The sequence below is a fragment of the Streptomyces sp. NPDC029138 genome (genome assembly GCF_055564375.1).
The window spans coordinates 1-57,671 of the sequence record NZ_JBVHWM010000067.1 but is presented as its reverse complement, the minus strand read 5'-3'; the positions used below and the strand labels follow the sequence as shown (position 1 = coordinate 57,671).

Here is a 57,671-nt window from a genome sequence, read left to right as displayed (position 1 = left end):
TCGCAGATCCAGTCCTGTGGAGTGTCACTCCCCTCCTGTCCGGCGTTCTGCGGACCGGAGTCGTCCCGGCCGTCGAGGCGGTCGGCGAACCGGCCCGCCATCAGATCGGCGGCGAGCTGACCTCGCTGGATCTTGCCGCTCCCGGTCTTCGGGAACTCCTCCCGTTTCACGGGCACCACGACATCGGGGACCAGCCCCATGTCCCGGGCCAGCAGAGAACGGATCTCCGTGCCGGTGCGCTGGACGGCCACCACGTCCCAACTGGTGGGGACGTAGAACAGGGCCAGCCGGTCGGAGCCCTCGTCAGGGGCGCGGAAAGCGGCCGCGGCCACGAACGTGACCTCTACGCCCTCGACCCGCTCGACCGCCGCTTCGATCTCGTGGGCGACGGTGTTCACCCCACGCACGATGATCTGATCCTTCTTGCGCCCGGTCACCACCATCGAGCCGGCGTGCACGAAGGCCAGGTCTCCGGTGCGGAACCAGCCGTCCGGCGTGTAGGAGGTGCGGTTGGCCTCGGCGTTGGCGTGGTACGAGCGCATCATCACCTCACCCGTGACCTCCAGCTCGCCCACGTGGTCCTCGGGCAGGACCTGGCCGTCCCCGCCCGTGACACGCATCGAGAAGCCCGGTACGGGCGGGCCCGCTTCCGTGAAGGTCACCGCGCCGGGCCCGCCCGGCGCCACGTGGCGCACCGCGCCGCCCAGAGAACTCTGGTCGACCGTCACCGTACCGACGCGGGGTGCGTCGCGGTCGGTGCGGGCGTACGTCACCACGGAACACGTCTCCGACATGCCCCAGCCCGGCCACACGGCGTCCGGGGCCAGCCCGTGGGGGGCGAGGAGGTCGAGGAACCGGCGGGTGGTGGCGGCCACCACCGGCTCGGCCGCGTTGGTGATCGCGCGCAGGCAGCTCAGGTCCCAGTGTGCCCGGACGATGTCCTCGGCACGCTCGTTGACCATGGCGAAGGCGAAGTTGGGGGCCCAGGTGTTCGTCGCGCGGTGCCGGTCCATCCAGTTGAGCCAGGCCAAGGGGTCGGCCAGGAACTGGGCCGTGGTCGCGTTGACGTGTCCGCATTGCAGGAACACGTCGCGCACGTTGTACATCACGATGGCCACGTGGTCGAGCGGCATCCAGTTCATGGTCACGTCGTCCGGCCCGTACCCCCTGGCCTGGGCCACGGCGTAGGTGCGGGCCGCCACACTGGCGTTCGTATGCCGGACGCACTTGGGCACCCCGGTGCTGCCGGACGTGAGCAGGTGTAGCACCGGGGAGTCCGGTCCCCCGTCGTGGACCCGTACGTCCGGGGTGGATCGCGCCAGTTCCTCGGCTTCCAGGATGCGTACTCCCGGCTCGTCCCACAGACCGCGTACCCGGGACAACTCCGGGGCCTGACTCCGGTCGGTGAGCAGATGGGGCCGGCCGAGGAGTTCCCAGGCGTTGCGCAGCCGCCGGGTCGTGGCGTTCTCCTCGGCGTACGTCGGCGCCACGGCCACCGGGGTGGGAATGAAGCCACCCAGTGCACAGGCCCAGAAGGCGGTGAGGTAGTTGCGGTTGTCGGCGAACTGGAACAGCGCGGCGTCACCCGGCCGCAGCCCCGCCGCGCGCAGCCCGGAGAGGGTGCGCCGGGCCTGGTCGAGCAACTGCGGGTAGCTCTGGAAGACCTCGTACTCCTCGCCATGATCGTCCCGGATGAAGACGGTGCCCTTGTCGGCCGCCTCTCGGGCGGCGGCGTGCAGTGCTTCGGGCAGGGTCGTGGGCGCGCCGGGCGGCAGTCGCAGAGCGGGCCCGTGGGTCTCCGAGGACCGGAGCCCCTGGGACGCCCGGTCACCGTGCCGCGTGGGGGCGGAGAGGTTCGGAGGGCTCACTGCGGGCCCCGTCGCGGGTTGCTGCGCCGGCCGGGCCGGCGATGGACCGGCCGCCCCCGCGCCGGTGGTGCGGCGGACCATGGCGTACGCCTCGGTCACCCCCGGCAGGTCGGCGACCGCCGCGGCGATCCCGTCGAGTACCTCCTGTCCCACGGCCGGCCTCGTGGCACGTCCGTCCGGGCGACCCGTCATCGTGACACCTCCGAGATCAGATCACCGAGCAGGGAGTCCGTGATCACGCTGACAAGCTCACGCGCGCTGTCCTGGAGGTAGAAATGGCCCCCGTCGAAGAGCCGTTGACGGAACGAGGCCGTGGTGTGGTCGCGCCACGCCTCCAGGGTATCGGCGGGCGTGCGCGGATCGTTCCGCCCGGCCAGCACGACCATCGGCACGTTCACGGGGGGTCCGGGCTGGGGCCGGTGCTCCTCCCACAGGCGGAAGTCGGCGCGCAGCACCGGCAGCAGCGTTCGCATGAGCTCCCCCTCGGCGACGGCGGCTTCGGTGCCGCCGAGCCGCACCAGTTCGGCGACGAACTCGGCGTCCGGCAGTCCGTGCAGGTCGGGGGCGACCGCAGGCTGGCCGGGGGCGCGCTGCCCGGACAGCAGCAGCCGTGAGGGGCCGGGCACGCCGGCCTTGTGCAGGGCCTGGGTCAGCTCGTAGGCCAGCACCGCTCCACCGCAGTGCCCGAAGAACGCGGTCCGCCCGGCCAGGTAGGGACGCAGTGCGTGCACGAGGGTGCGAACCAGCGGTTCGACCTCGGTGAAGGGCTTCTCGGCGATGCGGTTCTGGCGTCCCGGCAACTGTACGGCCAGCAACTCGATCTCAGGAGGCAGCAGCGCGGCCCACTCCGCGAAGAAGGACGCACCGGCTCCCGCGTGCGGGAAGCAGAACAAGCGCCAGCGAGGGGCGGTCCGGCGCGCACGCCATACGTACGGGGTCTCCACCAGCAGGTCGTCCGTTCCGCCCCGACCGGAAGCCGGGGCGGGGATGCGGCTCGTGGTGTTCTCCATGGTGCGGCTCACCTCGTTGGGTTGGGCGAATGACTGGCCTCGGGACCACTGGCACCGCGGGCGCCGGGCGCCGACGCGACGGCCGCGGCCAGGTGCGCCGCGAGGTCGGTGACCGTGGGGTGGCTGTAGAGATACGTGGGCGGCAGGTCGACCCCCAGCGAGTCGTGCAGTCGCTCGCGCAGCCGCAGGCTCATGAGCGAGTCCAGACCCATGTCGGCGAGACCCCGATCGTCCTCGATCTCCTCTTCGGGTGTGCCCGTGACCCGGCCCACTTCGGCGCGCAGGCGCTCGGTCAGTTCGGCCGGCGAGAGCGGGGCGGCGGCCTTCTCCGATCCGGCCCGTCGCACGGGACGCCCGTTGTCGGTGCCGCCGCGTTCCGCGGGGGGCGACGCGTCCGCCCGCCAGAGCCAGTCGGTCCACGCGGCGAGCCCGGAGTCCCGCGGTGGCGGGGAGAGGGCCGGGCCCGCGTCCGCGCAGGCCAGCACGCAGAGGTCGGCCGGGCTCTCGGCCACCGCGACGGCCAGAGCACGCAGGGCGTCCCGCGGTTCCATCGCGGACAGCCGGCCGAAGTGGGTGTCGCGGGTCCGCCCGCGGGTGGTGGTGTACATCCCGCCGCCTGCCCAGGGGCCCCAGTGGACAGCGGTGCCCGGCAGCCCCCGTGCGCGTCGCTGCCGCATCACCTCGGCCATCGCCGCGTTCGCGGCGCTGTAGGCGCTCTGGCCGGGCGCTCCGAACACCGCGGCGATCGAGGAGAAGCAGATGAAGAAGTCCAGCTCCTGGCCCTCGGTGTACTTGTCCAGCAGCCAGGCGCCGGTGGCCTTGGGAGCGATGACCTCGGCCAGCGCCGCGTCGTCGACCCCGGCCAGCGTGGCGTCCCGCAGTACCCCGGCAGCGTGTATGACGCCGCGCAGTGGCGGACGGCCACGTTCGAGATGCATCAGCAGGGCCCGCACCTGTTGCGGGTCGGTGATGTCTGCCCGGGCGGTCAGCAGGTCGGCCCCGGCGGTGCGCACGGCCGCGGCGGCTTCGTCGGACACTCCCCTCGCGGACCTGCCGAGGGCGACGATGTGCCGGGCCCCTGCCTCGGCGAGCCAGGTGACCACGTGGGAACCGAGGGCTCCGCCGGCGCCGGTCACCAGATAGGTGCCGTCCGGCCGCACTCGCCGGTGCCCGCCTCGGGGGCCTTCGGCGTGCTCCCGGACGCGCGGGACATGGCGGCCTCCGCGTGCGTACGAAATCTCACGGGGTCCCCGGCCGGCTGCCAAGTCGTCGAACACCTCGTCGACGTCGAACCCCGCGTCGACGCGGCCCGCGTGCAGGCCGGGCACCTCGATGCAAAGGTGTCGCAGTCTCGGGTGCTCGGCACTCACGGCCCGGACGAACCCCTTGATCGCCGAGTGTTCCGCCGGCATCGCGGCGGTCGCCGGAAGGATCAGACCGAGGCAGCCCTCCGCGGCCCCCGAAGCCACGGCGAGGCGCTGGAAGAGCGATCGTGTGTCGCGCAGGGCGTTCCACCGGGCCGGGGCGCGGGTCGGTGGCGGACTGTCGGTCCCGTCCCCGATGATCTGGACGATCCGCCAGGGGCCGCGCGTCCGGTCCAGGAAGCCCTCGACGGCGGGCCACAGGCCGTCGCTCTCCCTGTGAACGTCCTCGGGCGCCCCGGACGGCGTCGTGGTGAGGATCAGCAGGTCCTCCCCGCGCTCGCGCACTCGCCCGGCGAGCGCGGCGCGCAACTCGGAGTCCGCGCCGATCAGCAGCCAGGAGAGAGCTTCCCCGGACGGTTCGGGGCGCGGAGCGTCGTCCGGTGTCCACACCACGTCGTGCAGGAGGGGCCTGGACGCCTCCCCGGGGGCGGGACGGGACGGTCCTGCCCAGTAGGTCCGGCGGGGCCGAGCCGACGGCGGAAGCAGGACCCGCCGCCGGGCCGGGGCGGCTCCGGGGGCCGGCACCCGGTCGATCAGCCCCGCGGTGAACAACTCCGCCTGTGCGCGGCGCACCTGGCTGACAAACCCGGGGGGACGCGTCGAGGGGACGAACAGGTGCTCCTTCTCCCCGGTGATGGTGCGCCCGATGCCGCTCAGCACGGACGACGGGCCGATCTCCAGAAAGGCGCGCGACCCGGAATCTGCCTGGCGGCGCAGCGCGTCCGCGAACCACACCGGTTCCCGCACCTGCCGGACCCAGTACTCCGGGCTGTCGAGGGCGGGGACCCGGGCGGCACCGCCCATCGCGGGGGCCATCGGCAGGGCGGCCGGGCGGAGCTCGGCCCGCGACACGACCTGTGCGAAGGGAGCCAGCATCGCCTCAACGGCAGCGCAGTGGAAGGGATGTGTGGTCTCCAGGGCGACCGCGGTGCTGTCCGGACCCAGGGCGGCGACCGTGGCCGCGACGTCTTCCTCAGGCCCGGCCACCACCAGGCTGGAGGGGCCGTTGACCACCGCGATCTCGGCGCCGCCGACCAGGACGCGGGACACCCTCTCCGGAGGGGCCGACACCGCCCACATCGACCCGCGTGCGGCGTACTTGTCCATCAACCGGCCTCGGGCGGCGACCAGTTCGAGGGCGGTGGCCTGGTCGAAGATCCCCGCGGCGCATGCCGCCGCGTACTCTCCGAGACTGTGCCCGAGCACCGCTCCGGGGGTGACGCCCCAGGATTCCCACAATCGGGTGAGGGCGTACTGGAAGGTGAAGAGAAGCGGTTGCGCCCACCGCGCCTCGGTGCGCAGTCGCTGGGCGTCCGCCAGTACCAGCTCGTACAACGAGCCGTCGAGATGGCGGGACAGCAGCGCGTCGCAGCCGCGCACCGCTTCGAGGAACTCCGGTTCTGCCTGGGCCAGTTCGGCCGTGGCCCGAGCGACTCGGCTGCCCTGACCGCTGTAGAGGAAGACCGGTGCCTGCGGGTCGGAGGGGGCGACGCCGGTGAACGAACCGGGGACACGGTGCGGGCCGGCCGCGTCGGCGGAGTCCTCCGTCGGCGACGCGATGGCAGCCAGGCGCTTCGTCCACGTCGCGGTGTCGCTGCCGAGGACGGCCACGCGATGCCGCCAGACCGGGCGCCCCTCGCGGACCGTGGTGCCGACCTCGCCTGGCGTGAGTTCCGGGTGGTCGCGCAAGTGGCGGCGGTAGTCGTCGGCCAGGGCGCGCAGCGAGGCCGCGTCCGGCGCGGACAGCGCCAGCAGATGGACTTCGTCCCTGGCGTCGCCGGCGTGCGCCGCGGGCGGGAGGGCGGGCGCCTGCTCGACGATCATGTGCGCGTTGGTGCCGCCCGCCCCGAAGGAACTCACTCCGGCCAGGCGTGGCTCGCCCTCCTGGGTCCTCCATGGCGTCGCCTCGGTGGGGATGTGGAACGGAGAGGCCGCCAGATCGATCTCCGGGTGCGGAGTGCGGTGATTGAGGGTCGGCGGGATCATGCCGTGCTGCACGGTGAGCACCGTCTTGATCAGTCCGGCCATTCCCGCGGCCGAGTCGAGGTGCCCGACGGACGGCTTGACGGTGCCCAGCGCGCACCGCCCCCGCCCAGCCCCGTCCAGGCTGAACGCCCGGGTGAGAGCGCTGAACTCGATCGGATCGCCCACGGTGGTCCCGGTGCCGTGCGCCTCGACGTAACCGATCCGGTCCGCGGTCACGTCCGCCGCCGTCAGGGCGGCACGGACGACCTCCACCTGGCCCTCGACGCTCGGGGCGGAGTAAGCCATGCGCCGCGCCCCGTCGTTGTTCACAGCGCTGCCCCTGATGACCGCGCAGATCGGATCGCCTTCGGCGAGAGCGTCGGCCAGCCGCCGCAGGACGACCACCCCGGCGCCGCTGCCTCCGACGGTGCCGCGGGAAGACGCGTCGAAGACCCGGCACACGCCGTCGGGCGAAAGGATGCCGCCGTCGCGGAAGACGTAACCGGAGGCCGGCGGGGTCTGCACGGCGGCCGCTCCGGCCACGGCTATGTCGCAGTCACCCGCGGCCAGCGCCCGTGCCGCCAGATGGACGGCCACAAGCCCTGTCGAGCAGGCGGTCTGCACGGTGAGGCTCGGTCCGCGCAGCCCGAGTCTGTACGACACACGTGTGCACAGGTGGTCGTTGTCGTTGCCGAAGGAGATCTGAAGCGGTGCCAGTTCGTCCAGGAGCTCGGGATCACGGGCGAGCACGCTGTGGAAGTAGCCGGCACGCTCGGTCCCCGCGTACAGGGCCATGCCCACTCCGCCGAAGCAGCCGACCCGGCGGTCGGCCAGGCGCCTCGGGTGGTGGCCTGCGCGCTCCAGTGCCTCCCACACACACTCGAGGAACAGCCGCTGCTGGGGGTCGGTGATCCGCGCCTCCATGGCGGACATGCCGAAGGTCTCCGCGTCGAACTCGGCGGCTCCCTGGAGATGTCCGGCCACGGGAACGTAGCGAGGGTCCTCGATCAGCCGGTCGGGGACCCCCGCCGCGCGCAGTTCCTCAGGGGTGAACCGGCGGATCGCGCTGCGGCCGGAGACCAGGTTGGCCCAGTACGCCTCCGGGGACGCCGCCCCCGGGAAACGGCAGGCCATGCCGATGACCGCGATCCGGTCGTCGCCCGGCCCGGACGGTGCGGGCCGCCGGGGCGCCGCGAGGGCGGCAGCGCCGCCGGCTGCCCCGGTCGGCGCGGCCCGCCCCGACAGCAGGTGGGCCGCCAGCGCCTCCACGGTTCCATGGCTCATCAGTTCCGTCAGGGAGACATCCACACCGAAGCGGTCCCGCAGCCTGCTCTGCAGCACGGGAAGCTGCACGGAGCGCCCCCCGTTCTCGAAGAACGTCCGATCGTGCGCGACCGGCCTGCCGAGCACCTCCTGCCACGCCTGACCCACCAACCGCCGCATCCCCTCCGGCGACCGGGGCACGCCCCCTTCCGCCGGGTTCTCCGAGGCCGCGGCCATCACGTCCGGGCTTCCCTCGTCGGCACGGCCGTGACCGCGGCCGCGATGTCTTCGGCGGTGTCCGGTGGCGGCCCTCCGGCCTCCTGCACGGTCAGCAGCGCCGCCAGCGCCCCGACGAGACCGGCCTGTGCCGACGCGACCCCCGGCGCTCCGTCCGCCCGTCGCGGCTCGCGGATCAGCCCGGCGAGAGCGGCATGGGTGAGATGACCCCCCGTGCCCCCGAGCGCGAGGTCCCCAGGACGGATCGGCGCGGCCTCGGTGCGCGGTTCCACGCCGAACTCCCAGTGGCTGACGAGGACGACGCGTTCGTCGCCCGTGGCCTCGGGCCGGTCGGTCACGAGGAGGTCCCCGGCGGGTCCGGCACCGCCGTCGGCCTGCCCGCCGGTTCCGGGCAGGGCGACCGTGGCGCCCAGCAGCAGTACGGCGCAGGCGGCGACCAGCAGGTGACGGGGCTCGCGCACCCGTACCTCGGCGACCGAGCCCGGCTCCAGGCCGCGTTGCGCCAGGACCCCGGCGAGGTAACCGATCCGCTCGGCGAGCATCGCGCGTGAGACAGCGGCCTCGCCGTCGGCCGCCTCCGCATGGCCGGACGACGGATCACGCAGGAATTCCTCGATCAGCCGCGGCACCCACGGCCCCTCCTCGCCGGCCGCGTCCCGCGCCCCGGCGGTCGCGGACGATGGCGGCAGGGCGGGGACGATGGCGTCGAGCAGCAGGGTGTACCCCTCCGCGAACTCGCGTACGACGGCCTCGTCCAGGACCTCAGGGTGGTGGACCCAGTCGAGGGTGTAGGTGTCGCCGCGTTCCACGACGTGCAGTTCGAGGGCGTCATGGACGGACGGGGACGCCTGGTCGAGGAGTTGGGCGCGCAGGCCCGGGAACGAAGGAGGGTCCTGGTGGTGCCAGTGGAACGAGGCCGCCGGCGCGGTGCCGGCAAGCGGGACCACCGCATCCGACCCCGCGTGCCGGGTCGCCTCCGCGACGGACTCGTGCAGGGCCCGCAGGTGTGTCCGGGGAGTGTCGTCCGGCCGCAGCGCCGAGCGGACGGGCAGGCCGCAGTCCCGGGGGAACACCAGGGAGTCCAGTCCGTCCCCGGCCACGCGGCGCGCCGCGCGCACGCCCACCACCAGTTCCTCATGCCCGCTGATCCGGTGCAGCAACTGGGCGTAGACACTCATCAGCACCAGGTACGGGGTCGTGTGGCACTCGGAGGCGATGCGGCGGACGCGGCGGCGCAGCGTTCCCGGGAGCGGCACGCTCACCCGCCTGCCGTCGGCCGTCGGGCAGCTCGGAGGGGTGAGTGCCGCAGGTACGGCGTCCGCCCCGTCCGGCAGGCGCTCCCGCCAGTAGGCGCGGTCCGCCGCCTCTGCCGACGGGTCCGTCAGCCGCTCCAGTACCGTCCGCAGGGGTGCGTCGCGCGGGGTACTTGCCGGCTTCCCCGTCCTGCGCGCTCCGTACGCCTGGCCCCATGCGTCCAGGAGGAGATCCACCGCCGCACTGTCGGCTACGAGGTGGTGCACCGTCAGGGCCAGGGTGTGCTCCCCCTCGGTCTCCCGCAGCAGCCGCGCCCGCAGGAGCGGACCGCGCTCCGGGGCGAGGGGTTCCCGTGCCGCCTCGGCGGCCCAGGCCTCGACGGCCGTGCGAAGCTCCGCGCCGTCGAGATGCGAGAGGTCGGTCAGCGGGATGGCGACAGGGATCGCGTCAAGCACGCGCTGCTCGTTACCGTCCGCGCCGAAGACCAGACGCAGCGCCTCGTGCCGCTCCGTCAGATCGCGGAGGGCGCGCTCCAAGGCGGTGCGGTCCAGCTCCCCGGTCAGGCGCACGAGCCGGACGTGCTGGTGAGCGGCTTCGGTGCCGGTGGCGGCGCGGCGCGACCAGATGAGACGCTGGACCTCGGTCAGCGGCAGCCCTCCCTCGTCGGGGGTCTTCGCCGGGACAAAGGGAGCGATCGTGACCGCCGGGCGGTCCGCCTCCGTGCCGGCGGCGCCCTCCCGTGCGCTCTGCGTCTCTTTCCGAAGCTGGTCGAGTGCCCCGAATCCGGCGCGTACGACGTCGGGCGTGGCGCCGAAGTCGACGAAGCAGGCGATCTCGTCGACCCCCGCCTCGGCCAGGGCCTCGGCCACCGGGCGGCAGCTCTCCGGCGTGCCGACGAGCGAGCGGCCCCGCACGTACCGGTTGAACGCCTGGTCGATCAGGAACTCCTGGTCGTCCTCGGAGAGAGAGTGCAGGTCCACGCGGCGGGTGGGATCCGCCTGGTACGACTGGAGGTCGGCGGCCGACCGCAGATAGGACCGCAGTGGCTCGCGGGCCGCCGCGAGAACCGTGTCGTGGTCGTCACCCACCATGGTGTGCAGCAGTACCGCCACATGACCGGTCCGTGGGTCGTGTCCCGCATCCGCCAGTGCCTGGCGGTACAGGGTGACCTTGGCGCGCAGCGTCTCGATGTCCTGGGAGAGCAGGTTGGTCAGGATGCCCACACCGTGCCGGCCCGCCGCCTTGAACGTCTCCTCACTGCCCAGGGCGGTGAGCCACACCGGCAGTTCGGGTTGCACGGGCCGGGGGAACACCTGGACCGGGACCTCCGTGCCGTCGGGCTTCGAGAAGCGCACGCTCTCCCCGCGCCACAGGGCGCGCACCTGCGTCATCGCGCTCAGCGTGCGTGCCTTCCGTTCGCCGAACGCCTCCGGGGCCAGCACGAAGTCCTGGTCGTTCCAGCCGGACGCGAACGCGATCCCCGCGCGCCCGCCCGACAGGCTGTCCACCACCGCCCACTCCTCGGCGACCCGCAAGGGGTGGTGCAGAGGGAGTACCACGCTCCCGGCGCGGATGTGCAGCCGTTCGGTCTCCTGGGCGAGCGCTGCGGCCAGCACCGCCGGGTTCGGCGAGAATCCCCCGAGCTGGTGGAAGTGCCGCTCAGGCAGCCAGACGGCCTGGAAGCCGCTGCGGTCGGCGAACCGCGCCCCGTCAATGACCAGTTCATGGTGCTCGGCGGAGCTCACCCCCGGAGGTGAGCCGAAGAACGAGAGACTGAAACCCAGCGGGCGAAGTTCACCGCGGTCGGCCACGACCTGTCTTCCGGACGGCTCCCCACCCGGTACCGAGGCTCCGTGGGCCGGGACGGACTCGCTGCGGGGGCGAGGCTCGCTGCGGGGCAGGGGCTCACTGTGGGGGCGGCTCTCGGCCCGTGCCACGGGGTTGACGACCACGGCACCGGCGGAACGGGCGGGAGCGACGCCCGACCGGGTCTCCCACACCCCGGCATCGCGCATCTCGGTCACCGCGTCGGTCACCGCCGCGCGCACCTGGGCGATGTCCTTGTCCGTGTGTGCCGTCGACAGGAAGCAGGAACCGGTCTCCACCAGGAAGACCCCACGCCGTGCCAGGTTGAGCCGCAGCAGGTCCAACTGCATCGGCTGGTAGACGAAGCTGTAGTTGCCCGAGTGCACGAACCGGAAGAACGAGCCGAAGCGCCGGGCACTCAGCGGGACGCCGAGTCCCGTGAAGCAGTCGTTGAGATCGTCGATCAGTTCAGCGGCGCGCTCGTTGAGCCGCTCCTGGAGCCTGGGCCCCTGCTCCACGAGGTGTCCCAGCACAGCGTTGGCCGCGGCGAGGGCCAGCGGATGCTTGACGTAGGTGCCCGCCGTGTACGTGATGGGGGCGTCGTCGGCCATCGCGGATGGTCCCACCCAGGATCCGCCGTCCACGAGTCCCAGAATCTCGGCTCGTCCTCCCACCGCGGCCATCGGCAGCCCCGCCGCGAGCGTCTTGCCGTAGGTGACCAGGTCGGCCGGTACCTGGAACCACGCCTGGCCTCCGCCCGGCGCGATCCGGAACCCGGTCAGCACCTCGTCGAGGACGAGCAGCGCCCCGTGGTCGCGCGTGATGCGTCGCAGCTCGCGCAGGAACGGGCCGGCGTGCTCGCCCGGGTCGCGGTTCTGCACCGGCTCCGTGACCACGGCGGCCAGCTCATGGCCGTGCTCGGTGAGCCAGCGCAGCGACTCGGGCCGGTTGAAGGGGAGCACGACCATGTCGTCGACCAGGTTCTGCGTGACGCCCGGAACCTGCGGCGCGGCGGTGTACGCGGTACCGGCCGGGTCGCGGGTGACGAGCGTCCCGTCGAAATGCCCGTGGTAGGCGTTGGCGAACACCACGATCCTGGACCGTCCGGTCGCCGCCCTGGCCAGGCGCATGGCTGTCATGACGGCCTCGGTGCCCGACACACAGAAGTTCACCCGCTCGACCCCGGTCAGCAGGCGGACCTTCTCGGCCACCTCCCCGGACAGTTCGCCTTCCGGTCCCAGGTGGATCCCGGCATCGAGCTGCGCGCGCAGGGCTTCCTGGACCACGTCCGGGCTGTGTCCGAGCAGGTGGGACCCGAAGCCCATGGCCAGGTCCACGTACTCGTTGCCGTCCACGTCCCACAGCCGACCGGCCCGGCTGGCCCGTCCCCAGATCGGGTAGCGTGCCGCCGCCATCTCCGGGAGGCGACCGAAGGCGTTGCGCCGGTTGCTGGTCAGGCCGCCCTGGTGACGCTCGGAACGTTCCAGCGAGCCATGTGTGTTGCGCAGATGCTGATCGATGACGTCGTGAATGTAGCGCTGTGCACCGGAGCCGTGGCCGGTCCTCGCCGGCGCGGCCGCAGGCCCGGGTCCGGCAGCTCCCCCGGATCCGGGCGTCGCCTCCGGCTCGGACGCCACCTCCGTGTCAGGTGTCTGGCGCTCCAGCAGGGCGCGCAACTGCTCGACCTCACGTTGCAGGCGGCTCAGTTCGTCAGCGTGCGCGGGGTCCGCGACGCGGTCGGTCGCCAGGTCGCGGCCCTGCCCCGGTTCGTCCGCGGGTACCGCGTTGGGCTGGGCAGGACTTCCGAGGACGGGCTGGGCAGGATTCTTGGGGCCGGGCTGGAACAGGCTTTCAGGCACGGCCCGGGGACTTTCGGGCACGGCCCGGGGAATTTCGGCGATGGGGCCCGCCATGAAAGGTGACCCGGACTCGGCCCTCGCGCCCCCACCGGTCCCCTGCGCCGCCGCCGTCGGCTTCCCGGCAGCCGCCGCACGCACCACGTGTTCGGCGATGGCTGACACGGTGGAGAGTTCCTCGAAGAACTGCCGTACCGACAACTGGATCCCGTACCGGCGCTCGATCCGTCCCACCAGGCCCACGAAGCTCGGGGAGTCGGCACCGAGGTCGAGCAGGGGAACATCCTCATCGACCTCGTCCGGATCGAGACCGATCAACTCGGCGACGGAGGCACGGAGGTAGGCCACGGTCTCGCGCATGAGGACACCTGTTTCTTCGGCCTGTCGGGGGCGGGTGGACTCGGGCTCACCGGTCGTGTCCGGCCGCGGGACGCCCGCCAGCCATAGCGGACGTCGCTGAAAGGGATAGGTGGGGAGGCGGACGGTGCGGCTGCCGCGCTGCACGGCCGACCACTCCACGGGCAGTCCCAGCGTGTACAGGGCGGTCACCACCGCGAGCGCGTCCCGGCGGGCGGTCTCGCCGTCGGTGCAGCGGATCGTGTGCAGGGTACGAGGCGTCTCATCCCCCTTGGCGGGCGTGCCGGGCGAAGAAGCGGTCGTGACAGGGAGGTCCGCGCCGATCAGCACGACATGCCGGACGTCCTCCGGCAGACCTGCCCAGGGATCCGACGGGCGGCTGTCCTCTCGTGGCGTCCGCCCCGTCAGCACGGCTGCCACGGCCTCGTCCAGGGATGCCTCGCCGAACCAGCAGGCCGCAGCGGCTCCCCCCGCCCGGGCGGACAGGACGAAGGGGCGCAGACCCCAGGAACCGAGCAGCGCGCACAGGGCGTAGTGCCAGGCGAACTCCGTGAGCGCCTCAAGCCGTTCGCCGTCCGCGGGGACGGCTGTCATGGCCGTCTGAACAGCCTGCCACGCCGATGCGAACGCAGGCCAGACGGCAGCGATTTCAGAGGGCGGCGTGGGTTCCCGTGCGATGTCGGAGCCAGAGCCGGAACCTGCGACGACTACGGCAGCACGTGGGCGAACGCCCGGTCGTACGTCGCCGACGTACGGTCCGCCGATACCTTCCTCCGCCGGGTCGTCGAAGGCCAGGAGCCGGGAGCGAAGATCTTCGGTGCTGTCGGCGACACATCCCCACCGGTACCGGAAGGCGTGACGTCCCAGTGTCGCCCCGGCGCAGATGTCCGCGAGCGGGGCCGCTGCGCCGGAGGACGACGCGGTCAGGTGAGCGGCGTGACGTGCGGCGAGCTCGCTCAACGCTCGGGGGGACTTCGCGGACAGGGTGAAGGGCCAGGGCCCGGGCGCGGGAGACGTGACGACGGGCGGTGCGGCCTCCGCCACCACCACGTGGCAGTTGGTGCCGCTCATGCCGAACGCGGAGACCCCTGCCATCCGCTCCCGGGCCCCGCGGGGCCAGTCCCGCAGCTCGGTGTTCACCACCACGGGTGGGTCGTTCCAGCGGATGTGTGGATTGAGCCGGCGCACGTGCAGGGTCGGCGGCACCTGCTCGTGCACGAGGGACAGCACCACTTTCATCAACGACAGCACACCGGCCGCGGCTTCCAGGTGACCGAAGTTGGTCTTCACCGAGCCGATGCGCAGGGGACTGTCCCGCTCGCCTCCGAAGACGGCCTGGAGGGCGCCGACTTCGATCGGGTCGCCTAGCTCCGTGCCCGTGCCGTGTGCCTCCACGTAGTCGATGTCGCCGGGGCGCAGGTCGGCGTCACGCAGCGCTCCGGCGATCACTGCTTCCTGGGCCGACGGGTTGGGGGTGGTCAGACCGGCGCTCGTCCCATCGTGGTTGATGGCGGACCCCCGCAGCACGGCGAGGACGGGATCCCCGTCGCGCAGGGCGTCCTCCAGTCGTTTCAACACGACCATGCCGACCCCCTCTCCCAGTCCGAAGCCCTCGGCCTCCGCGTCGAAGGCGCGGCAGCGAGCCCGGGCAGCGAGTGAGTTCATCCTGCGTCGGCTCGCCACGCTCCAGGCGCTCAGGAGGAGTTGGGAACCGCCGGCGAGGGCGAGGTCGCACTCCTCCTGCCGCAGGCTCCGCAGCGCGAGATGGGTGGCGACCAGGCTGGAGGAACAGGTCGTGTCCAGTTGGAGGACGGGCCCGTGCAATCCGAGCAGATGCGCGATCCGGCCGGCCGCCATCCCCCGGTTGACGCCGAGAAGCGTGTACGGGTCCATGAGTTGGCCCCGGCGCGGGTCCGCGGCGAGTAGGGAGTAGTCGTCCGTGCCCATGCCGAGGAAGACGCCGGTCGGGCTGCGCCGCAGCGTGTCCGCTGCGGTGTTGGCATGCTCCAGGGCCTCCCAGGCGACCTCCAGCAGCAGCCGGTGCTGGGGGTCTACGGCGGCTGCCTCTTTGGGGGAGATCCGGAAGAAAGTAGGGTCGAACCCGCTCACCTCTCGTAGGAAGGCACCCTCCACCGCACGGGCGTGGTCGTCCGCGTCCCCTTCCGCTCCGTACGGGGACCGGGCGTCCCACCGTCCCGCCGGTACCGGTCCGACGGCGTCGAAGCCGTCGCGCAGCGCCGTCCAGAGGGCGTCGGGTGATGTGATGTCCGGGGGGAGGCGACAGCCCATGCCGATGACCGCGACCGGGGCGGGGCGGGCGGGAACGGTGTCGTCGCAAGCATCTACGCTCGGGGGCATGTGGGGGTGGTCGCCTCACCTTCGCCGCTCATGCACCACGCCGTGGCTCTTCGTGTCCGGGACCTGGTCGGCCGCCCTTGAGTCTGCCGAGAAGCCCGGGAGCGGTCACGAGCGTTGAGCGCACAGTTCCTTACAATCAGCGCACTCGGCCGAACCCGTCGACACCGGGCCATTTGTCCAGGTCCGAGCGTTCCTGTACTGATCCTTCCCGCCCCTTGCCCGCATAGGCGGCCACTGACCCGGGGTAACTCCCTTGGGGAGCATCGGCCCGGACGGTACCGAAGAGTGATCGCTCCGTCCGCGCGGGCCGCAGGCCGTTGTCCGCACGAAAGGAATCAGGAAGCACAGTGGAAAGCGCCGCGCCTGAATGGACTCGGACGGAACTGGATTCCGCCGGCCACCACAGCACACCCCGGTGGGAAGACGAGGCGATCAGTTGGTCGCCTTCCGGTCCGGATTCCAGGTGGTCCTCACAACACCACAGCGCCACGTCAACGGATGCCGAGGACGTCCACGTCTCGGTCGTGGACCTGTCCGCCTTACCACCTGATCCGCCCGGCCATGAGGAGAGCACACCGCACAGGAAGGAATGGCAGGTCATTCTGGTGTCCGACGGGCACGTCTCGCTGTGCCGCAAGCGCGCCTCCCTGCGCCTCGGCCCCGGCGACCTGACGCTCTGGTGGGGGGCCGAGCCACTGGAGGCCGTCGCGGTGGCACGCGAGGGAACCCCGAGGGCGACGGTGCTTCACCTGCCCCCGAGCCTGCTGCCCCTCCACCGCAGCCGGCTGCGGGAGCTGATGGCCCGACCGCTGTCCTCCACCAGCGGGGTGGCCGCCCTTCTCGCCTGCCACATGCGGGACCTGGTCGCGCATTCGGCCACTGTGCGGCTGGCGCAGTCGGCCTGGCTGAAGCAGGCAGCGGTCAGCCTGGTGGCGGCACTCCTGACCGGCGCGCCCGAGGAGCTCCGCAAGGAGAGCAGCCTGCGGCGAGACACGCTTCTGCGCATGGGCAAGACACACATTGAGCTCCACCTGGACGACCCGTCCCTCTCCCCGACCACGATCGCGGCGGCACTGCACATCTCGGTGCGCTACCTGCACTGCGTGTTCCAGCAGGACCCGATGACGGTCAACCGGTTCGTGCAGACCCGGCGCCTCGAGCGGTGTCGACGTGATCTGGCCGATCCCGCGAAGGAAGGGCTGAGCGTGGACGTCATCCGGACGCGCTGGGGCTTCCAGGACGCGACGGTGTTCAGCCGGGCGTTCAAGAAGGCATACGGCACCACTCCGGGCGAGTATCGCAGGCGGCTCCGCCGGAGGGGATGGTCTCCGAATCCGGCCCGGCCAAGCCTGCGCTGAGGGGCCGAGTCTGCGCGACCGGTACGCAGGAGCTCTCCCGACGAACTGCGGGACCCCGCCCGCAACGGGCCGTGGGGCCGGGTTCATGACCTGTTCCGCCGCTGGCAGCGGGATGACACCGGGGGTGTGGATCGTCACCCGACTCCAAGCCGAGGCGGGCGCGAAGGGCCTGATCACCCGGGACGTGAACGTCGACTCCACCGTCTGCCGCGCCCACCAGCATGCCGCCAGGGCGGCGAAAAAGGTGATCTGTAAAGGGAGCCGCCCGGCGGCACTGCCGTCGAGTCGGCCGATCACGGCCTCGGACGCTCCCGAGACGGGCTGTCGACCAAGAATCCACCTTGCCGTCGAGCAGGTGCGGAAGCCTCTGTCGGTGCTGATCACGGCTGGGCAGCGAGGCGATTCCCCGCAGTTCGAACCGGTCCTGGAGGCGATCCGGGTGCCCTGCCTCGGCCCTGGGCAGCCCCGCAGCCGGCCCGACCAGGTGCGGGCCGACAAGGCGTACGACTCCCGCCGCGACGGGCTTACCTGCCTAGACGCGGGATCAACGGCATGCCGTCGAGTGCGGGATCAATCACCTCAAGCGGCAACGGGCCTTCCCAAGCAGCCGCTAACGCGGAGAGAGGAAACGCTTGAGCAGTTCTTGTGCCATGACATGACCGTGGTCTTCGGCGACCTGTAAATCACCCGGTGCGCTGGAGACGGGCTACCACTGGCAGTGAACGTGGGTGCTGTGGCCCTTGTCGCCGGGGCCGAGGACCAGTGTGGCGCCGAGCTTGCGGCAGGCGGTCATGAGCCCGCGGTGATCGGCCCTCTTGCCCACGTGACGGCCGTTGATCCAGGTCACGTCGACGGCGCGGCCCGCGTAGTGCTTGGAGGTACGGCTGTGCTCTCCGCCGACGAGTTCGGAGATCTGGAACTTGTAGTGGTGCTGGGTGTTGAGCTTCAGGACACCGTTGAGCATCCGCGTGTCGAGCGCGACCCGTGCACCCTTCTTGTGGCCCCACGGGCTGGTCCTGGCCAGGCCCCCGTTGGAGACATCGACCAGATTCTGCCGCGGGAGGGACGCCTTGTCGGTACCGCCCACGTGCGCCTTGGCGTAGGTGATTCCCTTCGTGTTCAGGATGGAACGGGCCAGCCGAGCCGACTCGCTCGCCGGCTTCGCGGGGGTGTGGTGCCGGGCTGCTTTTCCCTGCTTCCCCGGGGAAGGCTCCACTGTGGCGGCCGGCCCGGCAGCAAGAGCGATGGCCGAGACCGTCACAGCGACGCAGACGGCGAGACGCTTCATCGGTGGGTCCTCATTCCTCTGTGGACGGCAGAACTGATCAAGAGGAAAGCAGGTGACCGGGCGATGTCCGGCAATCCAGCAGGATTCCCACCTGATCGAGGTACCTCCGCGTCAACACCGCGTCGCGCACAAGAGACCGCCACGAGTGAGCTGGGTCGCTCTTCAACGAGAAGGGCACGCAGGGCGGGGCGACTGCCACCGAATGCGTCTCTGCGTAGCTGGCCGGATATCACCCTGCGCTACATGAGCTTCCGCTGGAGGTTGCGCCGTGCAGACCCTCGCCGCATGAACTTCACGGTGGACAGCAACTCGCCGATGCGCGGGTGGGTAGGGAGGCACGTCACGCCGCAGTTCGGACCGGGGCCATCTGGATCCCGGTGTCTTGGCTGGCCAGAGGCGTGCAGCGGGTACCGGCAAGCGTCGTGGCACTCGCCGGCGTCATGTACGTCCTGCGGACCGGTGTCGCCTGGCTCGATGTCCCCGCGGAGGCCCTGGGCTGCTCCGGAGCGACGGCCTGGCGCCGGCTGCGGGACTGGACCGAGTCCGGAGTCTGGCCCCGCCTGCACGCCGTCCTGCTGGACGAGTTGGGCCGAGCCGGCCTGCGCGACCTCGACGACTGCGCCGTGGACGGCTCGCACATTCGGGCGCTCAAAGGGGAGACCATGTCGGCCCCTCGCCCCTCGACCGGGCACGTCCGGCTCCAAGCACCACCTGATCGTCGACCGCCACGGGACCCCACTCGCCGTGACGCTCACCAGCGGCAACCCGCACGATGTCACCCAGCTCATGCCCGCGCTGGACGCGGTCCCGCCGATCCGGGGTCTGCGCGGACGACCTCGCCGCAAGCCCCGCCGGGTGTATGCCGGCCGCGGATACGACTTCGGCAAGTACCGCCGCCTGCTAGGGAAGCTGGCATCAAGCCCATGATCGCCCGACGCCGCGTCGCCCACGGCTCCGGACTGGGCAAGGTCCGCTGGGTGGTCGAGCGCGCTTTCGCCTGGCTGCACCAGTTCAAGCGGCTCCGCATCCGCTACGAGCGACGCGCGGGTCTCCATCAGGGCCTGCTCGAACGGCCTGCGGCCTCACATGCCTCCGCCGCCCGCGGACTTCATCCGAAGCGATCAGTTAGATCCCTTGAACGCGGCGGTGGTGCAGCGTCGTGTGACCATGCGGGTATGACACCTGGTCGGATCATCTTCCTCAACGGCACGTCCAGCTCAGGGAAGTCGAGCGTCGCGCGGGAGCTTCTGGACATCCTGGACGACGGCGTCTTCTTCCACTTGGCAGTCGATGCCTTCAACGCGATGCGCAGCAAGCGGGAGCTCGACGCGGAGGAGCTCGACGCCGCGCTGAAGCGAACCCGGATGGGCTTCCACCGATCGATCGCAGCCATGGCCGAGGCTGGCAACGACATCGTGGTCGACCATGTGCTGAGCGAGTCGTGGCGGCTGCTTGACTGCCTGACGGTGCTGCAACCTGAGGACGTCCTTTTCGTCGGCGTTCACTGCCCGCTGGGTGAACTGGCACGTCGTGAGCAGGCCCGGGGCGACCGTCCCTCGGGCCTCGCGGCGCACCAATACGACCTGGTTCACCGTCACGGCGACTACGACCTGGAGTGCGACACCAGCAGGGTTAGCCCACGGGAATGCGCCCAGCAGATCAAGGAGTTCCTCCCGCACCGTCCCAGCCCCACCGCTTTCACCCGCCTGCGAAGGCGCTATCTGGCCGACGGCAAGCAGCCCTCGACGGCGCCCCGACTGCATCGATGAGCGAAGAGGGCCGCCGTCCCGGCTGTGCGTAGGCCTTGAGCCCCTCGAAGATCGCCTGCCCGTAATGCAGTGTCATATTGGCCGGGTCCATGGCGAAGGCCGCGTAGGGCACAATGCGCGCACTGTGCCAATCCCGGTCGGTGCTCCAGTCGATCGTCACCATGTGGTCGGTGAAGTGTCGGCCGAAGCCAGGGTCGTCCAGCATCGCGTCGCGCTCGGCGGGGGCCGCGGTGAGGGATGCGGATGGTGATCCAAGTGGACGCGGGTAGTCACAAGGCTGTCCTGGTGGTCGCACGGCTTGCTGATGCCGTTGTCGGAATGGGTCCTGCCGGCGTGGGTGTTTTCCGCACACCCAGGCGCGCAGAGATTGGCGCTGGGCCCGGAGCCAGCGCGGAGCCATACGTATCATCGCCCCGTTCCGGCGGGACGGTGAACCGGCGACGGTGTGACCGGCGTGCCGCCGCCGGACTCTCTGCCGGAGGGGAACCCGGCGGCACCGGGTCGCCGCCCTGAGGGAACAGCGCGCGAAGCGGAAACCGGGGTCGCCCACGTCGATCCTGCCGTACCAGCCACGGACCGAGTAGTAGCCAGTGCAGTGCGGGCTGCACGGCTCTTCGTGGTGACCCAGGAAGTTCCCGCCGTAGGCCCAGGATTCGGACCACTCGTTGACGTCGAACTGGCCCGGGCGGGGACGCTCCGCGGCGGTCAGTCTGCGCAGAATCCTGCCGACGGGCCGTATGCGCGTAGAGCGGGTACGTATGGATGAGGCGAGCGCGGTGCTAACACGGCAAGGCCCAGCCGCCGCAGCGGCTTGACAACGGCATTGGGAAGTTTCCGAACCGGCATGCCGACGCGACTGCATCTGGCAAGATCAGCTTGTGGCTCAACATGCGGTTGCCTTGTGCAAAATCGAGCTCGGAGACTGGCGCGCTGTCCACTCCTGGGCTTCCCTTGCTCAGGTCTGCCGTTTCCAAGCCTGGGGACCGAACACCGAAGAGGAGACCCGCGCGTTCCTGGCGACTGCGGTCGAGGCCTGGGCGCACTCACCTCAGCAGCGGTTCGCTTATGCAGCGCGCGTGGAGGGCTACGTAGTGGGCATGGGCGAGCTGCACGTTCGGAACCGAAGGCAACGGCAAGGCGAGATCACCTATGTCGTGCATCCTCGGGTCTGGGGACAGGGCGTCGGAACGGCGATAGGCGAGGAACTGCTTGCGCGAGGGTTCGATGATCTCCAGCTGCACCGTATCTATGCGACCTGTGACCCGCGGAATATCGGGTCGGCACGGGTTCTCGGCAAGCTTGGCCTGACGTGGGAGGGACGTCATCGTCACACCGCGCTGGTCCGGGACGGTTGGCGAGACTCCGAAATGTTCAGCATCCTCGAAGATGAGTGGCGCGAGAGGACGCTTCGGGTTGCCGACGAGTAGCTAAGGGTTGCCCCCTAAACGATCTTCGAGCCGATGTGGGCCGCTGGTTGCCCCAGTCGTGCTGGCCTCGAACTGCTCGGAGGAACTGGAGGTTTGGCACTCGCTCGCTGCGTAGGCTCGTTGAGAGGGGCTTCGGTCAGGGGCTGTGGTCTCACCCTGGTACCGCAGTTCCTGAACTCCAGCCGCCCCATTGCACCGCAGATCGTCGCGCTTGCGGTCGCGCACGTAGCAGTCGTGCTGGTGTGGCTGCTGATCTGGACTTCCGTGGTCGCCGTGGCGCGCACGGCAATCGAAAAACCTCGCTTTCGGCGTGGGATGAGTCGTCTGGCCGGAGCCGTGCTGGTCGCCTTTGGGGTTCAAACGGTAACGGCAAGCTGAGCCAACCGGAGATGCCGTGGACACTTGTCGCGGTTACATCGACACGACGCCATCAGCGTTCGACGAACTGCGGGATGTCCTGAATCTCCAAGCACTCCTGCTCAACGATCTCGGACGCCCCACCGAAGCCGAACCGGATCCGTGACTGGCTGAGCCACTGCCCCGACACTCACCGGCTCTGAACGGCCAGAAATTCGGAGGTTGTTGTGGAATGCCACGCATACCCCGCCCGCTCTACCGAGTACGGTTCCGCGAACAGCGTCTTGAGGTTGTTGGGTGGTACCTGATCCAGTTCCTGCTCAGCTCCGGGCAGTTCGTCAGGAAGTCATACTTCACGGCCCGACATTACTGAGGTTTTCAGCGTGGGGTCGGTGGGTTGATAGTCAGGCCGGTGGCGGTGAGGCAGCCGTCGATCAGGCGGGGCCGGAGTTGGATTCTGCGTAACTCGCGGCGGAGTTTGCAGTCGAGGTCGTCGGGTGTGTCGAAGGCGGTATCGGCCATCGTTCTGCGCACGAGTGACCAGACGGCCTCGACGGGATTCAAGTCGGGCGCATACGACGGAAGCCGGACGGTGGTGAGCCAGTCGTGCTCGGCCTCGTACCGTTTCAGCCCGGCGGCCAGGTGGGTGTTGAGATTGTCCCAGACCACCACGATCGGGCCGCCGAGCTGGATGTGTGCCCGCACCAGCAGATCCCGGTAGTCCTTCCAGGAGAAGCTCTTGCGTGCGCCCTTGAGCAGGAGATGGGTGCGGGGACGGTGGATGAGACGGCTCTTCTCGCCGGGTTTGTAGCAGCACAGTGCGGCGACCGAGGTCCGGCGGCGGGAGCGGCCGCGCACGCGGACGACGGGAGTGTGTCCGCGCCGGCCCCAGGTGCGGCCACGGGGCGGCGTCATCGAGAAGCCGGCTTCGTCCTCGAAGACAATCCATGCCTCGCAGGCCGCCGCGAGCCTTTTACCTGCGGCCACACCTCCTTCTTCCACAGCTCCACGGCATGCTCGTCACGCTCGAGTGCTCTGCGGGCAGGGGCCTGCCAGGACCAGCCGTGCCGTTTCAGCAGCCGCCACACCGTCGCCACCGACAGACTCACCCGCAGCCGCCTGCGGATCACCGTCTGAACCCGGACCAAGGTCCACCGGTGGTCATCGAAACCGTGAGCTGCCGGTCCCTTGCCGAGTTCCGCTTCCAACACGGCGAACTGGGCGTCGGTGACGGTCGGGGCGATCGCCGGACCCGCCGAGCGCAGGGCCTCCATGCCGCCCTCGCGCCAGGCACGGCGCCAGCGTTCCACCGACCGCACGCTCACCCGCAGGTCCTTCGCGATCACAGCAGTCTTCTCACCAGCCGCGAACCGCTGCCCGGCCTGAAGCCGGATCCCCTCACGAAACGCCCGCCGCTCAGCGGTCAGGCCCCCACCCTCCGGATACCTCACCCCACCGGCATACCGCAGGGATCATGAACCGTCACCACCCGACGACAACCCGAAAACCTCAGTAGTTGAGTCACCGGCATTGGGGCTGGGTCTCGTCACATTCCAGTCGTCCGCCCGAAGGTCGGGCCCTGCGGCGTCTGTCGCGTGCGATCGCATGGGGCCGGAGCACCCTCGACCGCTGGGGGGGGAGGCGATCGGTCATGCCGTTCTCTTCTCTCAAATGCGGTGGAGCTACGCGTGCATGGCGCGTCGTGCCGTCCAGCCCATCCCTCGGACGACCAGGCGTCGCGGCAGGAACCTCCCGGCGAGGGCGAGGTGGCGGCCGTTGGTGATGACCGATGGCGGTGCGGAACGCCGGTCGAGGGTGTCGAGGGCCGTCCGTACGACGTGGTCGACGGTGGCCCGTTTCGATCCGTAGTCGGCCGACTGGCTGCCGGCGGCGTCGTAGAACTCGGTCTGAACCGCACCGGGGCACACGGCCAGGACGCGCAGACGCGTGCCGCGGGTCTCCTCCCACAGCGATTCTGTGAAGCTGAGCACGAATGCCTTGCTGGCGCCGTAGACGCTCAGGTACGGGGTCGGCTGGAAGCCCAGGAGGCTCGCGACGTTGATCAGGATGCCGTTGTCGGCGGAGGTCAGTGGGTCGATGTAGGCGCGGCTGAGGTCGACGAGAGCGGCGACGTTCAGCGAGATCATGCTTTGCAGGCGCTCGGGGTCCTCGTTGCGGAAGGCGTCGTGGGTGCCGAAGCCCGCATTGTTGACCAGTCCGGTGGCGTGGATACCGCGGGATTCCAGCTCGGCGCGCAGGGTGCGGCCGGCGTCGGGCAGGCCGAGGTCGCGGGCGATGACGGTCACCGTGACGCCGTGAGTGCGGGTGAGTTCGTCGGCCAGGCTCTGCAGTCGGTCCGCCCGGCGGGCGACGAGCACGAGGTTGGCGCCGCGGCGGGCCATCTGCTGCGCGAACTCCGCCCCGAGGCCGGAGCTGGCGCCGGTGACGATGACGGTGTGCTTGCTGTAGTCGATCCTTCTCATGGCATACACCTTAGGCACAGTTTTGCACTCAGTGCAAAGGATGGCATCGAGTGAATGCTTGTACCATCGATGCATGGCTCAGAAACAGACGTCCATCCGTGAGCAGACCCGCTCCGTGGTCCGCTCACTGCTCGCCCGGACCGCGATCGAGCTGTTCGCCACCCACGGGTACGACAACACGACGCTGGACGAGGTCGCCGCCGCGGCAGGGGTCTCCCGGCGGACCCTGTTCAACTACTTCTCCAGCAAGGAAGACCTCGCGCTCGGCGGCCTGTCCGAACAGGGCGAGCTGATCGCCGAGCGGTTCGCGCAGCGCCCGGCCGACGAGGACTGCTGGGCCTCGCTGCGCGCGGCGTTCCAAGCGATCGAGGAGATCGAGACCACCCCCGAGCACCGGCTCGAGATAGTCACCCTGCTGTTCGGCAACGAGTCGCTGCGCGCCGGCCACGCCGAGAAGCAGGCTCGCTGGCAAGACCTGCTCGCACCACTGATCGAGCCGCGCTTGCCCGACTCCGACCATCGCCCGCTACAGGCGCGTGCGATCGCGGCCGCGGCGATCACCTGCCTGCAAGCAGCGAACGAGGAGTGGGCGCGCCTCGGCGGGCGGGCCGACCTGTTCGACCTCTACGACACGGCCGTGCAGGCCATCCGCCGGCCCGCCTGACGAATCTCGCGTCGGCGGGCCCTGGCCATCAGGGCAGGTCCCTGTCGCCGGTGGGTTCTGCTTCCCGGAGTCGGGTCGCTGCCCAGCTGGCGAGGAGCTTGAGCCGGTCCTCGGCGGGGGTGCCCGGCTCGGCCGTGTAGATGGTCAGGGAACGCACCCGCCGAAGCGAGATGGCAGGTCCAACGGCTGGTAGGCGAGTTCGAGAGGCCCGGCGTCAGGGTGCTGGAACTGTCTGACCCCACCGTGGTGGATGCGCACGTCGTGGGAGGCCGACGGGTGCGGAACTCGGCGCTCACCGTGGACAGCTCACCGACCAGTTCACGCAGCGCCTTGTCCTGCGGGTAGCGCCCAGCCTCGGCGCGCAGCAGAGCGACGATGGCGCCGAGGGCGCCGTCCCAGTCGGCGACGAGCCCGGTCAGCAGGCGACGTGCAGGCGGGGCCACACGCCGGCCTCTGTATCAGCGCGCACCCGCACAGCCTGCCTTGGGTGTCACGCCTTCTGCCAGATGGCTAGAAGAGGCGGGCGCGCATGTGCTGCGTGAGGTTCTCGAGGATCTCGCGCAGCCACCGGCTGCGGACGGCTGGTAGCCGGACCAGGGCGTGCTGGAACACTCCCGGGTCGGCCCGGAACAGGTGAGGGGGCGCGGCGCGGGCGGGTCGTCGCGGAGGACGCCGTCGGGCATGCCGCCCGCCGCGGGGACGGGCAGGTACGGCTCGGGGATGGCCAGCCACAGCCACACCCCGAACGGCAGCGGCACCAAGTAGGCCGAGGCGGCCGGGCCGGCCGGGGTCCAGACCTCCCCAGTCTGCGGATGGGCCGGCACGAGGAGGATGTCGGCGTCCGCGTCGGGGGTGCGCCGTCCCGGCCCCAAACGCCGACAGCAATAGCCGCCGCCCTTCTCCGAGTTCAGCACGGTGCCGCGGCTATCTCCCGGTGCGATGGCGATCGCGCCGGGTGCGCCTTCTGACAGGGCATAGACCGACGCATAAATGCCTCGATCCGCCGCTGCATCCGCATCGATCTCCTCCCACGTTCGCCACGGAGGCCCCAGGGCTCCGGCGTGAACCGGCAGGGCGACCTACGCCAGCGGGGTGGTCAGCCTGGCGCCGCACCTCGCACACACGAAAACGAACAAATGCCCTCCGCTGGGGAACACGGGCATCGTCGCAGCTGGGCCGCGGCCAGCCAACGGGTCTTTCGTCCGCTCAGGGCCGAATGTCGGCGTACATGTGAAAGTGCACAGTCGGGTACACCGCTGCGTGCCCGGCGGCGGGGAGCTCTCATGAGCGGAGCCGTCCCCGGCTGGGGAGCCGTCACCCGTCGAAGTGCCGCCAGGGGATGCCGAGCCGGTGAGCGGCTGCAGTGCGCTGCGGTGTTGGGCGCCGATCCAGACGTCGGCCTTTCCCTCGTCCCAGCTGGGTCCGACGCCGGCGATGAGGCCGAGGGCGACGAGAAAGTCCGTTGGCCCGTCGGCGGGCGACAGGAAGGGTCGAAGAGGCATGCGCTGTAGGCAGCTCTCGAGCGCCGGAAGGAGGTGCCTGGGAAGGCCGTCGCAACTGGCCTGATAGACGGCGGCGAGCGTGGCTTCCCACAAGGAGAACTTTAGGAGGAAGCGGCTCAGCGGTTCCTGCTCGGGCAGGGGGTGGCTCTCCTCGATCTATACGGTGCGGTCGGTGTCGGTGCGGCCCAGCTCCCAGGGGATCGACCAGGCCGAGCAGACCTGGCGCTCGACGCCGAAGACCAGGCGCTCCGCGCTGTTGTCCGGGCGTATCTCGTTGATCGGCTCGATGCGGTTGTGGCTGCCGAGGATGGCCGGACGCCGCGCTGCCAGGCGGTAGAAGTCGGCCAGTGCCCACGGGATGGTTTCATCATGGACCGGGCATGGCGGGAGACGTGGATCGTCCTCGCCGTCTTGGTCGCCGCTGAACCTGGCCGCGCCCGACCCACGACACGAGAGGACACCCGTACATGACCCCGGAGCAGTGGGAGACCATCGGCCGCCTGGTCGACTGGCTCGACAGGGAGAACGGCCGCGACGAGCACGAGCGGGCGCTGCGTCTGATCAAGCTCACGGAGGAGGTGGGCGAGGCCGGGCAGGCGTACGTCGGTCTGACCGGACAGAACCCCCGCAAGGGCGTAACCCACACGTCGGCCGATGTCGCAGACGAACTGTGCGACGTGATCGTCACCGCGGCCGTGGCGCTGCACAGCTTCAGCCCCGACCCTGCCGCCACGTTCGCCGCGAAGCTGGATGCGATCGCCGCCGGCACCTTCGGCCCCCCGTCCGCCACGCAGTGATCCCTTCGACGAGACCCCCGGCCGCCTGCTGCGACGAGGGGCGCGGCCGGGGACCCTTCTGCCTTTCGGGGCCGTCCACCTGATGCGCCACACCGCATCTGGCCTCACGCGCTACAGCGCACGTGAACAAGAAGAAACCAACACTGCCCCACTGCTCACGGCTGTCCCCGTATGGGACCGCATGGAGCTGCGCGTCCACCGCTCCGAGCCGGAGCGCCGACGCTCCGCAACGTCTCCGATCGGGGGCATTCCGGCGACGGCCTGCGCCCCGTCGGCACGCCCGTATGGTTACGCGCCGCAGCACCACCCCAGCTTGGCCATGCCTGGTTCAGGGTGGGAGGCCACCGTGCCGCCCGTACTCATCCGCTCCCGGTGTGTGGCTGCGGCGGCTTCTACGGGCTGAGTACTTGCCCTTCATCTCCCGGTGATGACTCGCGCAGTGCGTGGACTTGCGCCGCCCTGCCGCCCTACCGCCAATACATGCCGGCCGTCCACATCCATAGGCACAGCCACAGCAACAGCCACACCCACACCCACACCCACACCCACGACGGGTACGTCCCCCCTACGAGATCACGCGCTGGTGCATGGAGCAGGTAGCCGAGCATGTTGAGCCTTCCTTCTGGTAGACCGTCTGGCGTGGGCAGTACCTGCGCTCAACACCGGCCGGAATACGCACTGGCGGTCGCCGGTTGCCGCGGAACATGCACCATTCTCAGGAGCCGCCCAGCGGCATACACCCACTGCTTGCCGGGCGCTTCAGCCCCTACCGGTTCGATCCGTCGGCGGTTGTCGACGACCACGCCCTCGGGCTGCTGCTGGAAGCCGCGCGGTGGGCACCGTCGGCGGGGAACTCCCAGCCGTGGGGCTTCTTCATCGGCAGGCCGGGTGAGCCGGAGCACGACCGGGTGCTCCCCCATCTTGCGCCGAGCTCGGCCCGCTGGGCGACGGATGCGGGCCTGCTCGTCGTCACGCTGACGCGCCGACACGTCGATGACACGCAGTTGCTCTACTCCGAGTTCGCGGACCACGACCTCGGCCAGGCCGTCGCCCACATGACTTTTCAGGCCCAGGCCATGGGACTGGCCGCGCACCAGTTCCGGGCCTTCGACCTGGAAGGGCTCACCAAGGAGCTGGGCCCGAACCCGGGCTGGGTGATCGTCTCCATGGTCGCGGTGGGCAAGGCGGCCGGCGGACCTCCGGAGGGCCGAGAGCGGCGCAGCGTCGCGGACTTGTGCTCCGCTCCCTGGTCACCGGCGGAGTAACAGCCGAGGCGTGATCATTCCAGCGGGTGGCGATCCCGCGCCAGGCCTTGAGCTTGTTGATCAGAAGATCCTTCTTCTTCCGACGGCCGACCGGACCGCGGAGCCGCACCTTGGCCAGGACGGGGATGAACTGCGGACTGTCGGCGGCCTGGCCCGCGGTCAGGACGAACGCCGGCGACCGGCATCTGCGCTCGGCGGCCAGGTGGACCTTGCTGGTCTCCAACGACCGCACCGGGGGCCATCGCGGAGGACGTGGCCGTTTCTGGCGGACACTGCACGCACGTGCCTGACGGTGGAACGCGACCGTGGTCCCACCCGCACGGGAGAGCGCAGACGCAATCCGCAAGCGTCCCGATTCACTCGCGGATGGTCGTCGCCGCGTCGAGGCGCCCGCCCTCAAGCCGATCCTGATCAGCCGAACAGCTGGGAACCGAGCGGGCGTTGCCGGTCGAAGCCGGGAAGGATCAGGAATGTCGCGCTGGCGGTTGTGGTGGTGAAGGGCAGCAGTGCGTCGGAGGTGTCCATGTGCGTGAGGGTGGCGGTGAAGGTCCGCAGGTCGTTCTGGAAGCTGATGAAGAGCAGGCCGGGGGCGGGCTGGTCGGTGCTGTAGGAGCGGCGGAGCATGAGGCCGACCCCGACCACGGTGGCGTGCGCTCTGCGCACGTGGGCGTCCGCGGGGACGAGATAGCGTCCGTCTGGTGTCTTGGCTCCGAGTTGTGGGCCCGAGGCGGCCGTGCCGCCGGAGAGGGGGACGCCGCTGGCTCGGCGCCGCCCGAAGACCGCTTCCTGTTCGGCTACGGACAGGGCGGCGAACCGCGGCAGGTCGAGTTCCATACGCCGCAGTACGGCAAGGGTGCCGCCGGCGACCGCAGGGGGCCCCGCCAGCCACAGGTCGCGTTGTTGTTCGGCGGTCGTGTGCGGGCCCACGATGCCATCGATGAAACCGAGCGGGTTGCGTGGCGCGGTAAGGCCGTTGCCGACGGACACGTTCGTACCGCGGCGTCCGGCCTGCCGCCAGCGTTCGTGGATGCGGTCACCGGCGTGGTCCAGGAGCGCGGCGGCGACGACCGGCAGGAGCAGCGCGTCGCTGGCGCAGATCTGTATCAGCAGGTCACCGCCGCGTGCTTGCGGGGCGATCCGCTCGCGGGAGAATCGCGGGAGGTCGGCCGCGCCGGGCAGCGAGGCACCGGCCGTGCGCACCAGCCGGGGGCCCACGCCGACGGTCACGGTGAGGTCGCCCGGCGGCAGGCCCAGCAGCCGCGTGTCGGTCCCCGCTGTGAGCGCGCGGATGGCCTGGCCGAGTTCGGCCAGCAACGGGCCGGGAGCCGCGGTGGCGTCGAGGTCGGCCACCACGGCGAGCAGGTTGGGCTGGGCCGGCTGGGGAAGTGTGATGCCTGCCTGATGGCGGCCCGTCGCCGGAACCGGCTTTGGCGTGGGCCCTGGAGTAGGGGCGTGCCGGCCTGGCTGGACGGAGTCCGATGTACATCCGGCGGTCAGACCGCCGGCCATCATGGCGCCGGTGACATCGAGGAACGTGCGGCGTGACGGGTGGTGATCGGCTCGGCGCATGGGGTGCAGAGTGCCACACCCGAATGGTGCGTGCCGGTCAACCTCGCGATTCTGGCGTGGAATTGGGCGTCATGCCAGACTGGGATCATGCCTCGATTAGCTCTTCGCGTGTTGGCGGCGGTAGTGGGCACGCTGACACTGGTGGCAGGCTGCGGCGGCGATGGCGGATCAAGCAAGGGCCGGCGTCCGGCCGGCGCGCATGTGACGATCCGAGTACCTGCCGATGCCCCGACGATCTCGGATGCGGTGTCCTTGGCCAGGCCCGGTGACCTGGTGCTGGTCGCGCCGGGCGTGTACCACGAGTCGGTGAAGATCGACACGGAGCGCATCACCCTTCGCGGTCTGTCCCGGGACAAGGTCGTCATCGACGGGCGGTTGCAGCAGCCGAACGGCGTCGTCGTCTCGGCGCCCGGGGTGGCCGTGGAGAACCTGACCGTAAGGAACAACACGCAGAACGGGGTCCTGGTCACCGGTTCGGCGAAGGCGGCCGCCGGCCTGCCGGGGGGAAGCGGCGGCTACGACACCGGCGACGAGCCCGTCACCTTCCTGAAGTCGTTCCTGGTCTCCCACGTGACCGCGACCCGCAACGGCCTGTACGGCATCTACGCCTTCTCCGCCCAGAACGGTGTCATCGAGCACTCGTACGCGTCGGGCGGCGCCGACTCGGGGATCTATGTCGGCCAGTGCAAGCCCTGCAACATCGTGGTGCGGGACAACGTCGCCGAACTCAACGCGGTCGGTTACGAAGGCACCAACGCCAGCGAGGACATGTACGTGGTCGGCAACCGCCTGGTCGGCAACCGCGTCGGACTCACCACCAACTCCGACCACCAGGAGAAACTGCTCCCGCAGAAGGGCTCCGTCATCGCGGGCAATCTGATCGCCGCCAACCAGCAGACGGCCACCCCGGAGCAGGCCGACGGCGGGTGGGGCACCGGCGTCGGCATCGACGGCGGCAGCGACAACCGGTTCGTCCGCAACCGCATCGCCGACAACAGCAACGCCGGGCTGGTGATCACCGCGACCGCCGACATATCTCCGGTCGGCAACCAGATCGTGGACAACACGTTCACCGGCAACGGCGTCGACGTCGGCTGGACGTTCCCCACCGCCACGCGGGGACGGGGCAACTGCCTGCGGGGCAACGAACTGCGCACCACCGTGCCCACCCGGCTCGCGACGACTGCGGCCTGTCCGCTTCCGGCCCGGTCGTCCTCGCCGGCCGGCACGTGGGCGGCGCCGACGGCACCCGGTGGCATCCCGTTCACCGAGGTCGCGGCGCCTGCTCCGCAGCCGCAGTTCCCCGACGCCGCCACCGCGGGCGCCACCGCTGTTCCGCCCGTCCCGGCCCTGCCGAAGACGGAGGACGTCCGGCTGCCGTCGGCGTCCCTGCTCGCCGCGAACGCGCGGGTGCAGACATCCTGAACAGCGGTTACCGGGTCGGGATGGTTCCGGGTACCGGCTTGACCGGAACGTACTTGTGGGTGTCGAAATCGATGACCACCGGCTCCGGCTGCGAACCCACGCTGACGCGGACCCGGTACATGGTGCCGTCGGAGCCGATCCAGTAGCGCACGTTGCCCGCCGTACCGGAGCGGTCAGGGGAGGACGGCCCGGTCATGACGTCCACCCAGCGCCCGTCCACCTGCTCCCGCCCCCACCAGGCGGCGCCGTTCTGCGGCAGCAGTTCGGCGTTGTCCGGCCGGTCGCCGCCGAGACCGAGCGCGATGGACAGGGAGGTGTCCAGCGCGCTGCCGGACGACAGCAGCGGACGGTCGTACCATCCCGAACGGGGCGGCGACGCGGGTGCGTGCGCCGGGGCGTCCGTCATCGGGCGGACGTGCACCGAGGTGGGCGTCCACTGGATCAGCCCGTCGCTGGACTTGTCGCGCATGGTGCCGTGCACCACGCCGTAACCCACCTTGCGCCGATAGTCGACGGACCCGGTGACGGTCAGCCCGCCGGCAGTGCCCGGCACGGTGATCGTCACCGCGCGGCCCTGCGCCTGGTAGTTACGGAATCGCGTGATCGCGAGCCGGCTCGCCTCATCCGTCGTCAGCGAGCGCGGACCGCCGGCGCCGGAGCCGCCGGCGCCGAGCAGGAACGCTGCCACCGCGGCCACAGCGACGGCCGCGATGCCGATGACGGCCGCGTCCCGGCGCGACCGCGGCCATCGGCGCCGGCCAGCCGGACGACCCGGTGGGGCTTGCCGGATCCTCACGCTGCGCACGCGGTTCGACGCTGACACTCTCCGACTCATCCTTTCGATCACCAACCGTCCGGCCGCCGCGGGCTCGCGCCGGCACTCGGCAGTCCGGTGGCAGACCACGCCAAGGCCGGCCCTCGTGGACCGGCCGAGACGTGATCTGCCCGTCCGCGCCGTCCGGATCGCGGACGGGCGGATCACCGTTGTGCGGTTCGTTCAGTGTTGCCGGGCGCGACGATTCCGGGTCACGAACGCGATGACCAGACCCGCACCCACCAGCAGACCGACGATGCCGATCATCTCCGCCAGCCCGGGCGTACCGGTGCTCGCGAGGGAACCCCCGCCTCCACCGGCCGGGGCCGGGTGGTTCGCAGGCGGCGCGGGCGACGGTGGCGTGGAGGCCGCGGGCGGCGTCGGAGTCGGCGTCGGTGTGGGAGTCGGCGTCGGGGTCGGCGTTTCCTTCGGGATGTACACCCCGGCGTCGATCGTGTGATCGACCCCGCCCGGCTTGTCCGGCGCCGTGACAGGCGCGTAGCCGTTGCACAAGGGTCCGGTGGTCGGCGGGGTCACATTGGAGTCGTGCGCACGGTTGGCACCGGCCCGCGGGAGCGTGAACCTCAGCTCGCTCGCCGGGGGCTGCTCGGGCACCTGGCTGGTGTCCGCTGTGCACACGTCGAACTGCACCGTGTACTTCGCGCCCGGCGTGAGCTCGTAGGCGGCGCCGACACCACCGAAATAGTACTCACCGGCGGCATTGGTCCTGGTCGTGGCGACCTGTTTGCCGTCCGCGTCCAGCAGGTTGATCGTCGCCCCCGGCAGCAGCACGTGCCCCGGGTCCTGGATCCCGTTGTGGTCGCCGTCGAACCACACGACGTTGCCGATCTGGATCGGCGCGTTCGCCGCCGCGTACGCGATGTCACCGAGGCCGCCGGCCTTGCCGAACCCGCCTTGTTCCCGGCTGACGAACTGGAACCCGTTGGCGGTCGGGTTGTTGCCCGGGCCCTGACCGGTCGTGATGTTGTGGTACCCGGTGCCTGAGGTCGCGACGTTGACGACCGGGTCGAACTCCGTGCTGACGACCCACTGCTGCTGCGGGATATAGGCCACCGACCCCAGCGCGGTCTCCTGGTGTGCGTTGGCATAAGAGTCGCCGGGGAAGTATTCGACGACATCGGCGGCCTGGCCGCCATTGTTGGCGGGGGTGGCGTGGTTGGGGCAGCTCCCGGTGCCTTCCCACTGGTATTCACCGGTGGGAGTGGCGCAGACCATGGTGATGTCACCACCGGACATGCCGTTTTCCGCCGTGTCGTTCCCCGGGCGGGGGTCCAGCCCTCCCCAACTGAGCACGTCCATGAACCGGTCGCGGAAACCCAGGATCATCGAGCCGTCGCGACCGAAGGCGAGGGAGGACAGCTCCGGCTGCGGATCGATGAAGACGTTGCCCGCCTTCCGGTCGTCCCAGGTGTCCAGGCTTGTGTTCCACGGGTTCCAGTGGGTGGCCTTGTCGCCGGAACCGAAGACGCTGCCGCGTTCGTACGTGAGCGGGTGGCTCAGCACCGTGGTGAACCGCTTGCCGTCATAGGTGGAGACGATGGCTTTCAGGTCCGCGCGCTGCTGCGTGCTCTCCGCGCTGCACACGCCGCCGACGTACAGCGTGTTGTCGTGGACCTGGAGACCGAACGGCCGCCAGTCGTCGGGGCTCGCGCACCCCGGATCCGGGATCGGAACCGTCGACTTGGGCGCCGCGGCGGTGGCCCCTGTCGCGTCGAAGCTCACCAGGCTGCGGGTCCGCAGGTTCACCGCGTACAGCGTGGATCCGTCCTCCGACAGGGCCAGGCCACCGATGCTCTCCTTGCCCGGCACGTCGGTGAACCCGGGATCCTTGATCATGTTGGCGGTGTCGTGCCGCGTCACCGCGGCGTCCGGCACCCGGGCGAACAGCTCGGGCGCACCCGAGCCGTTGACCGGCACCGTGTAGATGGCGCCCCCGCCCTGCGGCCCGTACGGGGCGTACCGGCGGGCGAACGCGCTCTGGAACAGCCGGGTTCGGTACGTGTCGTACGCCAACCCGAACGTCGTGCCCACCTGGTCCTGCGTGGCCAGCGTGGTCGGGCACGCCACATCGGTGGGACACGTGCCCCTGGTCTTCGTACCGAACGCCACCAACGCCCGGTTGTCGGTCCCGTTGGCGCCGTTGTGGACCGGCACGAAGTACCGCGAGTCCGGCAGCGCGTAGTCGGCCGGATCCCACACCCCCGTCACGACCGAGGCGTTCTTTCCGCCCGACACGTCGACGAACGACGTGAAGCTGTCGAAGTGGTTCTCCGCCGTCGACGCAGGCGCCGCCCGCAGATAGCCGCTGTACGGCGCCGGGACGCTGACGTCGACGCGGTACCGGCCGCCGCTCAGCGCGGTCGACGGTGACACCACGACCTTTCCGGTGGCATCCGTGACGCCGCTGACAACGTGCCCAGCGGGGTCGGAGATCTCCACCTTCATGCCCCGTTGCGGCACGTCCATCGTCGTGTTGATCACGCCGGTGCCGAAGAAGTCGCGCAGCACCTCAACCGTCAGCGTGCCGTCGTCGGTCGAAGCGGCGGCCGGTCCAGCCGTCGCTCCCACGGCGCCGCCTGCCAGCAAAAGAACAGATAACGCTATGCGCGCCGGCGGCTCCACAAGCCTCCAGGGTAACCGGCGCGTGTCTCTGCCGAGTCGGTTCACGGCATCACACTCCACACTTCTCTTGTCGTGAAAACGAAGCGAACGGCACGGAAGAAAAAGGGCCCACCGCTGTTGCGTGGACCGCTTTGCGGTGATCGTGCGAGGGCATTGTGGGTGAGTTGTGAGCGCCGCAGACCAGGACGATCAAACGCGCGTTCACAACCTCGGGCAGGACCGCCCTGGGTTGCGTGTTTTTGCAGATCAATCACGGTGCCTTCGCCCCCACCCCCGACCTCGCCGACCGCCACCGCAAGCAGCGCGCGATATCTTATCCCTGGAATCTCGCCGCCACCAGCAGAACCCCAGAACCCCTGGCATCCATCGGGACCGGCGATTTTCTCCGAGCGCTCAGAGAATGGCGACCGGAAGAATGTGCGAAGCAAAGTGATGGCCGAATCTCGCCCCTTCGGTACGTGCCGCCCGGATGACGTGTCTGGGACGTGCCCGTCACACAGGGACGTTGCGGCGGGAGATTGGCGAGTTTCTGCGCCGACGGCGGAATCCGCACACCGCCCCAGACCGGTGCATGAGCGTTCTGTTGAAACAGGCCAGAAAACGTCGCCACCCGGTACGACAAGCTCGTTGTCCGCTAGGAGGCCACCGTCCAACTCACCTTGATACGGCAGGCAGTGTGACCGCACCGTGACCACACCTTGAACACGCCCCAAGGGCTGTCCCGTAAAGATCGTCGGAGGTCGGGCATGCGCTCCCCCATGACCGCACGAGCCGCGTCGAGAAAGGCCAGTCGGTTGTCCTCCAGGTAGTCCCGTACGCTCTCGCCGTCGGGCAGGCCTTCCCACACGGTCAACCAGTGCTCTGCGGCAGTCGGGAAACTCCATGAGTACAAGCAGGTCGGGCCAGGCACCCTCGACCACGGTGGCCTCGACCTGCTCGAGGTACTCCAGACCCGCCACGTTCGGGATGCCGCCAGGGATGCGCAGGCGGTTGATCAAGTAGTACTCATGTCGAAATCCTCACCGTCAAGTGGCTGGATCGGTCTGATGACGAGTTCGGTGATGCCCGCGTCGTCGAGCGTGAAGGCGTAGTCGAGGTCGGCGACACCGCCGGGGAAATCTCCCTCCAGGCGCTGTGTCACGTTCCAGTGGGTGCTGTCATGCCGGACGGTGGTCGTGGGGGTGGTCGTGTAGGTGTACTCAGTCGCCGAACGGCCGAGCCAGCGGGAGATCGCCTCGCGGCCACGGTAGGTGGTGCCGTCGTCGACGACGACTGCGGACGCGGTGAAGCACTCGACTGCCGCGGGCCTGTCGTTTCCGGCGTGCGCGTCGAGGTATGCCCGGACGACGCCCGGCAGGTGGTCAAGGTCGGTCAGGGACATGGTCGTGGTTCTCCAAGAAGTGGGGGCTTCGTCCGGGTCGGCGCGCCTAGAGGGTGGGAACAGTGCCGCCGTCGATCGTGTGTTCGGCGCCGACGATGGCACTGGCCCGGTCGGAGACGAGGAAGGCGACAAGTTCGGCAACCTCTTCGGGGCGTGCGGGGCGGCCCAGGGGGATCCCCCCGAGAGACGCCAGGATCTGCTCCCAGGCCGCGGCGTGGTCGATGCCGTGCGACCGGGCGATGCGGGCGGCGAGGGCCTTGGCCGCCTCCGTCTCGATCGCTCCCGGGGAGACCACATTGACGCGCACTCCGTATGGGGCCAGCTCACGGGAGAGGCCCTTGCTGTAAGCGGTCAATGCGGCCTTGGCGGCGGCGTAGCCGAGCGTGGCGTCGAACAGTGGCAGCCGGCGCTGGATGGACGACACGTGCACGACGGCGCCTCGGCCCGCCTTCCGCATCGCCGGCAGCAGCGCGCGGTCCAGCCTGACCGCGGCCAGCAGGTTCAGGGCGATCTCGTCGTGCCAGTGCTCTTCGGTGAGGGCGGCGAACCCGCCAGGGGGCGAGTGAGACCCACCCAGGGTATGTACGAGGACGTCGAGGGTGCCGAGCCGCTCCGGCACAGCCGAGACGACAGTGTCGATGCCCTCGGGCGACGTGAGGTCGGCGGTGACGAAGAAGCGCTCGTCGGCGGTCGGGGGCGCTGTACGCGCCGTGGCGAGCACAGTAGCGCCCGCCGCCCGAAGGCGTGCCGCGATCGCGGCACCGGTGCCTCTGCCGGCGCCGGTCACCAGGGCGGTGCGCCCCTGAAGATCAAAGGAAGGGTGTGTCGTGCTGGTCATGCACGTGACGCTGCCGCCTCCCCCGATGACAGGGTCAAGCCCTGGACCCTCTCCCGGGGGGAGCGTGCACAGTAGGAGGCGTGCTGACCATCGGCGAGTTCTCCCAGATGACCCACTTGACCATCCGGACGCTGCGTCGCTACCACGAATCGGGGCTGCTGGAGCCCGCCCACGTGGACCCGTCGAGCGGCTACCGGTACTACGACGCCGGCCAGATCCCCACCGCTCAGGTGATCGCCAGGCTGCGGGAACTCGAAGTGCCGCTCGCGGACGTCCGGCGGATGCTGCTGACACAGGACCCGGCCGCGCGTGCGGCACTCGTGACCGAACACCTGCAACGGCTGGAGGACCAGTTGTCGCGCACCCAGGCGGCCGTCGCGTCTCTGCAGCGCCTGCTGCACCCCGAACCGGCCGCCATCGATGTCGAGCTGCGCCAGGTGCCCGCACAGCTCGTGGCCGCGGTAGAAGCCACCGTCGCGCACGCCGACGTCCTCGACTGGTACGCGGGCGCGATGGCCGAACTCGAAGCGGTCGTCCGCCGGCCGTCGGGCCCCCCGGGCGGGCTCTACAACAACGCACTGTTCAGCGAAGGGCGAGGACACGTCCTCGTTCACGTGCCGGTCGACGCGCGCGTACCAGCCGTAGGACGGGTCCGAACCGTGGAACTGCCGGGCGCGGAACTCGCCGTTGCCGTGCATTCAGGCGCCCACGACACGATCGACGTGACCTACGGTGAGCTCGGCAGGTGGGTGGCGGAGCATTCCCTCGCCGTAGCCGGACCCGTGCGCGAAACCTACCTCACCGGCCCGCGCGACACCCCTGCTGCCGCCCAGTGGCGCACGGAAATCGGCTGGCCGGTGTTCCGTGTCGCCAGCACGGTCTGATCAGTGCCGGCAGCAGCAGCGTCGGGCATGACCTTCATAACGCCGGGCCTTGCCGCTGCCGGCATCAAGGCCACGAGCATCCTGGCAGCGCTCTGATCGGACGGTACCGGCCCACGGACGTGCCCGGCTGGGCAGAGCCCGCACCCGGCCCCGGCGCCGCCCTTCCCCGTGGAGCGCCGCCGGGGCCGACGACCGCGGCCGGGGGGACCCGCAGGGGTAGGACCAGGTGAAAGAGCCGGAGCAGCCGCCGGCCTCCCAGGTGGAGGAGGCGGAACGGGGCGTTGCCTCGTAGCTGCCGGTCCCGGACGTCGTACCCGCCGCCAGAGCCAGACAGCCAGTGCTCCAACCGGCACAAGTCCGACCAGGACGTGGCCACCTGGATCGTGCCGAGCAACCCCTCCCCCGGGGCTCATCGACCGCTGGTTCGCCGAGGAGGAGCGGCGGGAGGCGGAGCGGCGCCAGGGTGAGCAGATGCGGCCGTCGCCGCCGGAGTGGCTGATCCAGTACGACCTCAACCAGGTCAACGTCGACGCGGTCCACGTGGGCGGCTGCTGGGCCGCGAAGAAGAGCGGCAGATGCCGGCCGGCCACGCGCCAGCAGGCTATCGACGCGCTCCGAAGCCAGGTGCCGCCGTGTGTGCACTGCCGGCCGGACACGGCCCTCGGCATCGGGGACTGAAGCACAGAGCCCCGGCCAGCGTGCCGGTCGGGGCTGAACCCGCAAAGGGGTGTGATCGTGAAGGGCGGTCGCCTACGCGGCGAAAGGCTGTGCGAGGCTTCGGCCGAACGATCGTCCTCGCATGCGATAGATGAGGCCCGGGGACACAGTTCCCTTCACCATCACGCCCTGTTCAACCACACCCGCCGGGCGAACATTCCCGGTGCGACAGGAGGTTTCCCGTGCGGTCCGGCACGGTGGTGGGAGGGCGGCACTGGGATCGGTGTTCCGGACTCCGCCCCCTTGTCGATCTCGCGGGTCAGCCTTCGGAGGGACGTGGAGCGCGCAGGTGCGCCCGTTCCTTCAGCTCCTCCTCGTCGACCAACGTGAGCATCGGCTGACCCGGCGCGCACACCATGGTCACCACGAACTTGGTCGGTGCGTCCGACAGAGCGTTGCCGTCCTGGTAGTGGATCACGTCACCGCCTGGCTCCCAGAACGTCCCACCGGCCTCGACCACACGCTCCGGCTCACCCTCGAGCTCGAACCGGAGCGCGCCCTCCATCACGTAGCCGAACGACGGGCCCGAGTGGCGATGCGGAGGGAGCCCGGGGTGACCGGGAGGCCACTCGACGAGGATGGTCATTCCCGAACCACCTTCGGGAAAGAAGGGCGGAGTGACTTCCTGCAGCAACTTCACTTCGGGCGGCAAGGAGACCTCGTGGGCGCTCCCGTGCTCTGGGTTCTTCGCTGACATGTATCGCACCTCCGTAAGCCTGCCTGGAATGGACGATCTGCGTCGGCCACCGCATTCCGGACCGGTGTACCGACCCACTCGTTCGGCGGTGACCCAGTTCGCCGGTTCCCGGCTCACACAACTGGCTTCGCGATGAGGGCAAGCCACAGCCCGCATCCGTGACAGGCCGTGTGCCTTTCGCCTCGCCCGAACGGTCTCGACACCACCCTGCCTCCCGTCGGCGGCCGCCACAATCCGGGAGCCAGCGGCGTCGAGACCGCATCGCACCATGTCATTGGCAGGCATCTATAGGGCCCGTGTCCGAAGTGCTCCAGGTCGGCTCGCATGAGCGTGCGGGGGCGGAGTTACCGATACGTCGGACCGGTCGGGCTCGAGGCTGCGGTCCAAGAGCACGTTGCTTGCGCCGGCGGAGCAATGGCTCTGAGCGCTGGCGAAACCGCTTCACCCGTGAAGCAGGCAATGGGCGCGGGTGCCGGCCACCGCCCCCGACGACCTTGCCACGGTGCTCGACCAGCGGTTCCTGCACACCGGGGGCACGGGAGCAGGGGTTCTGGCCGCCTATGCCGGCTACCACGGCGGCCCCTGAGGACCTCAGGTCCAGACTGCCTGGGCCATTCGGAGGCGTTGTGGTGGCGCCTACCGCGGTCGGCTCGCACGCTGGATCCGGATGCGGACATGCCGTCGCACCGTCCGGCGGCAGGCTCTAGGAGGACCGTGTGACCGCTTCGTGGCCCGGGGCCGACGCACCGTCGGCTCGCTACGACGACTTGCGCGCCCTGGTGATCAACTGCACCCTCAAGCGCTCGCCAGAGACGAGCAACACCCAGGGGCTGATCGACCGCAGCACCGCGATCATGGACGCGCAGGGTGTGCACGTAGACGTGGTACGCGCGATCGACCACGACATCGCCACCGGTGTGTGGCCCGACATGCGGGAGCACGGCTGGGAGACTGACGCGTGGCCGGAGTTGTACCAGAAGGTCATGGCGGCAGACATCCTCGTGCTGGCCGGCCCCATCTGGCTGGGCGACAACAGCTCGGTGACGAAGCAGGTGATCGAGCGCCTCTACGCCTGTTCCAGCCTGCTGAATGAAGCTGGCCAGTACGCCTATTACGGCCGCGTCGGCGGCTGCCTGATCACCGGCAACGAGGACGGCGTAAAGCACTGCGCCATGAACGTCCTCTACAGCCTGCAACACCTGGGATACACGATCCCTCCCCAGGCGGATGCCGGATGGATCGGCGAGGCCGGCCCCGGCCCCTCCTACCTCGATCCCGGGTCAGGCGGTCCGGAGAACGACTTCACCAACCGCAACACCACCTTCATGACCTGGAACCTCCTGCATCTGGCCCGTATGTTGAAAGACTTCGGCGGCATCCCCGCCTACGGCAACCAGCGCACCGCCTGGGACGCCGGCTGCCGCCGCGACTACGAGAACCCCGAGCACCGGTAGGGAAACCAGCGGAAGGGGCGGCTAAGCAGGTCAGGGCGCTGAACGCCTTCAATCAAAGTCGCCCTGCGTGCGCGTCATCCTGGTCGAACGAGCGGAAGTCGTGGGCCCGGAGTTCGGGCACGGACCGCGTCCTCACGTCGAGAGCGCGCTGGAGTCCCTCGCGGTCGAGCAGCGACTGGGCCGCACTCAGGAGTCACTCACCGATCACCCAAGTCCGTATCTCGGATGGCGAGGTCGTTCCCGCAGCGACCGTGGTGTGGACGGCCGGCATGGCAGCCAGTCCGCTCACCGCGTTCATCCCCGGCGAACGCGACCGCATGGGCCGCCTGCACGTCGACGAGTTCCTGCGCGTCATAGGCACCCGGGACGTCTACGCGGCCGGCGACACGGCAGCTGCGATCGGGGAGGAAGGGCACACCGTGACGCAGAGCCGCCAGCACGCCCAGCCACGGAACCATATGTCACCTGCCTGGACCGGAATCGGCCGGAGCCATAGCCACCCACGGATGGGACCGTGAGGTGGAGACGACCGGCCAGGCCGCAAGGAGACGAAGATCGCGATCAACACCCAGCTCCTCTATACGCCGCTCGACGACGCCGACGCACTTCTGGCGCAGGTTGACTACCGACTCGCACCGAACGGCGAGATCGTCCAGCAGGGCGGGGCCAGGTCGGCCGAATGGGAGCCCTGACGCCGTTCCCGAGCAGGAGACGAGGAAGGTGTCGACGGCGGAAATGACGGCCGTCCTCCAACGTAGCGCAGCGGCCGTCGTGACCGGCCAGCTGGACGCTCCCAAGCCCGGCCGAGACTCTGCCCGCTCGCTCACCGTTGCTGCGCGAGCCACTCGTCGAAAGTGGTCGGCGCGATGCGGGCGCCCTCACCGGGCAGCAGGACGTCACCGGCCATGTCCGCGCCGAGCACCGACGACCACGTCGGTACGAGTTTCACTGCGTGGCCGCGTGCGTCGTTGGTTCGTCGGGCCATGTCCACCAGATCCTGCGGCTCGGGGCCTGCGACATCCCGGTAACGCCCCTGCGGCGCGCCTGTCGCGATCTCGGCGAGGACATCGGCCACGTCCGCGGGCGCGATCGGCTGCACGAGCAACGGAGGGATGGTGGCGACGCCGTCCCGCTCGGTCCAGTTCGTCAGCGTCACGGCAAAGTCGTGGAACTGAGTAGCCGCAACGATCGTCCACGGCACCCGCCCCGCAGCCACGAGGCGTTCCTGCTCCCGCTTGCCGACCATGTGCGCGTTGCCTTCCACTCGATCCAGCCCGACGATCGAGAGCAACACATGGTGACGGACCCCGGCCCGCTCCTCGGCGGCCAGCAGATTACGCGTGGTGGCGCCGAAGAACGCCACCGCCTCGTCACGGTCGGCGGTCTCGTTGCTCGTGGCGTCAATGACGGCCTCCACGCCGGTCAGAGCCGCGTCCAGTCCCTCACCGGTGACCAGATCCACGCCCAGTGAGCGGCTGATGCGCACGACATCGTGGCCGTTGCGCTCCAGGGCAGCCACGGTAAGGGCCCCGATGTTTCCCGTCGCACCGGCAACGGCAATACGCATGGCAACCTCCCCTACTCTCCCGGGCCACCCTTCCCGCGGAAGACCCGTGAACGGCTGAACCCAGACGATGGTGATGCCACTGCCACCGTGACCGATCCGAGGGCCCTCGGCACCTACAAGGCTTCGCCGCGGGCACTGCTGACGCCGACTCGGTCCACGTCGCAACCCCGGTGCTCCGACAGACCACAAGGGTCCAGTGCGACGAGATACCGCTCGGCGTTCAGAGCAGCCGCGCGGCCGGTCCCGGCCGCAGTGATGGCCTGTCTGTACTCATGGTCAACAACATCATCGAGGCGAAAACGTTCAGGTTGCTCGGGTTGACCGACCTTCGCCCGCTATGTGACCGGCGTGGTTCGAGAGCGACCTGGCTCTGACGAGATCGATCTGCGGATCCTGCCCGATGGCGACGAAGACGCTGGCCACCTCCAGGACAGCTTCCTTCCCACTGTTCACGTCCCGTATGAGAACACCGGCGCCCTGTCCTCCCCGAGGATGTCTTCCCCGAGTAGGTCGACCGCTTCGTGTGCGGGATCTCCTGGTCAGGGGCGCACGCCAAGCTAACGCCCAGCCGCTCCCGGGCCCGTGCGATAGGCCGAGGCCTCGGGCCCCGTCCACATGGGATGCGCGCGGGATTTCGAGAGCGCATAGTGGAGTCGTCAGTTGCTTGACGCCTCCGCCGCACCGCCGGACCGCCTCTTCGCCTCCGATTCGAATGTATCGCGGAACTCTTCCGCGCTCCTGTTTGCCAGTGATGAGGCGGCGATCAATGTGAACGACAATATCCGCGACCTGATCATCATCGGTTCCGGCCCGGCCGGTTACACCGCTGCAATCTACGCAGCCCGCGCCAACCTGATGCCACTGGTGTTCGAGGGGGATGTCTCCGCCGGGGGCGCGCTGATGAACACAACCGACGTCGAGAACTACCCGGGCTTCCCCGACGGCGTGCTGGGGCCGGAGCTGATGGAGAAGATGAGGGCCCAAGCGGAGCGCTTCGGTGCCGAGTTGATCACGGCCGACATCGTCGAAGCCCGTCTCGATCAGGAGGCCAAGGTAGTGGTCGACAGCTCCGGCAAGTCGTACCGGGCCAGGGCTGTCATCCTGGCCATGGGCTCACGGTACCGCGAACTGGGCCTGGACAACGAGAAGCGACTGTCCGGGCGCGGAGTGAGCTGGTGCGCCACGTGCGACGGGTTCTTCTTCCGCGAGCAGGACATCGTGGTGGTGGGCGGCGGCGACTCGGCGCTGGAGGAGGCCACCTTCCTCAGCAGGTTCGCCCGTACCGTCACCGTCGTCCACAGACGCGACAGCCTCCGCGCCTCGAAGATCATGCAGGAGCGGGCCCGTCGGAATGAAAAGGTGCGCTTCCTGTGGAACCGCGAGGTGTTGGACATCCTCGGAGACGACAGAGTCAGCGGTGTGCGCCTGCGCGACATCGTCACGGGCGACGAACACGAACTGCCCGTAACCGGCGTCTTCGTTGCCATCGGACATGACCCGCAAGTTGATTTGGTCAGGAACCGGATCTCACTCGATCACGCAGGATACATCGCAGTCGAGGGCCGTTCGACGCTGACGAATTTGGACGGTGTGTTCGCGTGCGGCGATGTCGTCGACCACGAGTACCGGCAGGCGATCACCGCTGCCGGGTCCGGTTGTGCGGCCGCTTTGGACGCTGAGCGGTACCTTGCGGCCATGGACGACTGCACCAGTCCGGAGGAGGCCCGCTTCGAGGCGACGTCCGTCGCCGAACTCGTGCACTGAGCTGCTCTCCGGGCGGCTCGCCAACGCAGGCCGGAGGCGGCTTGGCGCTTGGCTACCGCGGAGGACGCCATGCTCTTGGGGCCGCTGTGCAGCTGATGTCGGCGCGCGCCGGTCTGGCGTGGGCTCCCCGTCCCGCCCGTCCCGTGGCACGTCCGTGCTGCGTTCGCTCGCGCACGGTCGATCGGTGCGCTGGCGGGCACGGTTACCGCCACGCTGTCGACCTCCGCGCCTATAGGGAGGCATGGCCCGGGCGGTGCAAGGCGGCGATGAAGCGACAGCCAGCCGGACTCGGTGACGATCGTCGATGACGGACACGAACCCACCTGCCGACGCAGGACTTGTGTCAGCTCAGCTCCGAAGAGGTCGCCGTGGCAACCTCCAGTTTGGTCGGGGGAAGTGGCACGTGTAGCCGTTCGGATAGCGCTCCAGGTAGTCCTGGTGCTCCGGCTCGGCCTCCCAGAAGTCACCCACCGGTTCGACCTCCGTCACGACCTTCCCCGGCCACAGTCCGCTCACGTCGACGTCCGTGATCGTGTCCACGGCGACGCGGTGCTGATCCTCATCGGTGTAGTAGATGGCGGACCGGTAGCTACGGCCGATGTCATTACCCTGGCGGTCCTTCGTGGTGGGATCGTGGATCTGGAAGAAGAGTTCCAGGATGTCTCGGTAGCTTGTGGCCACGGGATCGAAGAGGATCTCGATGGCCTCGGCGTGGTCGCCGTGGTTTCGGTACGTGGCGTTCGGCGTGTCACCGCCGCTGTACCCGACGCGCGTGGACACCACGCCCGGCTGCTTGCGGATGAGGTCCTGCATGCCCCAGAAACAACCGCCCGCCAGTACGGCTCGTTCTGTTCCCACTGTCATCGGTTGCTCCCTCATGTTCGAGCTCGCCCGGCGCATCGAGGACGTGCCGGCTGTTGCCTGGCCAGTGGGGTCAGGAGAAATATGCGATGATGACAGGCTATCGGGCTGGACGGTCTCCTGCCGCATGTCGGCGCGCGAGGTGAGCTTCCGGCGCCGGCATGCGGGCGAGTTGCAGCGGGTATCGCAATGACTTGAGTTGTCGGTGCGTGGTCAGGCAGCAGGTGAGTGTTTGCGGAACGCTTCGTGGATGTCTGCTCGTCGTTCCCAGCGCACGCGCAGTCGGCGGAAGCCGTGCAGCCAGGCAAAGGTCCGCTCGACCACCCACCGTGGTCGTAGCCGCGATCCGCGTAGAGCGTGACCGCTCTGCGGCGCGGCCGGCCGACCCGGTCACGCCCGTCAGGGCCAGGAGCTGGGTGTCGTTGCGGTTGCCGCCGGTGAGGATGACGCGAGCGGGGTGCCGTGTCCGTCGGTGATCAGGTGGTGTGCGGAGCCGACCCGGCCCCGATCGACCGGTGACGGGCCCCGTGAGGCTCCCCCTTTTAGCGCTATGACGTGCGAGGAGTCGACCACGCATCCGGACCAGTCGAGATTCCTGCTCGCGTTCAGCTCGGCGAGCAGGACCTCGTACAACTGCTGCCAGACGTCGGCCTCGTTCCAGTCCCGCAGCCGGCGCCCAGCACGTCACGCCCGAACCGAACCCCAGCTCTTTGGGCCCACTGGATGTCCGTGTGCAGCACATACAAGATTCCGCACAACACCTGCCGGCCGGCAATGGCTTCCGGCCCGGATACCCGAGCGTGAATGATCGGAGCGTTGCCGGCATTTCAGAGGATCGCTGGGCGGCGAAGATGCCGTCTCATCTACCGATTCAAGGGGCGTACCCGATCACCAACCGCGGTGGTCAGTGACAGTTCCACCTGAGCCGGTTACCACGACCTGCTCGTTGGTGCCCATGAGCATCTCGGCGCCCCGATCACGGTCGCCTCAGGCAATGAGCCCGCCCATGGGCGCCCGGCTGAGAGCCGTCGTCCATTCGCTCCACCATTGGATCGCCGCTACTTCCTGCCAGCTAACGAGCCCGATCTCACTTTATCGAGGGCATCCGGTCACTGCTGCGTCATCCGCTGCCAGGTCGGCTCGGATAGCGTACGCACACCTCCTTCGACCATCCGCGCGATCGCCCTTGGCCGAAGTGGTCAATTCGCCGCCCTAGTTCGACACTGGAGGGTGTGACCGCTGATGCCGCTATCGCTCAGGAGACGACGGTGACTTCCTTCTCGCCTGCCCTTCCGCGGGCGACCCCACTTGTTGGCGGAGCGGCTCCCGACCGGCCTTCCCCGGGCGAGCGTGTTGCCTGCCGAGCAAACCTGCTCACGACGCCACGCTCTGGGTGACGCACTCCCGACCACAGGCATCGGCGAGCACCGCATGTTCTGGGCACCATGGCCGGCGTGCAGGGCATCCCTGGCACCAGCGGGCGGGCCCGGTACCGCTCGGTGGCCGCGGGGCGTCGGTGACGAGGGCGGCACGCACGTCGCCTGCTATCGCCCAGGCGGCCAGGCAACCGCAGGCCAGGCACCCCGGATGACATGGACTGATGCACGGGAATCCCCCACCGGCGAGCGGGGCATGCTCCCGACGCGCCTCATGTCGGCTGCTATGGCGACTGCCATCGCGCCAGGAGTGGCGCACGCCGGCACTGGGCTGAGCCTGCCCGCAGTCCGCCTCGAGTGTGGCATGGCGGCAGGCACCATCTCAGGTGAGCCCGAAGGAGAAACATGACCAGCCATGACGGCACGGATTTTGCGGCCGAGGCCGCACGGCTCGGATGCGCGAACCTGGTGGATGCGATGGGTCGCGTCCACAGTCACCGTGCGCACATCTTCCCTCTGTCCAGTCCCGACCCCACCAGATCGCTGTTCGGCCCAGCTGCCACTATGGCTTTCCTCCCCTACCGGGACGATCTGCCACAGGCCGAGATCGGCTTCGGTGAGCTGTTCGACCAAGCGGTTGGTGACGACCCGGCCGGGCGGGTCCTGGTGCTCTCCAGCGGGGGTTACCGGAACGCCTCGCACGGTGGCGGCGCGAAACTCACCCGGGTCGCTCATCACGGGCTGGCTGGTGTGTTGGCGGACGGCAGACTGCGGGACTTCGCCCAACTACGCGACCACGGATTCGCCACGTGGTGCCGCGGCGAGGCTACGCGCTGGGGCGGCGACACAGTCATGCCATACGCGGCCGACATCGCCATCGAAGTCGCCGGTGTGTGCGTCACTCCCGGTGATTACGTCTTTGCCGACACGGCGGGAGCCGTGGTCATTCCGGAGGCCAGTATCGAGCGGGTCTTCCAGGAGGCGACCGAGATCGAGGCAGAAGAAGCCGAGTTCGCGGCCGGGGTCCGCGGTGAACGCCCGCCCAGGTGACGGCGCGACTGTTTCCCGGCGGTCGAACGGAGCGCCGGGACGGGACGGCGACCTACGGAAGGAAGCCGCGTGGGAGGCGCCTCGACCTGCGCATGGCTTTCCCCGAAGACCCATACCTGGCACGCCGCCGGGAGTACCCCCAGCACGAGGTCGATCTGCTCTTTGGTTTGGGGGTAGATCGTGTCCACACTTCCTTCGGGGATGCAGCGGCGGGCAAAGGCGATCCACTCGTCGTGCATCTCGACAAGCACGGCGGTGGTGAGGCGCTCGATGGCGTCGGGGGTAGGGGAAGGTCTGAAAGACGTCGGTCCGGCGTTTGATCTCCCGGTTGATCCGCTCCAGCGGGTTGGTTGACTGGATCTTCTTCCAGTACCGATCGGGGAAGTCGCGACAGCGGTCAGATCCTCCTTCACCTCAAGGAGCATGACCCTGACCTTGAGGAACTGGCGGCCGAGCACGTCGGCGACGGTGTCGAGCTGGGCCCGGACGGCTGCGGCGTGGGGCTGGGCGAAGATCGTGCGGAGGATCGCTGCGGCCATCTCTGCGGAGTCCTTCGGGATCAACGAAGACGTTCCGCAGGAAGTGAACGCGACACCTTTGGTAGCCGGCGCCGAGCACGGCCTTGCGCACGGCCTTGACCAGGCGGCTTTGGTGGTCGGCGATGACCAGGCGGACCCCGGACAGTCCCCTCTCACGCAGCGAGCGCAGGAGATCCGTCCAGAACGCCTCGGTCTCGCTGTCGCCGACCACCAGCCCCAGCACTTCGCGTTCGCCGTACTCGGTGATGCCAGTGGCGATGACCATGGCCTGGGACACGATCTGTTGGTTCACGCGGGCCTTGCAGTAGGTCGCGTCGCGTCCAGTTAGATGCAGGGGGAACGGGTATGGTCCAGCGGCCGGGTGCGGAAGGTGGTGAGTTCGGCGTACATGTCAGCGCAGAGCCGGGAAACCACGCTCTTGGAGATCCGCTATCCGCGCCCAGGGCCCTGACCAAGTCGTCCACGCTGCGGGTGGAGACCCCGTGAACGTATGCCTCGACGACGGCATACAAGGGCCCGGTCGATCCGGCGGCGGCGTTCGAGCAGGCTGGGGAAGAAGCCGCCGGTCCGGACCTCGGGGATCGCCAGGTCGAGATCACCAGCCTGCGTTGTCAGCGTCTTCCCGCGGTGGCCGTTGCGCAGGTTGGTGCGCGTCTCGATGTGCTCGCCGGGTTCCGCTCCGATGAACGAGGTGCCCTCGGCCTCGCAGGATTGGAGCGAGGATCGACCGCATTCACAACACGGATTGGGTCGGCTGACGTGGCACGGAGCAACCCCTCGCCCCAGGGCGGGTCTGAGTTCCTCCGCGGACGAACCGGAATGCTCCGGTCGAATAGGCATGAGAAGCCATGGGAGGAAAGGGCGAGGAAGAGGGCGGCGCCGGAGACGATGGTGGCCTTGCTCCAGGGGCGACCGGGACGGGAGGCCGCGCTCTGGGATGTGATCACGATGGACAACCACCGCAACGGTGCCCCCGTATGGACCGAAGCGCACGCGGTCCCGGCACGGGAAACGCCCTTGAAAAAGATCAGCGAGTTGCGGACGGAAGTGGGTCAGCTACAGGAGGCCGTCCTCTCCCCCACGCCGTGGTCGAGCAGGCGATCGGTGTGGTCATCTCCCTCGGGGCCTGCGCCCCGACCCGGGCTTCCAAGTGCTCCGATAGGTCTCATAGCACACCAACATCAAACTGCGGCAGGTCTCCGAACAGATAGTGGACTGGGTCCACAGCGAACGGCTGTCCGATGAGATCCGCGCTGCTCTGGACAAGGCGCTGGCTACCGCACGGTCCCATCTGCGCACGGCACAGCTCTGCCGCCCGCGATCGCAGCCGGACGGCAGAGTTGGGCGGACGAATTGCGTGCCAGCTCACTGCCGAACCTGCACGCGACACGACGGACCGGCACTGGCACAAGAACCTGCGTCCGCGGCTGCACGGTCTTGCCGATGAGGAGTACTTCTGGGAGCCGGTGCGTGGCTGCTGGAGCATCCGCCCACGTGGCACGTCGGCTGCACCGACGTCGGCAGGTTCGGGGGAATGGACGATGGACTCCGCGTCCCCTGACCCGGTGCCGGCGCCGGTGACCACGATTGCCTGGCGGCTGGCGCACATCGTCGTCTCCTGCCTGGGCTATCGGGTCGGATGGCACTTCGGCGGCCAGGACGTCGACTCCCAGACATTCGCCTACGCGGGGACCGCTGACGAGGCGCTGAAACAGCTCGATGAGATGTATGGGAGATGGAACGCGGGGGTCCGCGAGCTGTCGGACGCTGACCTGGAGAATCCGCCCACAGTGGGTCCCGAGCGGTTTCCCATGGAGGGCATCGTCCTGCACGTCAACAGGGAGCTGATCCATCACGGTGCCGAGATCTCCCTGCTGCGCGACCTCTACCGCTGGCAGGACGGAGCCGTACCGCGCAGAGTATGACTTTCCGGTAACCGGCGATCGAGCTTCGGAAACCTACGTGGACTCCGTGACCTCCGTGGCTGCGAGCTTCAGTGAAGCTGCGCCCTCTTGAAGTAGCTGGTCGGGGTGGTGGCGTGAGGGTCGTTCGGGGTGGTCATGCTGGTGTTGGGCGGATGTCTCGGGTGTAGATCATTTGTTAGCGGGCTCCTTCGAGGTACGTCAGGACGAACAGGGCGCGCAGCAGGCCGGTCGCGCGGGCGGGATCCGTGCGGAGCTTGGTGAGGATCCGCCAGTTCTTGAGATGGGCGAAGCCGAGATCGGCCAGGGCGCCGAGGCCGGCGGCGCGTAGGTGGGACAGGATGCGGTCACGGCGGGCGGCGGTGATGTCGTGAGTGCGGCCGGGCCGAGCCGCGGAGATCCAGATCATCCGGCCCCGTTCGTCGGTCAGGGCGAGGACGTGCAGGCCGTGGCGGTGGTGTTTGCCGGAGTAGTTCGGCCGGTTCGCCGTCCCGGTGCGGCGCTGCGTGGGGATCAGGGTGCCGTCGATCAGCACGACCTCCCCTACGGCACTACCTCCACGACCCCGTGGTCCCCGCCGGGCGATCTTCTTCGGGGCGCGGACCAGCCGTGGGGCCTTGGTGGCCAGCAAGGTGATCAGCGCGTCGCGCCGGCGCCGGATGGTGATGGCGGAGACGTCGTTGCCGCCAGCCATGTCGGCCAGGCGCTGATCGTGCCGCAGCACGGCCAGCACGATGGTCGCGATCCTCCCGGCCGACAGTGCCCGCCATCTGGACCGCATTGACTTCAGGTGGCCGCGCAGCAGATCGGCGAGGTAGTTCACGGTGCGCGTGGACAGCGGCAGGCGGCACTGGTAGATCAGGGACACGTTGTCCCCGGCATGCTTATTGGTTTTCGCCACACAATTCCAACAGCCGCCGGGGGCACCTTGGTTACGCCCTGCCGTCCGTGCGGGCCGGTCACGGGCGGACGGTGAACTTCCCGTCGGGCCGTTTGTGCAGCCAGCCGCGGTCGGCCAGCTTCGTCAGCTTCCCGCGCAGCGGCTCCAGCTTGCTCCGCACCCCGGTGTCCACGCCCAGCGCCTCGCCGATCCGCCGGGTAGCGACCGGACTGCCGGCCGCCCGCACGGCAGCCAGGATGCGCTGATACTGCGCCGGCAACGCGAACTCCAAGACTCCCGGCCCACGCTCCGGGACCACCCTCACTGCCCGACCCGCCACCTGAACCACCGGCGATCCGGCCTGGGCCCGCTCGTCGGCGAGCTGCTCACTCATCCGCTGCCACACCCGCTCGGCCACGACAAGCTCATCCGGCTCGGCCCGCACCTCCGCCAGCTGCTTGACCAGCTGTTCTTCGACTCCGTCCCGCTCCGCACGCCGCGCGGCGATCCGTTCCTGTATCTCGGAGTCCATCACGCCCCGGAGCGTACGAGCGGTGCCGATCCCGACGGACGAGAACCCGCAAAACCAACCCTGCCAGACGATCTACACCTCAGACTGCCGCCCACCACCAGCACGAGCACCCCGAACGACCCTCACGCCACCGCCCTGGTCAGCTACTTCAAGATGACGCTGCTTCTCTGATGTTGCGCGGTAGTTGGCGGAGTCGCGCTCATCACGTATCGCGCAACGCCACATCCGTACGCACGGCGGGCACCGTGCCCTCCAATCAGCCAGCGTCGCCCCCACCACCAAGTGGCCCAGCCGTGCCGTCGGTTCCCTGGGTGCAGCGAGAACTAGTGGACGCTCAAGTGCCTCCCTGACCTCTGCCGGGTGCGGGGACGCGGGTAGGACCGTCGGCTTGCAGAAGGTGGTCGGGCAGTACCGACAGCAGGTGCGGCCACCATGTGGGATGTGCTCGCAGCAGGTGGCGCAAGACCGGGCTGTTCTCAACGGTTTCGCGGCAGTAGTCCGTCCACGGGCCGGCACTGCCGCTCTCGGGAACGCGCTGGTGTACGTGCACGCCGCTGCTCATCACATCTGCGAGGAGTTCCGCAAGGGTGATGACGGTCTCACGCTCGCGGCGCGAATCGGGGAGCGGCTTACAGCCGTAGAAGTAGTCCCGCACGCCCTCCCGCTCAAGCATGAGGGTATGCACTTCGCGCAGCGACCGCAGCACCGTGTCGTTCGCCGACATGGCCGCCATGACATTGCTCACCTCGGCCTGCTCGACGGCCGCGTGCGTCTGCTGCGCAGCTGTCTTCGTCTGCCTGGCCAGGTAGAGCATCGACCAGGCGTTTAGGCAGAAGGCCAGTGCCGCCACTAACGCACCTATAGCTTCCGCTGACATGCCGCCCCCGTCTCGCACGCGCGTGCAAGCACAGTACCGCGAGGCGCTCAGGTCCGCCCCCAATCATGCCGATGGGGCTATCCATGGCCACCTTGGGCTACAGAGCGAGATGCGCAGATCGCATGATCGCTGCGGCGGACAACATCAACCACCGTGCAGCGCCGCCAACTTGACGCACGTCACAGCACCGGCCAGGCGAGTCCGCTCACCGTCGGTGCGCGGACTCTGTCCACAGGCCCGCGCTCTGAAGATCGCTTCTGAGGCCGCCGCGATCGGCGGGGGCGGCCCGTACGTGAGGAGCCGTTCATGTTCCAGAACCCCACCGTGCCGCTCGTCCCGATGACGCCGGACGCGGTTTCAGCACCTTCAACTGGAGCCAGCCGCATCCGATCACGACATGGGGGTGAGGGGGAGGCCGACGAGGAATATCGCCAGCAGTGCGGCGGGAATGCCCAGCGCCGGCGCGAGGAGCGCGGTCGCGGCTGCCAGTGCGGCGCCTGCTGCGCTCCCGTCCCACGATCCATAACCGGTCGGCGCCCGGCGCAGTGCTGGGTGCCGGCTCCAGCGCAAGCAGCGGCCGAAGACGCTGGATGACCGTCAGACGGACGGTCGGTCCGTGGCCGGCAGGTCGCAGCGTCCTCACGCAACTACCGATTCGCGCGATTGTGCAGGTCATCGTCGACACCGACACCCGCCTGGTGGTGGCCTTCGCCCGGCCGGCATCCGGCAACAAGGCAGACGCTCCTGTGTGGCGCGAGTCGGAGCTGCCGGCCGTGGCGGCGGGCACGATGGTGATCGCGGACGGCGCCTACCTGGGCACCGGCCTGATCGTCCCGCACCGCAGAAGAGCCGGACGTCCACTCCCGCCTGGCCAGGAGGAAGACAACGCCGAACATCGGCGCGTGCGGGCCCGAGTCGAGTACGCCTTCGCCCGGATGAAGAACTGAAAGGTCCTCCGCGACTGCCGTCAGAGGGACGACGGAGTCCACCACCCTCCAGGCCGTAGCCAGCACGCACAACCTCGCCACGGCAGGGTGAAAGAGCAGGTCAGCCATCACCCCGACATGCCCGCCGTCAGGCCTTCTGCAACACCCTTCAGGCATCCGCGATCCAGCTACCGTGGAAGCCCAGAGGCACGCGGCCGGGCAGGTGGACGCGGGCCAGCGGGTGGCCGCCGAAGTCCTGGGCCGAGAGGATGAACAGGTCGGTCGCGCCGCGCTCGGGGTCGTTCACGTACGACAGGACATAGCCGTCGTCCTCGTCCCGCGCCCCGCGCCGCGGAACGAACACCGGCTCGCTGACCGCCGCGTCCACAGGGAAGCGGTGGAGTTGCCTGCTGCCCCGCAGCATGTCGTGCTTCACCAGGTAGTTGGTGAACTTCTCGTCCGGCCACGCCCCGTCGACGGCCTCGTACGCGCGCCACATCTCGGCCGTGCTCGCGGTGTACGCGTAGCGGTGACGGCGCGAGACCAGGGATTCGTTGATGCGGGGGAACTCCTGCGGACGGTCGTCCAGCCGACTGCTGTGCACCCGGCCCGCGCGCAGGTCGATCACCCAGCGGTCGAGCGTCGGGGCACCGGTCGCTGAGGGGCCGCCCATGCCGCGCCCGGCGGCGTAGAACGGGGCGGGGAACGCGGTGTACTCCACCACGACGGTGTCGCCCTGATCGTGGGCGTTGAGGGTGTGCGAGTAGTAGACCGGGTCGATGTCGAACCAGCGCGTGGTGCCGCCGGCGCGTGGCAGCAGCCCGATGCGCATGGGGTGCCTGTCGTTCCACACGTACGGCACCACCGCGCCCGCCTCCGCGGCGGCACCGTCGAAGGTGATCGGTACGTCCACGATCACCACATACTTCTCGGTGAGCGCGAAGTCGTGCATCATCGGCGCGTCCGCGACCGGGATCCGTGTGGCCCGCGCCACCCGGCCCGTCCGGTCGATCATGATGTGCCGCACATGGTCCCACGTGGGGTAGTACGCGATCGCGTGCAACTCGTCCGCCGTGGCGTCGTACTTGGTGTGCGCGGCGAAGGCGCCCTCGAGCGTGGAGCGGAAGTCGTACGGGCGGACGGTGCCCAGCTCGCCGTCCAGCTCGTACGGCAGCGGCCCGCCTTCCTGCATCGCCAGAATCCGGCCCTTGTACGGGATCACGTGTGTGTTGCAGGCGAAGTCGTCCGGCGGTGCCTGGCCCGGACGGGTCTCTCCCAGCTTCGCCCTCACCTGCGAGGAGCGCACCCAGCGGTTGCGGTACCACTCCGCTCGTCCGCCGCGCAGCCGGACTCCGTGCACCATTCCGTCGCCGAGCATCCAGTGGTGGGCGCGGACGTCCTCGATGCCCAGCGCGTTCGGGCCGTTGCGCAGGTAGCGGCCGTCCAGGTCGTTCGGGATGCGGCCGGTCACCTTGAGGGCGAAGGCGGTCAACTCCTCGGTGACCGGTGCGAAGGCCCCCGTCAGGAACGGGGTCGCCCCGCTCGTGCCGCCCTTCCCGGCCGAAGGGCTCGCCTGTGCCGCTGCCGTGGAGAAGCCGGGCCCGAGGCCGCTCCCGACCACACTGCCCGCCGCCGCGGCCGCTGCGCCCCCGAGAATCTTCCGCCGTGTGTGACTGGCCATCATGCATCCCCGTTCCGCTGTCGGTGTCCGGCTCCTGCGGCCGGGCTCCTGGTGACGAAGGCAACTCTCCTCCGCGGTCGCCCGCGAAGCAGTCGGCCCAGCCCCCCGATCAGGGGGTGGTGCCAGCACCACCCCCTGACACCGGCGCATCCGGACATCGCGGTCACGATCTAGGCAGTTTCCCTTTCGGAAGTGGCTGCTCAGGGTGTGCCAGGACAGGCCAGGGTGCTAGGCAGTGTCCTTCCGGCCATCCGATTGTCGGACTGCCCGTGAGGGATGCGGGGACATCTGAGGCCGCGTGGTCAGGTGATCGAGCCGTTGTCGACTACACCCGCCCGGCGAACCTTCCCGCTGGTGCCGCCCGTCCTGCCGTCCGCAGTCCAGCGTGAATCGCGTCCGCGCTCGCTCGGCCCCTGCCTCTCGGAGCTCCCCGAGCACGGCCGGAACCGCCACCGTCGTCGCCATGAACTGAGCCCTGACCGCCTTCGCGGCCGCAAGCAGCCTCCTCCTCCCCTGAGTTGGGCTGCTCGCAGTCATGGCCGTGCAAGGCAGGCCGCCCCTGCACGAGGCGACTTGCCTTTGGAACGGTCGTCCCAGCCTGGGGAGTTGTACTGCACGTCGCTGATGTACACCACCGGGCGGTGCGGGCTCCCGTGCGCCGGGGTCCGGCGCTGGGCTACAACTCCGGCACGTAGTACGGCTGCACCGTCATCCAACCGTTGCCGCGGGCACCGTAGCGGGTGCCGTCGTCGCTCCGGGCCAGGGTGTACCAGGAGTCGACGTAGTCCGGGTCGTCGGTCCACCAGTCGTCCGGGATGGCGTCCAGGACCGCGTTCACCAGCGGAATGTAGGTGCCCTGGTCGGTGATGGTGAGCAGCGCGGTGGCGATGGCCTGGGCGAGGTCGTGGTAGTTGGTGCTGCCGTCCTCCTCCATCATCACGGCGTCGGCCAGGTCGTATTTGTAGGAGGACCAGTTGACCAGGATCTGGTTGGGCCGGTAGACCGTGCCGTCGTTGTCGAGGTATGGCATGTCGACAGGGTCGACGCGCACCTTGCCGTCCTGGCCGAAGCCGGTGACCAGGGTGTAGATCTCGGCGTCCCCCTTGATCCAGGGTTCCTCGTCGTCGGAGAGCTCGACTGCGGTGATGCGCGTGGTCCAGAAGCCGCCGGTGGCGGCGAGCGCCTGCGGGCGGTCGGCAGGGGCCTGCTCGGCGGAGTGGACGCCGTACCGCGAGAGTTCCTCGGCCAGCACGTCCAGACCGGCGGCCAGTGCCTTGGAGCTGTCGATGTCGACGACGTACACCGGGTGCTCGGGCGCCCTACGGGCGTCCAGCGTATGAGCCCGGCCGCGGCTGTCGTAGGCGGTGACGGTGGTGGCGTTCTCGTCCTGGGTGGCCGCGGCCACCCAGGGCGTGGCCCCGCCGGCGAGCGCGGTGCGCATGGACGCGTCCCCGAGCCGCAGCCGCAGCAGCGGGCCGACCTCGGTGCCCAGGCCCTTCGCGGTGGCGATCTGGCGGTCGGCCGCGGTCAGGGTGGACTGCAGGGTGCCGCCGGCCTGCCCGGCCAGCGCGGTGACCTCGACCTCCTCGGAGGTGAGCGCGGCCGTCCGGACGCGGGCACCCCAGGCGGAGTCGGTGAGCGAGCCGGCTATCGCCCGCGCGGCGTGGTCCTCTGCGGCCGTGACGGCGGACCTGGGGGCGGATGCCTTGACGGCCGCCGTGGCCGGCAGGGCGCTCAGGGTCTGGCCGGCGCACAGGGCGACCAGGGATGCCGCGACGGCGCCGAGGCTGCGTCGACGGGGGTGACGGGGTCTCACGTGGATCGATCCTCCTGGGTCGAGTGGTCGATGTCGCACTGTCAGGTGGAGCCCGTGCGCGCGTCTATGCGGGTAGACAGGCGCGCGCAGGTACAGAATGACGGTGACATGACACTAAGACAAGAGGGCTTCCGGTGTGAGAGGGTGAACTCTCCGGGCGTGGGGTCGGAGTTGTTCAGGACCGGTACAACGGGCGGCCGGCGCTACATTGCGGGCCGTCAACGTGGCAAGTTGACCCGTCTTGTCGACAAGCGGCGCCGGACTCGGTACGCCTCGGTCATGAGCGATGCCGAGTGGGCACTCGTGCGGGACCGCTGCCGGTGTTGGGATGGCTGGCAGGCCGGGGCGGGCCGCCGCAGCGCTACTGCCACCGGCGACCGTCCTCCATGACCGGCGCATCCGGCGCGCAGCTCATCGCCTCGTATCGTCATGCGTCATGTGCCGACACTGCAGCGGGGAGGCAAGGTTCTCGTCGACCGTCTTGCAACTGACGGGGAACTGGAAAACCTGTGCGATGGTGCGCGCCTTCATGGGCCGCGCGGTGACGTCGACGTCCTCGAACAGCATCCCTCCCCGGGATCGCCTGACCAGGTCGGTCGCATGTTCAACAGTGTCGTCTTGCCGCAGTCCGGTGCAGCTGGACGCCGTGTCGCCGGGCAAGTGGTGACCGGCGAGCCGTCGAGGGTCAGCACCGACGACCAGCTCGACCAGCTCTGGGACGCTCCAAAGGCCCCCCGCGCCATCACTATGGGGATTCTCCCCGGATGCGCTCACTGTGCTGCGCCGGTGTCCCTGACTGGAGAGCGTCCGGCAGCTCGAGTCATTGATCCGCGGCACAGTGCAGCGGCCTTCCGGCTGGGTGGTGCCGCGGACGGCCTCCCGCCGGAACGACAGGACCCGACCACCATCGAAGCGCTGGGACGAGACGCGATTCCGCGTGGGCTGGGACCGCAAGTCCGACATCCAGCGCATCGCGCAGACCTCGGGATGTCCCGCGCCAAGACGTATGGGAAGAGGCGCCGTTATCGGACCGTCCGGCCGAGCCTTACCTGACGGGCCGGGGGGGGGGGGGGGGGGGGGGGGGGGGGGGGGGGGGGGGGGGGGGGGGGGGGGGGGGGGGGGGGGGGGGGGGGGGGGGGGGGAGGGGGGA

General features: G+C 69.6%; 38 protein-coding genes and 7 pseudogenes (1 of these 45 running past the window's edge). 18 read left to right on the top strand and 27 right to left on the bottom strand.

Features of this window, described 5'->3' with window-relative positions; translation table 11 throughout:
- The 4 genes in view from ACZ4WH_RS35655 to ACZ4WH_RS35640 are tightly spaced (at most 35 nt apart) and all read right to left on the bottom strand, a layout consistent with a single transcriptional unit that may run on beyond the window.
- Positions 1–2,021 carry the 5' portion of an AMP-binding protein gene (locus ACZ4WH_RS35655; protein ID WP_468188647.1) on the bottom strand. The gene continues 514 nt to the left of window position 1, outside the view, so 2,021 of the gene's 2,535 nt are visible here — the first part of the coding sequence; it begins with the start codon at positions 2,019–2,021; its stop codon lies off the left edge, out of view.
- 35 nt (positions 2,022–2,056) lie between these two features.
- The gene (locus ACZ4WH_RS35650; protein WP_468188645.1) at positions 2,057–2,878 is read right to left on the bottom strand and encodes a thioesterase II family protein; all 822 of its coding nucleotides are present in this window, start codon (positions 2,876–2,878) and stop codon (positions 2,057–2,059) included.
- 8 nt (positions 2,879–2,886) lie between these two features.
- Positions 2,887–7,767 (bottom strand): SDR family NAD(P)-dependent oxidoreductase, encoded by a 4,881-nt coding sequence (locus ACZ4WH_RS35645; protein ID WP_468188643.1) that lies wholly within the window; start codon positions 7,765–7,767, stop codon positions 2,887–2,889.
- Positions 7,767–15,398, bottom strand: coding sequence for a MupA/Atu3671 family FMN-dependent luciferase-like monooxygenase (locus tag ACZ4WH_RS35640; RefSeq protein ID WP_468188641.1), 7,632 nt, complete (start codon positions 15,396–15,398; stop codon positions 7,767–7,769). Before ACZ4WH_RS35640 ends, ACZ4WH_RS35645 begins: the two co-directional genes overlap by 1 nt.
- Before the next feature lie 347 nt (positions 15,399–15,745).
- On the opposite strand from ACZ4WH_RS35640, the gene ACZ4WH_RS35635 reads away from it, so the two are divergent.
- Both ACZ4WH_RS35635 and ACZ4WH_RS35630 read left to right on the top strand, forming a co-directional pair.
- The gene (locus ACZ4WH_RS35635) at positions 15,746–16,756 is read left to right on the top strand and encodes a helix-turn-helix domain-containing protein (protein ID WP_468188639.1); all 1,011 of its coding nucleotides are present in this window, start codon (positions 15,746–15,748) and stop codon (positions 16,754–16,756) included.
- 85 nt (positions 16,757–16,841) lie between these two features.
- The gene (locus ACZ4WH_RS35630; RefSeq protein ID WP_468188637.1) at positions 16,842–17,438 is read left to right on the top strand and encodes a transposase; all 597 of its coding nucleotides are present in this window, start codon (positions 16,842–16,844) and stop codon (positions 17,436–17,438) included.
- Between the two features lie 24 nt (positions 17,439–17,462).
- On the opposite strand, the gene ACZ4WH_RS35625 is transcribed toward ACZ4WH_RS35630, so the two are convergent.
- Positions 17,463–18,044, bottom strand: coding sequence for a hypothetical protein (locus tag ACZ4WH_RS35625; RefSeq protein ID WP_468188636.1), 582 nt, complete (start codon positions 18,042–18,044; stop codon positions 17,463–17,465).
- 425 nt (positions 18,045–18,469) lie between these two features.
- Between ACZ4WH_RS35625 and ACZ4WH_RS35620 the strand changes: the two are divergent.
- Both ACZ4WH_RS35620 and ACZ4WH_RS35615 read left to right on the top strand, forming a co-directional pair.
- Positions 18,470–19,173 (top strand): annotated as a pseudogene (locus ACZ4WH_RS35620) (IS5 family transposase); the annotation flags it as partial.
- A gap of 46 nt (positions 19,174–19,219) precedes the next feature.
- Positions 19,220–19,813: a chloramphenicol phosphotransferase CPT family protein gene (locus ACZ4WH_RS35615; protein WP_468188634.1), complete on the top strand. Its 594-nt coding sequence runs from the start codon at positions 19,220–19,222 to the stop codon at positions 19,811–19,813.
- Positions 19,814–19,832: 19 nt separating this feature from the next.
- Here the strand turns inward: ACZ4WH_RS35615 and ACZ4WH_RS35610 are convergent.
- A pseudogene (locus ACZ4WH_RS35610) lies at positions 19,833–20,108 on the bottom strand (hypothetical protein); the annotation flags it as partial.
- A 583-nt stretch (positions 20,109–20,691) separates the two neighbouring features.
- On the opposite strand from ACZ4WH_RS35610, the gene ACZ4WH_RS35605 reads away from it, so the two are divergent.
- Together ACZ4WH_RS35605 and ACZ4WH_RS35600 are read left to right on the top strand one after the other, a co-directional pair.
- Entirely contained in the window at positions 20,692–21,240 is a 549-nt protein-coding gene (locus ACZ4WH_RS35605; RefSeq protein ID WP_468188632.1) for a GNAT family N-acetyltransferase, read from the top strand.
- Between the two features lie 33 nt (positions 21,241–21,273).
- Positions 21,274–21,618 carry a LysE family transporter gene (locus ACZ4WH_RS35600; protein WP_468188630.1) on the top strand — a complete coding sequence of 115 codons (345 nt, stop codon included), beginning with the start codon at positions 21,274–21,276 and terminating at the stop codon, positions 21,616–21,618.
- A gap of 357 nt (positions 21,619–21,975) precedes the next feature.
- Here the strand turns inward: ACZ4WH_RS35600 and ACZ4WH_RS35595 are convergent.
- Together ACZ4WH_RS35595 and ACZ4WH_RS35590 are read right to left on the bottom strand one after the other, a co-directional pair.
- A protein-coding gene (locus ACZ4WH_RS35595; RefSeq protein WP_468188629.1) for an IS630 family transposase occupies positions 21,976–23,048 on the bottom strand; the annotation gives its coding sequence in 2 pieces (ribosomal slippage) (positions 21,976–22,599 and positions 22,602–23,048; 1,071 coding nt in all).
- 231 nt (positions 23,049–23,279) lie between these two features.
- Positions 23,280–24,080 (bottom strand): SDR family NAD(P)-dependent oxidoreductase, encoded by an 801-nt coding sequence (locus tag ACZ4WH_RS35590; protein ID WP_468188627.1) that lies wholly within the window; start codon positions 24,078–24,080, stop codon positions 23,280–23,282.
- A 73-nt stretch (positions 24,081–24,153) separates the two neighbouring features.
- Here ACZ4WH_RS35590 and ACZ4WH_RS35585 point away from each other — a divergent pair, with 73 nt between their 5' ends.
- Positions 24,154–24,744, top strand: a complete 591-nt coding sequence (locus ACZ4WH_RS35585; protein WP_468188625.1) for a TetR/AcrR family transcriptional regulator — start codon at positions 24,154–24,156, stop codon at positions 24,742–24,744.
- 28 nt (positions 24,745–24,772) lie between these two features.
- Here the strand turns inward: ACZ4WH_RS35585 and ACZ4WH_RS35580 are convergent, their stop codons facing one another.
- Positions 24,773–24,901 (bottom strand): hypothetical protein, encoded by a 129-nt coding sequence (locus tag ACZ4WH_RS35580; RefSeq protein ID WP_468188623.1) that lies wholly within the window; start codon positions 24,899–24,901, stop codon positions 24,773–24,775.
- Positions 24,889–25,187, bottom strand: a pseudogene (locus ACZ4WH_RS35575) (MmyB family transcriptional regulator). The gene ACZ4WH_RS35580 and the pseudogene ACZ4WH_RS35575 overlap by 13 nt, the downstream one beginning before the upstream one ends.
- 1,526 nt (positions 25,188–26,713) lie before the next feature.
- On the opposite strand from ACZ4WH_RS35575, the gene ACZ4WH_RS35570 reads away from it, so the two are divergent.
- Complete coding sequence (locus ACZ4WH_RS35570; RefSeq protein WP_468188621.1) at positions 26,714–27,043, top strand: MazG-like family protein; 330 nt, start codon at positions 26,714–26,716, stop codon at positions 27,041–27,043.
- Between the two features lie 704 nt (positions 27,044–27,747).
- A complete protein-coding gene (locus tag ACZ4WH_RS35565) occupies positions 27,748–28,308 on the top strand; it encodes a nitroreductase family protein (protein ID WP_468188619.1) in 561 nt (186 codons plus the stop codon).
- Positions 28,309–28,324: 16 nt separating this feature from the next.
- Here ACZ4WH_RS35565 and ACZ4WH_RS35560 read toward each other — a convergent pair.
- Both ACZ4WH_RS35560 and ACZ4WH_RS35555 read right to left on the bottom strand, forming a co-directional pair.
- Positions 28,325–28,525, bottom strand: a pseudogene (locus ACZ4WH_RS35560) (IS5 family transposase); the annotation flags it as partial.
- A gap of 194 nt (positions 28,526–28,719) precedes the next feature.
- Positions 28,720–29,877, bottom strand: a complete 1,158-nt coding sequence (locus tag ACZ4WH_RS35555) for a Dyp-type peroxidase (RefSeq protein WP_468188617.1) — start codon at positions 29,875–29,877, stop codon at positions 28,720–28,722.
- A gap of 87 nt (positions 29,878–29,964) precedes the next feature.
- Here ACZ4WH_RS35555 and ACZ4WH_RS35550 point away from each other — a divergent pair, with 87 nt between their 5' ends.
- Positions 29,965–31,302, top strand: a complete 1,338-nt coding sequence (locus tag ACZ4WH_RS35550; protein WP_468188615.1) for a right-handed parallel beta-helix repeat-containing protein — start codon at positions 29,965–29,967, stop codon at positions 31,300–31,302.
- A 7-nt stretch (positions 31,303–31,309) separates the two neighbouring features.
- Here the strand turns inward: ACZ4WH_RS35550 and ACZ4WH_RS35545 are convergent, their stop codons facing one another.
- The 4 genes from ACZ4WH_RS35545 to ACZ4WH_RS35530 form a co-directional block, all read right to left on the bottom strand.
- Positions 31,310–31,990, bottom strand: a complete 681-nt coding sequence (locus ACZ4WH_RS35545) for a hypothetical protein (RefSeq protein ID WP_468188613.1) — start codon at positions 31,988–31,990, stop codon at positions 31,310–31,312.
- Between the two features lie 309 nt (positions 31,991–32,299).
- Positions 32,300–34,705, bottom strand: a complete 2,406-nt coding sequence (locus ACZ4WH_RS35540) for an SdrD B-like domain-containing protein (protein ID WP_468188654.1) — start codon at positions 34,703–34,705, stop codon at positions 32,300–32,302.
- A 1,048-nt stretch (positions 34,706–35,753) separates the two neighbouring features.
- Positions 35,754–36,140, bottom strand: coding sequence for a nuclear transport factor 2-like protein (locus tag ACZ4WH_RS35535; RefSeq protein ID WP_468188611.1), 387 nt, complete (start codon positions 36,138–36,140; stop codon positions 35,754–35,756).
- 46 nt (positions 36,141–36,186) lie between these two features.
- Positions 36,187–36,978 (bottom strand): SDR family oxidoreductase, encoded by a 792-nt coding sequence (locus ACZ4WH_RS35530; protein WP_468188609.1) that lies wholly within the window; start codon positions 36,976–36,978, stop codon positions 36,187–36,189.
- Positions 36,979–37,058: 80 nt separating this feature from the next.
- Between ACZ4WH_RS35530 and ACZ4WH_RS35525 the strand changes: the two genes are divergently transcribed.
- On the top strand, positions 37,059–37,862 hold the full coding sequence (locus ACZ4WH_RS35525) for a MerR family transcriptional regulator (RefSeq protein ID WP_468188607.1): 804 nt from the start codon (positions 37,059–37,061) through the stop codon (positions 37,860–37,862).
- Between the two features lie 471 nt (positions 37,863–38,333).
- Entirely contained in the window at positions 38,334–38,540 is a 207-nt protein-coding gene (locus ACZ4WH_RS35520; RefSeq protein ID WP_468188606.1) for a DUF6233 domain-containing protein, read from the top strand.
- Positions 38,541–38,838: 298 nt separating this feature from the next.
- Here ACZ4WH_RS35520 and ACZ4WH_RS35515 read toward each other — a convergent pair whose 3' ends face one another.
- The gene (locus ACZ4WH_RS35515) at positions 38,839–39,276 is read right to left on the bottom strand and encodes a cupin domain-containing protein (protein WP_266634008.1); all 438 of its coding nucleotides are present in this window, start codon (positions 39,274–39,276) and stop codon (positions 38,839–38,841) included.
- A 716-nt stretch (positions 39,277–39,992) separates the two neighbouring features.
- Here ACZ4WH_RS35515 and ACZ4WH_RS35510 point away from each other — a divergent pair.
- Entirely contained in the window at positions 39,993–40,730 is a 738-nt protein-coding gene (locus ACZ4WH_RS35510; RefSeq protein ID WP_468188604.1) for a flavodoxin family protein, read from the top strand.
- Positions 40,682–41,248, top strand: coding sequence for an FAD-dependent oxidoreductase (locus tag ACZ4WH_RS35505; protein WP_468188653.1), 567 nt, complete (start codon positions 40,682–40,684; stop codon positions 41,246–41,248). The genes ACZ4WH_RS35510 and ACZ4WH_RS35505 overlap by 49 nt, the downstream gene beginning before the upstream one ends.
- A gap of 305 nt (positions 41,249–41,553) precedes the next feature.
- On the opposite strand, the gene ACZ4WH_RS35500 is transcribed toward ACZ4WH_RS35505, so the two are convergent.
- Positions 41,554–42,297 (bottom strand): SDR family oxidoreductase, encoded by a 744-nt coding sequence (locus ACZ4WH_RS35500; RefSeq protein WP_468188602.1) that lies wholly within the window; start codon positions 42,295–42,297, stop codon positions 41,554–41,556.
- Between the two features lie 762 nt (positions 42,298–43,059).
- On the opposite strand from ACZ4WH_RS35500, the gene trxB reads away from it, so the two are divergent.
- Positions 43,060–44,061, top strand: coding sequence for a thioredoxin-disulfide reductase (gene trxB / locus ACZ4WH_RS35495; RefSeq protein ID WP_468188651.1), 1,002 nt, complete (start codon positions 43,060–43,062; stop codon positions 44,059–44,061).
- 348 nt (positions 44,062–44,409) lie between these two features.
- Here trxB and msrA read toward each other — a convergent pair whose 3' ends face one another.
- Entirely contained in the window at positions 44,410–44,925 is a 516-nt protein-coding gene (gene msrA / locus ACZ4WH_RS35490; RefSeq protein WP_468188600.1) for a peptide-methionine (S)-S-oxide reductase MsrA, read from the bottom strand.
- Between the two features lie 228 nt (positions 44,926–45,153).
- Positions 45,154–45,715 (bottom strand): annotated as a pseudogene (locus ACZ4WH_RS35485) (IS5 family transposase); the annotation flags it as partial.
- Between the two features lie 988 nt (positions 45,716–46,703).
- On the opposite strand from ACZ4WH_RS35485, the gene ACZ4WH_RS35480 reads away from it, so the two are divergent.
- Entirely contained in the window at positions 46,704–47,348 is a 645-nt protein-coding gene (locus ACZ4WH_RS35480) for an RraA family protein (RefSeq protein WP_468188598.1), read from the top strand.
- A gap of 173 nt (positions 47,349–47,521) precedes the next feature.
- Here the strand turns inward: ACZ4WH_RS35480 and ACZ4WH_RS35475 are convergent.
- Positions 47,522–48,592: pseudogene (locus ACZ4WH_RS35475) on the bottom strand (IS256 family transposase); the annotation flags it as partial.
- 647 nt (positions 48,593–49,239) lie between these two features.
- Between ACZ4WH_RS35475 and ACZ4WH_RS35470 the strand changes: the two are divergent.
- Positions 49,240–49,812, top strand: a complete 573-nt coding sequence (locus ACZ4WH_RS35470) for a DinB family protein (RefSeq protein WP_468188649.1) — start codon at positions 49,240–49,242, stop codon at positions 49,810–49,812.
- A 175-nt stretch (positions 49,813–49,987) separates the two neighbouring features.
- Here the strand turns inward: ACZ4WH_RS35470 and ACZ4WH_RS35465 are convergent, their stop codons facing one another.
- The 3 genes from ACZ4WH_RS35465 to ACZ4WH_RS35455 all read right to left on the bottom strand — a co-directional run bounded on the left by ACZ4WH_RS35465 (position 49,988) and on the right by ACZ4WH_RS35455 (position 52,071).
- Positions 49,988–50,710 carry a transposase family protein gene (locus tag ACZ4WH_RS35465; RefSeq protein ID WP_468188596.1) on the bottom strand — a complete coding sequence of 241 codons (723 nt, stop codon included), beginning with the start codon at positions 50,708–50,710 and terminating at the stop codon, positions 49,988–49,990.
- 58 nt (positions 50,711–50,768) lie between these two features.
- On the bottom strand, positions 50,769–51,221 hold the full coding sequence (locus ACZ4WH_RS35460) for a hypothetical protein (RefSeq protein ID WP_468188594.1): 453 nt from the start codon (positions 51,219–51,221) through the stop codon (positions 50,769–50,771).
- A gap of 334 nt (positions 51,222–51,555) precedes the next feature.
- On the bottom strand, positions 51,556–52,071 hold the full coding sequence (locus ACZ4WH_RS35455) for a hypothetical protein (RefSeq protein WP_468188592.1): 516 nt from the start codon (positions 52,069–52,071) through the stop codon (positions 51,556–51,558).
- 639 nt (positions 52,072–52,710) lie between these two features.
- Between ACZ4WH_RS35455 and ACZ4WH_RS35450 the strand changes: the two are divergent.
- Positions 52,711–53,136: pseudogene (locus ACZ4WH_RS35450) on the top strand (transposase); the annotation flags it as partial.
- A 57-nt stretch (positions 53,137–53,193) separates the two neighbouring features.
- Here ACZ4WH_RS35450 and ACZ4WH_RS35445 read toward each other — a convergent pair.
- The 3 genes from ACZ4WH_RS35445 to ACZ4WH_RS35435 all read right to left on the bottom strand — a co-directional run bounded on the left by ACZ4WH_RS35445 (position 53,194) and on the right by ACZ4WH_RS35435 (position 57,088).
- Positions 53,194–54,705, bottom strand: coding sequence for a carotenoid oxygenase family protein (locus tag ACZ4WH_RS35445; protein WP_468188590.1), 1,512 nt, complete (start codon positions 54,703–54,705; stop codon positions 53,194–53,196).
- A gap of 676 nt (positions 54,706–55,381) precedes the next feature.
- The gene (locus tag ACZ4WH_RS35440; RefSeq protein WP_468188588.1) at positions 55,382–56,521 is read right to left on the bottom strand and encodes a DUF3103 family protein; all 1,140 of its coding nucleotides are present in this window, start codon (positions 56,519–56,521) and stop codon (positions 55,382–55,384) included.
- Positions 56,522–56,932: 411 nt separating this feature from the next.
- A complete protein-coding gene (locus tag ACZ4WH_RS35435) occupies positions 56,933–57,088 on the bottom strand; it encodes a hypothetical protein (RefSeq protein WP_468188586.1) in 156 nt (51 codons plus the stop codon).
- Between the last annotated feature and the right edge of the window lie 583 nt (positions 57,089–57,671).

Coding starts and splice junctions, on each gene's coding strand:
- ACZ4WH_RS35650 (WP_468188645.1), bottom strand. CDS start 2,878: ATGGAGAACACCACGAGCCGCATCCCCGCCCCGGCTTCCGGTCGGGGC.
- ACZ4WH_RS35645 (WP_468188643.1), bottom strand. CDS start 7,767: ATGGCCGCGGCCTCGGAGAACCCGGCGGAAGGGGGCGTGCCCCGGTCG.
- ACZ4WH_RS35640 (WP_468188641.1), bottom strand. CDS start 15,398: ATGCCCCCGAGCGTAGATGCTTGCGACGACACCGTTCCCGCCCGCCCC.
- ACZ4WH_RS35630 (WP_468188637.1), top strand. CDS start 16,842: ATGACCTGTTCCGCCGCTGGCAGCGGGATGACACCGGGGGTGTGGATC.
- ACZ4WH_RS35625 (WP_468188636.1), bottom strand. CDS start 18,044: ATGAAGCGTCTCGCCGTCTGCGTCGCTGTGACGGTCTCGGCCATCGCT.
- ACZ4WH_RS35615 (WP_468188634.1), top strand. CDS start 19,220: ATGACACCTGGTCGGATCATCTTCCTCAACGGCACGTCCAGCTCAGGG.
- ACZ4WH_RS35600 (WP_468188630.1), top strand. CDS start 21,274: ATGTGGGCCGCTGGTTGCCCCAGTCGTGCTGGCCTCGAACTGCTCGGA.
- ACZ4WH_RS35590 (WP_468188627.1), bottom strand. CDS start 24,080: ATGAGAAGGATCGACTACAGCAAGCACACCGTCATCGTCACCGGCGCC.
- ACZ4WH_RS35585 (WP_468188625.1), top strand. CDS start 24,154: ATGGCTCAGAAACAGACGTCCATCCGTGAGCAGACCCGCTCCGTGGTC.
- ACZ4WH_RS35570 (WP_468188621.1), top strand. CDS start 26,714: ATGACCCCGGAGCAGTGGGAGACCATCGGCCGCCTGGTCGACTGGCTC.
- ACZ4WH_RS35565 (WP_468188619.1), top strand. CDS start 27,748: ATGCACCATTCTCAGGAGCCGCCCAGCGGCATACACCCACTGCTTGCC.
- ACZ4WH_RS35555 (WP_468188617.1), bottom strand. CDS start 29,877: ATGCGCCGAGCCGATCACCACCCGTCACGCCGCACGTTCCTCGATGTC.
- ACZ4WH_RS35550 (WP_468188615.1), top strand. CDS start 29,965: ATGCCTCGATTAGCTCTTCGCGTGTTGGCGGCGGTAGTGGGCACGCTG.
- ACZ4WH_RS35535 (WP_468188611.1), bottom strand. CDS start 36,140: ATGTCCCTGACCGACCTTGACCACCTGCCGGGCGTCGTCCGGGCATAC.
- ACZ4WH_RS35530 (WP_468188609.1), bottom strand. CDS start 36,978: ATGACCAGCACGACACACCCTTCCTTTGATCTTCAGGGGCGCACCGCC.
- ACZ4WH_RS35520 (WP_468188606.1), top strand. CDS start 38,334: ATGCGGCCGTCGCCGCCGGAGTGGCTGATCCAGTACGACCTCAACCAG.
- ACZ4WH_RS35515 (WP_266634008.1), bottom strand. CDS start 39,276: ATGTCAGCGAAGAACCCAGAGCACGGGAGCGCCCACGAGGTCTCCTTG.
- ACZ4WH_RS35500 (WP_468188602.1), bottom strand. CDS start 42,297: ATGCGTATTGCCGTTGCCGGTGCGACGGGAAACATCGGGGCCCTTACC.
- msrA (WP_468188600.1), bottom strand. CDS start 44,925: ATGACAGTGGGAACAGAACGAGCCGTACTGGCGGGCGGTTGTTTCTGG.
- ACZ4WH_RS35480 (WP_468188598.1), top strand. CDS start 46,704: ATGACCAGCCATGACGGCACGGATTTTGCGGCCGAGGCCGCACGGCTC.
- ACZ4WH_RS35460 (WP_468188594.1), bottom strand. CDS start 51,221: ATGGACTCCGAGATACAGGAACGGATCGCCGCGCGGCGTGCGGAGCGG.
- ACZ4WH_RS35445 (WP_468188590.1), bottom strand. CDS start 54,705: ATGGCCAGTCACACACGGCGGAAGATTCTCGGGGGCGCAGCGGCCGCG.
- ACZ4WH_RS35435 (WP_468188586.1), bottom strand. CDS start 57,088: ATGCTGTTCGAGGACGTCGACGTCACCGCGCGGCCCATGAAGGCGCGC.